Annotated in this window: 53 protein-coding genes and 4 tRNA genes; 25 read left to right on the forward strand and 32 right to left on the reverse strand. The window is 55.0% G+C overall.

Annotation, left to right across the window (positions count from 1 at the left end; all coding sequences use genetic code 11):
* Window positions 1-232: 232 nt before the first annotated feature.
* Window positions 233-1174: a restriction endonuclease gene (locus GOV90_RS19575; protein ID WP_171091236.1), complete on the reverse strand. Its 942-nt coding sequence runs from the start codon at window positions 1172-1174 to the stop codon at window positions 233-235.
* A 174-nt stretch (window positions 1175-1348) separates the two neighbouring features.
* Window positions 1349-2074: a hypothetical protein gene (locus GOV90_RS19580; RefSeq protein WP_171091238.1), complete on the reverse strand. Its 726-nt coding sequence runs from the start codon at window positions 2072-2074 to the stop codon at window positions 1349-1351.
* Window positions 2075-2242: 168 nt separating this feature from the next.
* On the opposite strand from GOV90_RS19580, the gene GOV90_RS19585 reads away from it, so the two are divergent.
* On the forward strand, window positions 2243-2635 hold the full coding sequence (locus GOV90_RS19585; protein WP_171091240.1) for a hypothetical protein: 393 nt from the start codon (window positions 2243-2245) through the stop codon (window positions 2633-2635).
* A gap of 146 nt (window positions 2636-2781) precedes the next feature.
* The gene (locus tag GOV90_RS19590; protein WP_254429049.1) at window positions 2782-3621 is read left to right on the forward strand and encodes a hypothetical protein; all 840 of its coding nucleotides are present in this window, start codon (window positions 2782-2784) and stop codon (window positions 3619-3621) included.
* On the opposite strand, the gene GOV90_RS19595 is transcribed toward GOV90_RS19590, so the two are convergent.
* Together GOV90_RS19595 and GOV90_RS19600 are read right to left on the reverse strand one after the other, a co-directional pair.
* Window positions 3618-4889 carry a DNA cytosine methyltransferase gene (locus GOV90_RS19595; protein WP_171091242.1) on the reverse strand — a complete coding sequence of 424 codons (1272 nt, stop codon included), beginning with the start codon at window positions 4887-4889 and terminating at the stop codon, window positions 3618-3620. The two genes, GOV90_RS19590 and GOV90_RS19595, sit on opposite strands and share 4 nt — an antisense overlap.
* Window positions 4890-4950: 61 nt before the next feature.
* Window positions 4951-5358 (reverse strand): very short patch repair endonuclease, encoded by a 408-nt coding sequence (locus GOV90_RS19600; protein WP_171091244.1) that lies wholly within the window; start codon window positions 5356-5358, stop codon window positions 4951-4953.
* An 85-nt stretch (window positions 5359-5443) separates the two neighbouring features.
* Here GOV90_RS19600 and GOV90_RS21265 point away from each other — a divergent pair, with 85 nt between their 5' ends.
* Both GOV90_RS21265 and GOV90_RS19610 read left to right on the forward strand, forming a co-directional pair.
* Complete coding sequence (locus GOV90_RS21265; RefSeq protein WP_171172883.1) at window positions 5444-6169, forward strand: HNH endonuclease; 726 nt, start codon at window positions 5444-5446, stop codon at window positions 6167-6169.
* Window positions 6170-6227: 58 nt separating this feature from the next.
* Window positions 6228-8015: an ATP-dependent endonuclease gene (locus tag GOV90_RS19610; RefSeq protein ID WP_171091250.1), complete on the forward strand. Its 1788-nt coding sequence runs from the start codon at window positions 6228-6230 to the stop codon at window positions 8013-8015.
* 516 nt (window positions 8016-8531) lie between these two features.
* Here GOV90_RS19610 and GOV90_RS19615 read toward each other — a convergent pair.
* Window positions 8532-8607: transfer RNA gene (locus GOV90_RS19615), tRNA-Thr, on the reverse strand.
* Between the two features lie 181 nt (window positions 8608-8788).
* Between GOV90_RS19615 and GOV90_RS19620 the strand changes: the two genes are divergently transcribed.
* From GOV90_RS19620 to GOV90_RS19630, 3 genes are all read left to right on the forward strand, one after another.
* Complete coding sequence (locus tag GOV90_RS19620) at window positions 8789-9658, forward strand: hypothetical protein (RefSeq protein WP_171091253.1); 870 nt, start codon at window positions 8789-8791, stop codon at window positions 9656-9658.
* Between the two features lie 174 nt (window positions 9659-9832).
* A complete protein-coding gene (locus tag GOV90_RS19625) occupies window positions 9833-10939 on the forward strand; it encodes a saccharopine dehydrogenase family protein (RefSeq protein ID WP_171091259.1) in 1107 nt (368 codons plus the stop codon).
* A gap of 18 nt (window positions 10940-10957) precedes the next feature.
* Entirely contained in the window at window positions 10958-12454 is a 1497-nt protein-coding gene (locus tag GOV90_RS19630) for an aldehyde dehydrogenase family protein (protein WP_371808856.1), read from the forward strand.
* 96 nt (window positions 12455-12550) lie between these two features.
* Here the strand turns inward: GOV90_RS19630 and GOV90_RS19635 are convergent, their stop codons facing one another.
* Window positions 12551-13456, reverse strand: a complete 906-nt coding sequence (locus GOV90_RS19635) for a LysR substrate-binding domain-containing protein (protein ID WP_171091264.1) — start codon at window positions 13454-13456, stop codon at window positions 12551-12553.
* A 98-nt stretch (window positions 13457-13554) separates the two neighbouring features.
* Between GOV90_RS19635 and GOV90_RS19640 the strand changes: the two genes are divergently transcribed.
* From GOV90_RS19640 to GOV90_RS19655, 4 genes are read left to right on the forward strand one after another with little or no spacing between them, the layout of a single operon-like run.
* Complete coding sequence (locus tag GOV90_RS19640; protein WP_171091266.1) at window positions 13555-14730, forward strand: pyridoxal phosphate-dependent aminotransferase; 1176 nt, start codon at window positions 13555-13557, stop codon at window positions 14728-14730.
* A complete protein-coding gene (locus tag GOV90_RS19645; protein ID WP_171091268.1) occupies window positions 14727-15929 on the forward strand; it encodes an acyl-CoA dehydrogenase in 1203 nt (400 codons plus the stop codon). The genes GOV90_RS19640 and GOV90_RS19645 overlap by 4 nt, the downstream gene beginning before the upstream one ends.
* Window positions 15930-15940: 11 nt before the next feature.
* Window positions 15941-18130, forward strand: a complete 2190-nt coding sequence (locus GOV90_RS19650) for a thiamine pyrophosphate-dependent enzyme (protein WP_171091270.1) — start codon at window positions 15941-15943, stop codon at window positions 18128-18130.
* Window positions 18127-19164 (forward strand): ACP S-malonyltransferase, encoded by a 1038-nt coding sequence (locus tag GOV90_RS19655; protein WP_171091272.1) that lies wholly within the window; start codon window positions 18127-18129, stop codon window positions 19162-19164. The genes GOV90_RS19650 and GOV90_RS19655 overlap by 4 nt, the downstream gene beginning before the upstream one ends.
* 48 nt (window positions 19165-19212) lie before the next feature.
* Here the strand turns inward: GOV90_RS19655 and GOV90_RS19660 are convergent, their stop codons facing one another.
* Window positions 19213-19956, reverse strand: a complete 744-nt coding sequence (locus GOV90_RS19660) for a nucleoside 2-deoxyribosyltransferase (protein ID WP_171091274.1) — start codon at window positions 19954-19956, stop codon at window positions 19213-19215.
* 24 nt (window positions 19957-19980) lie between these two features.
* A complete protein-coding gene (locus GOV90_RS19665; RefSeq protein ID WP_171091276.1) occupies window positions 19981-23070 on the reverse strand; it encodes an AAA family ATPase in 3090 nt (1029 codons plus the stop codon).
* A gap of 180 nt (window positions 23071-23250) precedes the next feature.
* Here GOV90_RS19665 and GOV90_RS19670 point away from each other — a divergent pair, with 180 nt between their 5' ends.
* On the forward strand, window positions 23251-24672 hold the full coding sequence (locus GOV90_RS19670; RefSeq protein WP_171172884.1) for a metallophosphoesterase: 1422 nt from the start codon (window positions 23251-23253) through the stop codon (window positions 24670-24672).
* Between the two features lie 92 nt (window positions 24673-24764).
* On the opposite strand, the gene GOV90_RS19675 is transcribed toward GOV90_RS19670, so the two are convergent.
* The 6 genes from GOV90_RS19675 to GOV90_RS19700 form a co-directional block, all read right to left on the reverse strand.
* Window positions 24765-24839: transfer RNA gene (locus GOV90_RS19675), tRNA-Phe, on the reverse strand.
* A 79-nt stretch (window positions 24840-24918) separates the two neighbouring features.
* Window positions 24919-25101 (reverse strand): DNA gyrase inhibitor YacG, encoded by a 183-nt coding sequence (locus GOV90_RS19680; RefSeq protein ID WP_171091294.1) that lies wholly within the window; start codon window positions 25099-25101, stop codon window positions 24919-24921.
* A complete protein-coding gene (locus GOV90_RS19685) occupies window positions 25098-26120 on the reverse strand; it encodes a ribonuclease E/G (protein WP_171091296.1) in 1023 nt (340 codons plus the stop codon). Before GOV90_RS19685 ends, GOV90_RS19680 begins: the two co-directional genes overlap by 4 nt.
* Entirely contained in the window at window positions 26117-26695 is a 579-nt protein-coding gene (locus GOV90_RS19690; protein WP_171091298.1) for a nucleoside triphosphate pyrophosphatase, read from the reverse strand. The genes GOV90_RS19685 and GOV90_RS19690 overlap by 4 nt, the downstream gene beginning before the upstream one ends.
* An 11-nt stretch (window positions 26696-26706) precedes the next feature.
* Window positions 26707-26925: a translation initiation factor IF-1 gene (infA, locus tag GOV90_RS19695; protein WP_005978431.1), complete on the reverse strand. Its 219-nt coding sequence runs from the start codon at window positions 26923-26925 to the stop codon at window positions 26707-26709.
* A 91-nt stretch (window positions 26926-27016) separates the two neighbouring features.
* Complete coding sequence (locus tag GOV90_RS19700; RefSeq protein WP_171091300.1) at window positions 27017-27892, reverse strand: carbon-nitrogen hydrolase family protein; 876 nt, start codon at window positions 27890-27892, stop codon at window positions 27017-27019.
* A 271-nt stretch (window positions 27893-28163) separates the two neighbouring features.
* Here GOV90_RS19700 and GOV90_RS19705 point away from each other — a divergent pair, with 271 nt between their 5' ends.
* The 3 genes from GOV90_RS19705 to GOV90_RS19715 all read left to right on the forward strand — a co-directional run bounded on the left by GOV90_RS19705 (window position 28164) and on the right by GOV90_RS19715 (window position 30353).
* Window positions 28164-29375, forward strand: a complete 1212-nt coding sequence (locus GOV90_RS19705; RefSeq protein ID WP_171091302.1) for a GTP-binding protein — start codon at window positions 28164-28166, stop codon at window positions 29373-29375.
* Window positions 29372-30025, forward strand: coding sequence for a DUF1826 domain-containing protein (locus GOV90_RS19710; RefSeq protein ID WP_171091304.1), 654 nt, complete (start codon window positions 29372-29374; stop codon window positions 30023-30025). The genes GOV90_RS19705 and GOV90_RS19710 overlap by 4 nt, the downstream gene beginning before the upstream one ends.
* Before the next feature lie 112 nt (window positions 30026-30137).
* Window positions 30138-30353 carry a hypothetical protein gene (locus GOV90_RS19715; protein ID WP_171091306.1) on the forward strand — a complete coding sequence of 72 codons (216 nt, stop codon included), beginning with the start codon at window positions 30138-30140 and terminating at the stop codon, window positions 30351-30353.
* 7 nt (window positions 30354-30360) lie between these two features.
* On the opposite strand, the gene GOV90_RS19720 is transcribed toward GOV90_RS19715, so the two are convergent.
* From GOV90_RS19720 to GOV90_RS19760, 9 genes are all read right to left on the reverse strand, one after another.
* On the reverse strand, window positions 30361-30954 hold the full coding sequence (locus tag GOV90_RS19720) for a GNAT family N-acetyltransferase (RefSeq protein WP_171091308.1): 594 nt from the start codon (window positions 30952-30954) through the stop codon (window positions 30361-30363).
* A complete protein-coding gene (locus GOV90_RS19725) occupies window positions 30947-31345 on the reverse strand; it encodes a ketosteroid isomerase-related protein (protein WP_171091311.1) in 399 nt (132 codons plus the stop codon). Before GOV90_RS19725 ends, GOV90_RS19720 begins: the two co-directional genes overlap by 8 nt.
* Window positions 31346-31348: 3 nt before the next feature.
* Window positions 31349-31801, reverse strand: coding sequence for a low molecular weight phosphatase family protein (locus GOV90_RS19730; RefSeq protein ID WP_171091313.1), 453 nt, complete (start codon window positions 31799-31801; stop codon window positions 31349-31351).
* A 3-nt stretch (window positions 31802-31804) separates the two neighbouring features.
* A complete protein-coding gene (locus GOV90_RS19735) occupies window positions 31805-32284 on the reverse strand; it encodes a UPF0262 family protein (protein WP_171091315.1) in 480 nt (159 codons plus the stop codon).
* A 98-nt stretch (window positions 32285-32382) separates the two neighbouring features.
* Window positions 32383-33684, reverse strand: a complete 1302-nt coding sequence (hisD, locus tag GOV90_RS19740; protein WP_171091317.1) for a histidinol dehydrogenase — start codon at window positions 33682-33684, stop codon at window positions 32383-32385.
* Between the two features lie 61 nt (window positions 33685-33745).
* A complete protein-coding gene (locus tag GOV90_RS19745) occupies window positions 33746-34267 on the reverse strand; it encodes a GNAT family N-acetyltransferase (RefSeq protein WP_171091319.1) in 522 nt (173 codons plus the stop codon).
* Window positions 34268-34744 carry a DUF2948 family protein gene (locus GOV90_RS19750; protein ID WP_171091321.1) on the reverse strand — a complete coding sequence of 159 codons (477 nt, stop codon included), beginning with the start codon at window positions 34742-34744 and terminating at the stop codon, window positions 34268-34270.
* Window positions 34741-36009: a UDP-N-acetylglucosamine 1-carboxyvinyltransferase gene (murA, locus tag GOV90_RS19755; RefSeq protein WP_171091324.1), complete on the reverse strand. Its 1269-nt coding sequence runs from the start codon at window positions 36007-36009 to the stop codon at window positions 34741-34743. The genes GOV90_RS19750 and murA overlap by 4 nt, the downstream gene beginning before the upstream one ends.
* A gap of 6 nt (window positions 36010-36015) precedes the next feature.
* On the reverse strand, window positions 36016-36171 hold the full coding sequence (locus tag GOV90_RS19760) for a hypothetical protein (RefSeq protein WP_171091326.1): 156 nt from the start codon (window positions 36169-36171) through the stop codon (window positions 36016-36018).
* Window positions 36172-36254: 83 nt separating this feature from the next.
* Here GOV90_RS19760 and GOV90_RS19765 point away from each other — a divergent pair.
* Window positions 36255-36329, forward strand: a tRNA-Thr gene (locus GOV90_RS19765).
* 336 nt (window positions 36330-36665) lie between these two features.
* On the opposite strand, the gene GOV90_RS19770 is transcribed toward GOV90_RS19765, so the two are convergent.
* Window positions 36666-37616 carry a GlxA family transcriptional regulator gene (locus GOV90_RS19770; protein ID WP_171105570.1) on the reverse strand — a complete coding sequence of 317 codons (951 nt, stop codon included), beginning with the start codon at window positions 37614-37616 and terminating at the stop codon, window positions 36666-36668.
* A 162-nt stretch (window positions 37617-37778) separates the two neighbouring features.
* Between GOV90_RS19770 and GOV90_RS19775 the strand changes: the two genes are divergently transcribed.
* The 4 genes from GOV90_RS19775 to GOV90_RS19790 are packed head-to-tail and all read left to right on the forward strand — an operon-like array spanning window position 37779 to window position 42253.
* Window positions 37779-38489, forward strand: a complete 711-nt coding sequence (locus GOV90_RS19775) for a GntR family transcriptional regulator (protein ID WP_171091352.1) — start codon at window positions 37779-37781, stop codon at window positions 38487-38489.
* A 7-nt stretch (window positions 38490-38496) separates the two neighbouring features.
* Window positions 38497-39414, forward strand: coding sequence for a dihydrodipicolinate synthase family protein (locus GOV90_RS19780; RefSeq protein WP_171091354.1), 918 nt, complete (start codon window positions 38497-38499; stop codon window positions 39412-39414).
* 5 nt (window positions 39415-39419) lie between these two features.
* Window positions 39420-40916: an aldehyde dehydrogenase gene (locus tag GOV90_RS19785; RefSeq protein WP_171091356.1), complete on the forward strand. Its 1497-nt coding sequence runs from the start codon at window positions 39420-39422 to the stop codon at window positions 40914-40916.
* Entirely contained in the window at window positions 40913-42253 is a 1341-nt protein-coding gene (locus tag GOV90_RS19790; RefSeq protein ID WP_171091357.1) for an FAD-binding oxidoreductase, read from the forward strand. Before GOV90_RS19785 ends, GOV90_RS19790 begins: the two co-directional genes overlap by 4 nt.
* 10 nt (window positions 42254-42263) lie before the next feature.
* Here the strand turns inward: GOV90_RS19790 and GOV90_RS19795 are convergent, their stop codons facing one another.
* From GOV90_RS19795 to GOV90_RS19810, 4 genes are all read right to left on the reverse strand, one after another.
* Complete coding sequence (locus GOV90_RS19795) at window positions 42264-42998, reverse strand: SDR family NAD(P)-dependent oxidoreductase (RefSeq protein WP_171091359.1); 735 nt, start codon at window positions 42996-42998, stop codon at window positions 42264-42266.
* Window positions 42995-43726 carry an SDR family NAD(P)-dependent oxidoreductase gene (locus GOV90_RS19800; RefSeq protein WP_171091361.1) on the reverse strand — a complete coding sequence of 244 codons (732 nt, stop codon included), beginning with the start codon at window positions 43724-43726 and terminating at the stop codon, window positions 42995-42997. The genes GOV90_RS19795 and GOV90_RS19800 overlap by 4 nt, the downstream gene beginning before the upstream one ends.
* Window positions 43727-43740: 14 nt before the next feature.
* Complete coding sequence (locus GOV90_RS19805; protein WP_171091363.1) at window positions 43741-44844, reverse strand: mandelate racemase/muconate lactonizing enzyme family protein; 1104 nt, start codon at window positions 44842-44844, stop codon at window positions 43741-43743.
* Window positions 44845-44915: 71 nt separating this feature from the next.
* Window positions 44916-46463, reverse strand: a complete 1548-nt coding sequence (locus GOV90_RS19810; protein WP_171091364.1) for a trimethylamine methyltransferase family protein — start codon at window positions 46461-46463, stop codon at window positions 44916-44918.
* Between the two features lie 229 nt (window positions 46464-46692).
* Here GOV90_RS19810 and GOV90_RS19815 point away from each other — a divergent pair, with 229 nt between their 5' ends.
* The 5 genes from GOV90_RS19815 to GOV90_RS19835 all read left to right on the forward strand — a co-directional run bounded on the left by GOV90_RS19815 (window position 46693) and on the right by GOV90_RS19835 (window position 50913).
* Window positions 46693-48159: an NAD(P)/FAD-dependent oxidoreductase gene (locus GOV90_RS19815; RefSeq protein ID WP_171172885.1), complete on the forward strand. Its 1467-nt coding sequence runs from the start codon at window positions 46693-46695 to the stop codon at window positions 48157-48159.
* A complete protein-coding gene (locus GOV90_RS19820; protein ID WP_171091368.1) occupies window positions 48160-49161 on the forward strand; it encodes an alpha/beta fold hydrolase in 1002 nt (333 codons plus the stop codon). It begins immediately after the preceding gene.
* A 55-nt stretch (window positions 49162-49216) separates the two neighbouring features.
* Window positions 49217-49293 (forward strand) — tRNA-Met (locus GOV90_RS19825).
* 217 nt (window positions 49294-49510) lie between these two features.
* Window positions 49511-50392: an HNH endonuclease gene (locus tag GOV90_RS19830; protein WP_171091372.1), complete on the forward strand. Its 882-nt coding sequence runs from the start codon at window positions 49511-49513 to the stop codon at window positions 50390-50392.
* A 50-nt stretch (window positions 50393-50442) separates the two neighbouring features.
* Window positions 50443-50913 (forward strand): hypothetical protein, encoded by a 471-nt coding sequence (locus tag GOV90_RS19835; protein ID WP_171091374.1) that lies wholly within the window; start codon window positions 50443-50445, stop codon window positions 50911-50913.
* A 220-nt stretch (window positions 50914-51133) separates the two neighbouring features.
* Here the strand turns inward: GOV90_RS19835 and GOV90_RS19840 are convergent, their stop codons facing one another.
* From GOV90_RS19840 to GOV90_RS19855, 4 genes are all read right to left on the reverse strand, one after another.
* A complete protein-coding gene (locus GOV90_RS19840; protein WP_171091376.1) occupies window positions 51134-52729 on the reverse strand; it encodes a hypothetical protein in 1596 nt (531 codons plus the stop codon).
* A gap of 579 nt (window positions 52730-53308) precedes the next feature.
* Window positions 53309-54592: a type IV secretory system conjugative DNA transfer family protein gene (locus GOV90_RS19845; protein ID WP_171091378.1), complete on the reverse strand. Its 1284-nt coding sequence runs from the start codon at window positions 54590-54592 to the stop codon at window positions 53309-53311.
* A gap of 83 nt (window positions 54593-54675) precedes the next feature.
* Window positions 54676-55128 carry a phage regulatory CII family protein gene (locus tag GOV90_RS19850; protein ID WP_171091380.1) on the reverse strand — a complete coding sequence of 151 codons (453 nt, stop codon included), beginning with the start codon at window positions 55126-55128 and terminating at the stop codon, window positions 54676-54678.
* 209 nt (window positions 55129-55337) lie between these two features.
* Window positions 55338-55778, reverse strand: coding sequence for an Arm DNA-binding domain-containing protein (locus GOV90_RS19855; protein WP_171091382.1), 441 nt, complete (start codon window positions 55776-55778; stop codon window positions 55338-55340).
* Window positions 55779-56240: the final 462 nt, after the last annotated feature.

Raw genomic sequence — 56240 nt, forward strand, 5'->3', positions numbered from 1 at the left:
GCGCAGAGCCTGTCGCGTGCTGGGACAACATCGTTCCACACAGAGGCACATCCCGTAGCAAAGATCGGGAGGTTTAAATTTATACTTGAACAGTTTTTGAGGACCAAGATTGCTATGTCGCGTGTTCCCCTCAAGATCCACGGCTTGACTACTCAGGGCGTCGCGGTCTCGTTGCAGGGGAACACTACGGCTTTCCGTCGGTTAACAGCAGTTTCTTAAGCAAAATTTCAGACTAAAAACCCATGCCACCGAAGTGAGCAGGAATTTGAACCAACGCGCTCATGCGTTCCTTCTCTTTTGTTGAAAGATCCCGTGCTACGTGAGGAAATACAGTCAAAAGCAATTGCTTTAGCGATTCAAACGCCTCGTCAGAGTAGGCCACATCGGTTCGTTGATCATTAAGTACGGAAATTACCCACTTTAGAAACACCGTTGGAATCTTGATGTCAGAAATATCTTCCCAACTATCGATTAAGTCTTCCTTGTGCTTTTGCTTCCTCAGCACTTGGTCGCAATGTCCGCGGCATGTCCAACAAACGCTCTCAAAGAAATCTGGTTTTGAATAATCTCCATTTTTCATGGTTTGCCAAAGCGTAACAATTCCATCACTACCGTGATCCAAAAGATCTTTATTGCACACGTGGCAGTTTAAGCTGGCTTGGTCAGCGAACAATTGCGCTGGCTGTGGGTTGTTAGTCTTCCAAGACTCCAAAGACCTCGGGAAATATCGCTCAGCGATTTGCAGCCCTTTGCTTGAATGTAACAACTGAGACTCAATCCGCTCTCGGTCATACACCGTTTGCTCAAAATTCATCCCTTCTAAGACAGTGTTTAGACCTGTACTCGGCAACGTCGAGTAAAAACCAAGAAAAGCATCGCATTTTTTTGAAATCACCCGATCCATGATGTTGGTCTCATCGGTTGGGCTCACAGATTTCCCAGTTGATGCCTTATGCTTACAGCTGACTAGCCACTTAATAGTTGTTTCACCGCCGACACCAACTCGGGTTTCTTCGGCGATTATGTCCTTTCCTCCATCTGCCCCTCGATCCGGCGCAGAAATGATCCGAAATCCCATGAAAACAAGGAAATCACGTGCGAACAATTCGAATGTATCTTGCAATCCGCTGGCGATGTGGGCTTCGGGGATTTCTTTAAAGTCTAGGACTGGCATCGGTTCTTTCAGCTTTGTTGTTGTATGTTGGGGCCGCAAATTCGGCATGGTGCAGAATTCGCATTCAGCACAACTTAGACAGACCGTCCAGAAAAAAAATCTTCTTAAGATTGATACGCCAGCAACAGCTTATGCTAGAGCCTCGGCGTTGTATTCCCCGAAAAACACTGCCCACTAGCTTAGCAAACAATCATTTTCCAGTAGTCGCCCGACGGAGTCCGTTAACGTGCAATGCTGGCGTTCACAACCAGTATCGTAGATGCCAAGATGCTCGATCTTAGCGTCATATCCGCGTAGGTCTTTTCCTCTCTCTAACACAACCATAGGATTTGTATGCGTCAGCCTAATCAGAGTGTTCCGAAACATCATTAGGTGAATGTCTTTGCCATATCCGTCTACCGATGGATGCAAATCAGAAATCCGGCTACCGGTCATCTCGTATGCAGCTTTGGCTATCGTGGAAACTTTCGAAGCTCTACTCTGATTTAACAATGCAGCCAACGCAGATGGTTCGTAAGGATCTTTTCCATCGTGCATGCTTGAATAGTCAATCTTGATAAGCCTGTCGGGCATTTCCGGCTTCCACAGGTGGGCGCTAAACTTGGGTTTCTGCCCTCTCCCATCCATCACGTATACGAACGCATGTCCTATCTGAATGTTGGGATCGGCTGCACTCCATTTAAGGCAATTGTCTTGCATATCCGCCAACGCAACTTTGAAGTCATCAAATGAATAGTACTTGCGGCCATAGAGAGGTTTGGACAGAGGTGCCCCTACTTCATCCGAAGTGCCGTATAAGCGAAAAGCGCCGAAAATTCTGTTGAAGTCTAGTGCGTGGTTCAGGTCAAAACGCATCTGTTTTTCGTCAAAATTCAGCCCTTCCGGCACGGCGTTTTGCATGATCATTTCCTTTGCTTTTCTTGCGAACTTTGTAGCAAAAAATGACACTCAAGCCCATGAAAAATAAGATTGTTTTCGACAGCCATTAAGTGGGATGGCTGACTTTTGCGCAGTGCGATCAATGTGAAGCTGTCCTACAATGTCTTTAGGGAAAAGGAGGCTCTCGCAATGACGCCTGAACAAGAAGCCAGTGTTAACAACGCGCTCCTGCTTAGGGCGCAGGGCGGAGATGCCGATGCGGCGCGTATTCTGTTCAACGAAAAGTCCAAACGTATCCGTCCTGTTCGGTTCAGTGACTGCGATACACTGGAGCATCTGAAATCGGCGTTCGAAGAATACATGGCTCAAGCTGACATTACGAAAGCGGAGTCTGAGCACGCAACGAAGGCATTCGACCGACTTTTTAAGCTTATGGTTACTCGGGAAGAGGTGAAATTCGCACACGACAAGCAACGAGCTCAAGTTTCGGGTTTGATGCTTGTACCCGTAGTGTCGATAACGGATTGGGAAACAGAAGCCAGTCTCTCTCAAGCTGCACTCAAGCAACACGCCCGGCAGTGAAGTACCAAGAATTCTCGACCGAATAATGTAAGCAATCACTTCAATCAAAGTGGCTTACAATCGTATTTGATCAGAAAATGCTGCGGTGCACTTCCTTAGGTCGTTGAAACCAGATATCTCATTGATAGTTTGAGAAAAGGGTTTCAATGGCGTCTCACAAGACTGAAGTTGTCGAGCACTTGTTCCAAAAGTATTGGGACGAAGATAGTGGCAGGTTAACAAAATCGCTTATGAGTCTCGAAGATGTGGCTCAAGCAATTCGTGAGTGCAATAAATTGCTAGGGCGCAAATTGAGCGACCGAAATCCTGCGAACTTCATGAAAGATCTTATGCGGGGCGCAAATGCCTCGAAAAACTGGCCAGCGTCAGTCGCTGCACGGCGCTATACTGCAGTACAGCGTACCGGGTCTGGCGATGTGTTCGAGTTCATCCCCTACAGAGTTGGGCAGACCGAACCTTTCCCTGACGCATTTAAAGTTAGAGAAGATGCCGAGCGATACTTCATACAATCCATCAGCCTACCTTTGGTTACGAAATCACTCGGTCGAGCAGACGAAACTTGGCTCGTTCAAACCGCCATTAACTTACGAGTTGTAGAAACTCATTTTTCAGTGGCAGCGGCTTTCCCACTGCTCGAATTAGCGCATCTACAAATGGGGATCAAACTTCGCCAAACTGAAATCGACGCGCTCTTCCTTGGGAAGGCAGGCTCTTTCAAGGATAATTATCCCGTTTTGGTCACATGCGAGGCCAAGCACTACAATGACCCCATAATTCCGCAACAAATAATCAACCAGGTTCAAGCGGCATTTGGCGAAACCGACGTAGACACCGTCGTTCCAATAGGGTTGCGAGCAATAAAGGAAGTTGGTTTTTATCTAACTGAGTTTGCTGCGGTAAAGCGGGAAGATGCCGACGAACTCGACGAGCTTACGTTAGCGAGCGACGCAATCTACCAGCTCAAACCAGCCGTGCGAGGAATTTAGACTGTCGCTTCGATTTCTGATTGCTTCCGCTTTTTAGCGCCGCTTTTGCGGTCACGTTTGCTCTGCGGCTTGTCCACTCCCCAGTATGCCGCAGCCGAAGACAAAGTCATTGTCAGCAGTGCTTCGTCGCCAAGGTCCAATGCTTTAGATGGGCGTGATCGCCTGACGCCGAGGGCTTTGATCACTTGGTCAGCAACCGCATATGCAAGCGGCGGGGGAACAGCATTTCCAATCTGACGTGCTCCGTGCCATTTGGTGGCGTGGAAGCGAAACCAATCTGGAAAACCATGTAGTCGCGCCATTTCGCGCACCGTTATACAACGATTGAATTCGTAGTGGATTGGACGAGGACTGGTAAACGCACCGCGCGCGCCGTCAGTGCCCGCCCTGAGGGTGTTGCTCACACCATCGGACGGCAACTTAAAAAATCGGGAGATAGGCTCAACTGCACCTTCCGCCGTTTCCGAGAATCTGCGCCGAGATATTTCTGTGTGCTCGGTCCTGGCACTCGATGTAAGAGTGTCCGGATCCCAATTTCGAGGGCGCCCATACATCCAAGCGTCATTGCCTTTTCCCCTCAATCGTTCAGCATATTTACTTGGCTCGCCCCACTCCTTGAAAGGAACAGTGTCCGAGTTTCGCAACTCATTGAAGTCTTCCGCATTCGGAATATCACCAAGTGCATCCGCGCATGTAGGGCGTTTCGGAATAGTCTTTGGGTACAACGGCAAGTTGTTGCCCTGCTTGGCTCCCATCAAGATCAATCGCTGTCGATCTTGAGGTACTGCAAAGTCAGCTGCGTTCAATACGCGCCAATCCTTTTGAACTTCGTAGCCGAGCGCTTCAAATTCCTCGATTAGTTCAAACAAAAACTTGCGGTGCTTTCCGACCGTTAAGCCTTTCACGTTTTCGAAAACGAAATAGGTTGCGTCCAGTTCCTTAACGATGCGGACAAAGTCTTTCACAAGTGAGTTTCTTGGATCATCGAGAGCGCGTTGGCCGATCAACGAAAACCCTTGGCAAGGTGCTCCGCCAAAAACAACGTCTACCTTAGCATCGCCGATCTTTGCGGCTTTACGGATGTCCGCACCGTCAACTCCTGTGACAGACCTAGGGATAACTGCGCACTCAGGAAAATTGAACTTGTGAGTAGCTGCATGGATTGGGTCGACCTCGACTGCTGCTACGATATCGAACCCGGCTTGTTCGAAGCCGAGGCTCATTCCACCTGCACCTGAAAAGAGATCGACACCAATGGGTCGCGCCATGCCCTGCCTCCCGACGTTTTGGATCAACATATCGGTCCAGCCTTCGAAAGACCAGCGAAACCTAGCGCTTCAGGAAGCTCTCAACGCGGCAAATGGCGGCGTCAAAATCACGAAGTTCACATTGCCAGACAACTAAAGAATCCCAACCATTTTCACTCAGATCGGTTAACACCCTGTTATCACGTTCTTTGTTTGTTTCGATTTTGGGGCCCCAATACTCTGGTCTAGATTTGGGTAGTTTACCCCAGCGGCAGCCATGCCCGTGCCAAAAACAGCCATGTACAAAAATGACCTTTCTTCTGGATGGGAAGACAATGTCGGGTCGGCCGGGAAGATCGCGCCGGTGAAGTGAGTAACGATACCCTAGGCGATGCAGAGCTCGCCGAAGTATCAGCTCTGGCTTAGTATCAGTCTGGCCAACCTGTGACATTATGTAGGAGCGACGTTCGGGAGTGACGTGGTCAGGCATAGTGCATAACGGTAGCCGATAGTTGAAAGAGGTTCGAGTGCGATGATAACTTGCTGAGCTTACACGGATTATCTACCGTGCGATCATGACTAAAAGTGAAAGAAATCCCTCTTGGACTCGAGACGAACTACTTGTTGCGCTCGACTATTATCTAGACAATTCAGACGACTACTTCTCTCCTGCGAGCCAGGGAGTTATCGAGTTAACAGCAAAGATAGGCCAGGTTGCGAAGGCGTTGGGTTTGGCTGGTTCCGAAACGCTCCGAAATGCCAACGGTGTTTCTATGAAGTTAATGAACTTTAGGTCTCATGACCCGCATCATTCTACAAAAGGCCTAAGTCGAGGTAACAAGTTGAAAGAGGTTATTTGGGCCGAGTTTGCGAACCACCCAGATACGCTGAAGAGAGCAGTTTCTGGTATTCTAGAAATAACACAAGCTTCCACAGGTGCTGATGCTCCATTTTTTTGGACAGACGACATAGACGAAGCGAAAGAAGGTCGATTGCTCACACGAATGCACCGCGTCCGAGAACGAAATTCGACTTTAGTAAGAAAGAAGAAAGCATCTTTTTTTGAGCAAAACGGTCATCTTCGTTGCGAAGCCTGTAGTTTTGACTTTGAAAATACCTACGGTAAGCGCGGAGAAGGTTTCATCGAATGCCATCATACCAAGCCAGTTTCGGAGTTGTCTTCGGGCGAAACAACAAAACTAACTGACCTGGTGCTTCTCTGTTCAAATTGTCACCGAATGGTGCATGCTGCACGACCATGGTGGACGCTTGAACAACTAAAGCTTGCCCTCTCTAGTTGAACTGACCTGCAAGCCCTCGCCCATCAACACCAATCCCCATTGAGACCGGAGAAAATTCTTGCAACTAATTGATGAAGTCGAGATTTCGTATTTTAGAAGTTTCTACAAATTTAAGTTCCGTCACCTGAAAGATCTAAACGTCATTTTTGGAAAGAACGATTCCGGAAAATCTAACGTAGTGCGTGCACTAAACTTGTTCTTTTCCGGATCTCCGGAAAGAGCGCAACCTTTTGATTTTCAGATTGATTTTAATGATCGACGCTTCACCGAAGCCGGTGAGTCTGACGATGTGCGGAAGTTTCTATATGTAAAAATTACGTTTAACACACCAAGATCTTACCAACCGTCATTGGGTAAAAAGTTCTATGTAAAACGACAGTGGACTGTTTCTAGGGGGCAAGACTATCACGAGGAAATGTCAAGCAGCATTCCAGGCAACAGAAAGCACATTGCAACTCGCTTGATCAACAAAATCGCCTTTATCTACATTCCGGCGATCAAAGACTATAGTATCTTTGAAATGTTGCTGTCTGGAATACATGAGACAGTAGCCCAAGCGCCTGCTTTTGAAACTGCGGTTGGTGCCTTTACCACTGAAATACAGTCGCTTACAAACGCGATGTTTAACACTCTACCCGAAGAGGTTTCTGCCGGCACTAAGATCGGCGCGCCCACTCGTCTTGGGCAACTTTTCCAATCACTTGATTTCGAAACGAAAGTTTCTGGAGCCGCAAAACCTAAATCTCTGACACGCCAACGTGGGGATGGTATTAAAGCCCGCCATATTCCTGAGCTTCTGAACTTCATCTCCGAAAAAGACAAATACGATTTCCATATTTGGGGCTTCGAGGAACCGGAGAACTCGCTCGACTTTGTCGCGGCGCAATCAGAGGCACTTCGTTTGCTAGCTTTGGCGAAAAGCGAACGAGTGCAAGTCTTTACCACTACCCACAGTCCCTCCTTTTACCTTCTGGAGGATGACTCAGTATCAAAGTGCTATGTGAAGAAAGATCATGATGGTCTTTCGACGCCAATCCAGGGCAGAGAACTCGAAAACTTTGACGTGCAACAAGCTATCGGCGAAGGTTTTTACCTACCTGCGGTTGCCAAAGCTCTAGAAGAAGTCGCGTTAGTCCAAGCTAAAGCTTCTGAAGCGGAGAGCGAGGTTGAAGCGTTGAAGGCAGAGCTCGCTGATACTGCACGACCGGTCGTCCTCACGGAAGGTAGAACCGATGCCTCTATCTTGAACGTTGCGTGGGAAAAGCGGAGGGGCGGAGAACCTCCTTTTCACATAAGATCTTGCGAGACAGGTGGAGAAAACGCTGGGTCCGGAGATGGAGGTGCTGGAAAATTGGCAATACGGTTGAAAGGTGTTGCCGCTGATCACCCTCATGCAGTGATCGGGCTTTTTGACTACGATACAGAAGGCGATAGTGCTTATAAGCTGGACAGAAACTTCGTAGAATTTGAAGTGGGGGGACATACGGTAAAGCGAGGCATGCACGGTAAATCCTACGCAGCGCGTTTGCCAGCTCCTGATTTCCGCCAAGACTGCAAAGAACACTGCAACTTACCTATAGAATTTCTATTTCGAGACGAGGATTTGTCCAAGGAGATCGGGGGGCAGAAGCTGACGTTGAAGCGAAAAAAAGCTTCTACGATGGTGGGTAAAAAGAAATTCGAAGTAGAACTCGATGATTTGACGCACCTTAAAGACGTTGGGGCGGGCAAGACAGAATTCGCTGAGAACATTGTCCCCACATTTGAAGCCGACGCATTCGATGCTTTTGACGCAGTTTTTGAGATGATAGAGGCCATAGTCGAACACAATCAGGAAGCCGAATGATTGTAGTGCGCTTTCTGTAAATTTGAACATGCCTGTCTATGGTCGTGGTAGTGCTCGATAGACAGCATGAAATTGGGTTAGGCTTCGACGGACTTGAATTAGACAAGGCTTCCAAATGCCGTGACTGGCAACTAGTGCAGTAGATAGGAGAGAGCCTGCTTGGGCTCTCTCTTTTTCATGCAAAAGCAATGCATTGATATCATATTACAAAAATGTCGAGCTTTTTTCAGGCTATCGTTAATCGAAGGCCTCTCTACAATCGGGGTTGCGATTGTGCCTTTGATTTTCAACATATTTCCTTATCGAAACATATCAACACATTGAAAAAAATAGGAAAACACCATTACGAGCAATATGATCTCGCTAGCAGCAGTCGTACTGACCGTAACGCTTTGTCAAGGTGCATGGATGCGCTGGCCGTGAATCGAACAATGTCTGCTATATGTCTGCTTTAGCATGCGCCCAACGGATGGGTCGCTCAATCCCATTGTAAAGCATTGATTTTTAATGAAGAAGTGGTGCCCCCACACGGACTCGAACCGCGGACCTACTGATTACAAATCAGTTGCTCTACCAGCTGAGCTATAGGGGCACTGGCAGTCGATTACTTCCTCTGGCCGGGGACTGCAAGCCTCATTTTCAGCTTGAACTAAGGTATTGTCGGTTTTCCTGAGAAAGTGCAAAAACCACTCAGGCAGAAACCCCACATATGTCTGGTACAGCGAAGGACATGTGCGAGGTTGGGTATTGTATGTGAGGGTACGGAAGACGACATGCAGGTAATCATTCATGCCGGTGCAGCCTTTGCCGATGAAGGCCACATTTTGTCGTCGCTTGTTGCAAACAGACAGATGTTGGCAGAGATGAAGACTGCTCCGATGGGCCCGCGCATGTCCCGTCAATTCGTCAAGATCATGTCGGATGCACTGATCCATGGGACATCGATCGAAGAAACGCGGGACAGTCTGGCCCCTCTTTTTCCACAAGACGTCAACCTGGAGCGTGTAATTTTGTCGAGCGACAAGTTCTTTGGGCCCCGACGGACTGCGCTGCAACATGGTCAGATTTATCCTTTTGCGGGACGGCGGACAGCCTTTACCGAAACCCTCTTGGAAGGCGCGCAGCTTGAGCTGTTTATCGGCCTGGTGAACCCCGGACTTTTCATTCCCAAAACGCTGATGTCCATTCACGAAGACCACCGGCGAGATATTCTGGCCAGCACCGACCTCAGCTGCCTCAGTTGGCTCAGCATGATCGAAGACCTGCGCGAACTTGCGCCTCAGTTTAAACTGACCGTATGGGAAAACGAAAATCTACCTCTGATCTGGGGAGATATTATCCGGGCTATGACAGGGTTGCCGATTGAGACCCTCCTTCCCGATGAGTATTCCTTTTTGTCGTCGCTTTTGACCGATGCAGGGCAACGACAAGTGCAGGAGATCCTTGGGCGGCGCACACCCTTGGACTTGCAAGGCCAACGCGAAGAATTGGCGCAAGTCCTCGAGGATCAAGCGCGCCCCGAGCAGGTTGAGGAAGAGTTGGATTTGCCTGGGTGGAACACGGATATATTTGACGCGTTTACAGAGCTTTATGCGCAGGACATGGCAGCCATCCGCACCATGTCAGATATTCGCGTGTTGTAACCTTCGATCACCGTTTCAGGTAGCACCTCAGATGTCTGTCTCTGATCCGTCATAATTCCGATTTATCCGTCATAACGTCAAAATACCTGTACGTTTCGTCACATTTCACCCTGCCACCCGAACAGCCTGCGAACCATCGTTAAGTGAGGCATAAATTGGGAGGCAAAGACAGTAATGTCCTGGAATGTGTGTATCGTAGGCGCAGGCAAAATCGGGCAGATGATCGCGACTCTGCTGAAAGCTTCGCCAAATTACACCGTGTCTGTTGCGGATCACGACCTGAAATCACTGGCCGAAGTTGCAAAGCTTGGTGTTCCCACAAAGCAGGTCGACGCCAGCGACCCGCATAGTTTGGCCGCAGGTCTGAACGGTTTTGATGCCGTCATTTCGGCAGCACCCTTCTTTTTGACACCAAAGATTGCCGAGGCGGCTCAAAAGGCAGGCGCGCATTACTTTGATCTGACCGAGGACGTGGCCGCCACGAGCGCTGTGCGCGCCTTGGCCGAGGGCAGCCAGACCGCGTTCATGCCGCAATGCGGGCTGGCGCCGGGCTTTGTTGGAATCGCGGGGGCATCTCTGGCCGCTGAGTTTGATGAAATCGACAGCCTGCACATGCGCGTGGGCGCACTGCCGCTCTATCCGACCAACGCGTTGAAATACAACCTGACCTGGTCAACCGACGGGCTGATCAACGAGTATTGCAACCCCTGCGATGCCATCGTGAACGGCCAACGGGTCAAGACCGCGCCGCTGGAAGACTACGAGGTTCTGGGACATGACGGCGTGGAATACGAATGTTTCAATACTTCGGGCGGGCTGGGCACATTGCCCGAAACGCTGGAAGGTAAGGCGCGGTCGGTCTCGTATCGGTCGATCCGTTATCCCGGTCACTGCGATATTCTGAAACTGCTGTTGCATGACCTAGGACTGGAACGTCGCCGCGATCTGCTGAAAGAGATTTTCGAGTCCGCCCTGCCCCGCACCGATCAGGACGTTGTTCTGGTCTACTGCACCGCCAAGGGCATGATCGACGGCGCGCTGCGTGAGAAATCATTGATAAACAAAAGCTTTGCCCGTGACATCAGCGGCCAGACCTGGAGCGCCATTCAGGTCACGACAGCCGCAGGCGTTCTGGGTGTTGTCGACCTGATGCGCACGGGTGCGCTGCCTTCGAAAGGCTTTGTCCGGCAAGAGCAGGTGAAGCTGCCCGACTTCCTGAACACTGAATTTGGCGCGCTCTATCGCGCTGGTGATGCAACCCCTCAAAACAAAGCGGCTTGAGACATGAAAGACGTTGTAATGACAGCAGAAACCACACTTTCGAAACTGGACCTGACTGTGGCTGAATTGACCGGCGGCACCTTGCAGGTGACGTCTCCGATCGATGGTCGTGTATTGGCCGACGTACATGAGGCGCCCGCCGCTGAGATGAACTCGATCATCGCCCGGTCGCAGGCTGCGTTCAAAGCCTGGCGCGTGGTGCCCGCACCGCAGCGGGGCGAGTTGATCCGGCTGCTAGGTGAAGAACTGCGCGCAGCCAAAGACGATCTTGGAGCACTTGTGAGCTGGGAGGCCGGCAAGATCACGTCCGAAGGTCTGGGCGAAGTGCAAGAGATGATCGATATTTGCGACTTTGCCGTTGGTTTGTCGCGGCAGCTTTACGGTCTGACCATCGCGTCCGAGCGTCCGGGCCACCGGATGATGGAAACCTGGCACCCTGCCGGGCCGGTCGGTGTCATCTCGGCCTTCAACTTCCCGGTCGCAGTCTGGTCGTGGAACGCCGCGCTGGCGATTGTCTGTGGCGATCCGGTGATCTGGAAACCGTCCGAGAAGACACCGCTGACTGCAATGGCATGCCAGAAGATCTTTGAACGCGCTCTGGCTCGTTTTGGCGACGCCCCTGACGGTCTGTTGCAGACCGTGATCGGCGGCGCGGCTTTGGGCGAGGCTATGGTTTCAAGCGAAGATGTACCCGTGATCTCGGCAACCGGCTCGACTCGCATGGGTCGTGCGGTGGCGCCCATCGTGGCGGCGCGCTTTGGCAAGTGCATTCTGGAACTGGGTGGTAACAACGCGATGATCGTTGGCCCCTCGGCAGATCTGGAAATGGCCGTGCGCGCCATTGTGTTCTCGGCCGTTGGCACCGCAGGTCAGCGCTGCACAACCTTGCGCCGCCTGATCGTTCACAACTCGATCAAGGACGAATTGGTGGCCCGCCTCAAGAAAGCTTATTCTGGTTTGCCCATCGGCGACCCAATGGCTGAAGGCACTCTGGTCGGGCCTTTGGTGGATGAAGCCTCGGGCGCAGCCATGACAGCTGCGCTGAAGGCGGCAGAGGGTGAAGGTGGTAAGGTGTTCGGCGGCAACCGCGTGACCGAAGGTGTCCCCGGCGGCGTCTATATGGAACCCGCGATCGTCGAGATGCCCGGACAGTCCGATACTGTGAAGACCGAAACATTTGCGCCTATCCTTTATGTCTTGGGCTATGAGGATTTCAACGAGGCCATCGAGCTGCAAAACGATGTGCCACAGGGGCTGTCTTCTTGCGTGTTCACCCTGAACATGCGCGAGGCCGAGCAGTTCCTGACCGCAGCCGGATCCGATTGTGGCATCGCCAACGTCAATATCGGGCCATCAGGGGCCGAGATCGGCGGCGCGTTCGGCGGTGAAAAGGAAACGGGCGGCGGACGTGAAAGCGGCTCGGACGCGTGGAGAGCCTATATGCGTCGGCAAACAAACACAGTGAACTACTCTGCTGAATTGCCTCTGGCACAGGGTGTGAAGTTCGACATCTAAGACCTGTGCAACTCACAAAACAGCAGCCTTAGAAATCAACACAAGGTGGCCGCATCAGGAGGGCAAACCCGGTGCGGCCTTTTTTGATCCTCATAGCTACCCGGCTGATCGCCGTTGCTTCGACTGTTTGATCAACCAGTTCGAAAAGAGCTGAACCGCTTCATTTTTCTGCCCTGTTGGAAAAGCGACGTAATACGCGCTGCCCGACATGTTCGCGATCTGACCAATCTCGACAAGCGTTCCCGAGGCCAACTCGGCCTCGATCAGATAAGACGGCAGGATCGCAGCCCCCAACCCGGCCACGGCCCCCTCGATCAGCATCGAAAACTGATCAAAACGCATACCCGGGAACACAGCACGCGCATCCAACCCCAGACTGGCGTGGTAGTCTGACCACTGCTGGGACCGAGACGTGAGATGCAACAGCGGAAGATCGAACACATCTTGTTTTTCCTCCAGCCCAGCGCTGCCCACCAGTGCAGGCGCAGCCGTGACCACCAGATGTTCCGGGAACAGCTTGCGTAGCGTGGCACCCGGCCAGTCTTCGTGACCAAAGTGAATGGCAACGTCCACGCGTCTTTCTTCCAAGCTAAATGGCGTCGTATAGGAATGAAGGTCCAGTACTATCTCGGGATGTGACGCTTTGAAATCGGCCAGGCGCGGCACCAGCCATCGCGACGCAAAGGTAGGCAGTACAGCCATGGTCAACAGCGTTGCACCATCCCCAGCAGCAATGGCGCGGTTGATCGTGCCGCTAAGGCGTTCAAGATCACCTGCCAGTTCCTCGCGCAACGCGCGTCCTGCCTTGGAAAGGCGCACCGCGCGCCCGACACGTCGAAACAACGTGACACCAATCGCCGCCTCCAACTCGCGCACCTGACGACTGACCGCGCCCTGCGTAACGCCCAGTTCCTCTGCCGCCATGGTATAGCTTTCATGGCGCGCGGCGGCTTCAAAACTGCGCATCAGGGCAAGAGACGGAAGAGCGTTAATCCTGGGCATGACATCCATGAGCGTTAGTCACAGAAAAGATACCTATTGAGGTGTTTTTCTCAAGTAATTTAGGCATTAGTTTCATGCTGAATTTCAAAGGAAATGCCATGTTGTTCCAACGTGCAGAGCGGCTAAACGGGATCGAGGTTTCCGAGATCGTACAGATTTCAGAGGCCGCTGCCCGTCTACGTGCAGAAGGTCGTGATATCGTTGCCCTGTCAACGGGCGAGCCGGATTTGCCCACGCCGCCCCATGTGGTCGAGGCGGCCCACGCCGCCGCGCAAGACGGTAAGACTAAATACCCACCAACAGCCGGCATCCCCGATCTGCGCAGCGAGATCGCCCGGCAGGCAAGGGTCGAGATGGCACAGGTCATCGTGTCAACAGGTGCAAAACAGGTGATTGCTAACGCCATGCTGGCCAGCCTCAACCCCGGCGACGAGGTGATCATGCCCGCGCCCTATTGGACCAGCTATTCCGATATTGTTCGCATGGCGGGCGGAACGCCGATTGTCCTGCCCTGCCCGATGCAACAGGGTTTCAAGCTGCTGCCCGAACAGCTTGAGGCCGCTATCACACCGCGTACCCGCTGGCTGATGCTCAACACACCGTCGAACCCGTCCGGGGCCATCTATTCGCAAGATGAAATCGCCGCGCTGTCCGCCGTTTTGGCACGGCACCCGCAGATTTGGGTTCTGGCGGATGAAATCTATCAGCACCTCAGCTTTGTTCCGTTCACCTCGGTAGCCGAAGCCGCACCAGAACTTGCCGAACGTATGTTGGTCGTCAATGGCGTGGCCAAGGCTTGGTCCATGACCGGTTGGCGCATCGGCTGGGGGATTGGCCCCGCCGATCTGATCAAGGCGATGGTGGCGGTGCAAGGTCAGGTGACCTCGGGCGCGTGTTCGATTTCGCAATGGGCCTCTTTGGCGGCCATCACCTGTGACCCAAGCTTACTGGAAGAACGCCGTGACCTGTTCGCCCAACGCCGCGATCTTGTGGTTGCCGGGCTGAACGCGGTTCCTGGATTGCGTTGTGACGCGCCTGATGGGGCCTTTTATGCCTTCCCCTCATGCGCGGAATTGTTTGCAGATAACGGCGGTCCCTTCAAAAATGATGCGGACTTTTGCGCCTGGGTCCTGGAAGATGCCGGTGTCGCCCTTGTCCCCGGTCGTGCTTTTGGCTTGCCCGGACACTTCCGCCTAAGCTTCGCTTACGCCCAAAATACAATTGTAGCTGGTCTTGAACGTCTTAAATCAGCTGTAGAAAGGAAACTCTCATGAAACCACAATCCCGCCCGCAGCTTGGCCCCTTCACCTGGGAAGACCCCTTCTTGCTGGAAGATCAATTGGCCGAAGACGAGCGCATGGTGCGCGACGCCGCGCGTGCTTATGCGCAGGATAAACTGTTGCCGCGCGTCACCGATGCCTTTGCCAACGAAGAAACCGACCCCGGTATATTCCGCGAAATGGGTGAGATGGGGCTGCTGGGCACCACCATCCCCGAAGAATTCGGCGGCATCGGGTCCAGCTACGTGACCTATGGCCTTGTGGCGCGTGAAGTTGAGCGTGTCGACAGCGGATATCGCTCGATGATGTCTGTGCAGTCCAGCCTTGTGATGTACCCGATCTATGCCTACGGCACCGACGAACAACGCCAGAAATACCTGCCGAAACTGGCCAGCGGCGAGTTCATTGGGTGTTTTGGCCTGACCGAACCCGACGCAGGTTCGGACCCTGGCGGGATGAAGACCGTCGCGAAAAAGACCGAAGGCGGGTATGTGCTGAATGGCTCGAAAATGTGGATCTCGAACGCGCCAATCGCGGATGTGTTTGTAGTCTGGGCCAAGTCCGAGGCACATGATGGCAAGATCAAAGGCTTTGTTCTGGACAAGGGCATGGCGGGACTGTCTGCGCCCAAGATCGAAGGCAAACTGTCACTGCGCGCCTCGATCACCGGTGAGATCGTGATGAACAATGTCGAAGTCTCAGAAGATGCGTTGTTGCCTGATGTCGAGGGGCTCAAAGGGCCGTTCGGTTGTTTGAACCGCGCGCGGTATGGCATTGCCTGGGGCACCATGGGCGCAGCCGAAGCTTGCTGGTACGCCGCACATCAATACGGGATGGATCGCAAGCAATTCGGGCGGCCTTTGGCGCAGACCCAGCTGTTCCAGTTGAAACTTGCCAACATGCAAACCGAAATTGCGCTTGGCCTGCAGGCCGCTCTTCGCGTGGGTCGCCTGATGGACGAAGCCCGCGCCGCGCCTGAGATGATCAGCCTGATCAAGCGCAACAATTGCGGCAAGGCGCTCGAGATCGCGCGCCACGCCCGTGACATGCATGGCGGCAACGGTATCAGTCAGGATTTTCACGTCATCCGGCACATGGTCAATCTGGAAACGGTGAACACCTATGAAGGCACCCACGACGTACACGCGTTGATTTTAGGGCGCGCGCAAACGGGCTTGCAAGCCTTCGCCTAAGGACAGTCAACATGGATCGCGCAGCCATTGTGCACGAAAACTTCCTGCGTCGCGTGGCGGCGCGGGATTTCCCCACAGGTGACGCCCCTGCTGGCCCTTTGACCCAGACCGAGGCCGTTGGGCTGTATCGCGCACAATGCCTCAGCCGAGCGCTGGATCGGCAAAGCCGCGCGATGCAGAAAGCCGGTCAGGGGTTTTACACGATCGGCTCTTCCGGGCACGAAGGCATGGCAGCTGTTGCTGCTGCGCTGCGCCCGACCGATCCAGCCTTTCTGCATTATCGCGATGCTGCCTTTCAAATCGCCCGCTCTGATCAGATTCCAGGGCAAAGCCCAACCTGGGATATTCTGCTGTCCTTCGCCTCATCCTCTGAAGATCCGATCAGCGGCGGGCGGCACAAGGTATTGGGGTCCAAAGCGCTGAGTATCCCTCCGCAGACCTCAACCATTGCCAGCCATTTACCCAAGGCCGTTGGCGCGGCTTATGCCATTGGCGCGGCCCGCCGCCATCGCCCCGAACATGCTGACATGCCGGATGATGCGATTGTCTATTGTTCCTTTGGCGATGCTTCGGCCAACCATTCAACCGCGCAAGGGGCGTTCAACACTTCACAATGGACGTCGTTCCAGTCGGTGCCGCTGCCATTGCTGTTTTGCTGTGAAGACAACGGCATTGGCATTTCGACCAAGACACCTCAGGGCTGGATCGCAGCCACCTTCCGGAACCGGCCGGGCCTGAAATACTTCAGTTGCAACGGGCTTGATCTGTTCGACACATTCCGCGTCGCGCAAGAGGCGGCCGACTACGTGCGCCGCCGTCGCAAACCCGCCTTCCTTCATGTGCGCACTGTCCGTCTTTACGGTCATGCCGGGGCAGATATGCCGACCACCTATCTGCTGAAGTCGGAAGTTGAGGCAGAGGAGGCCAACGATCCCCTGCTGCATTCTGCCCGCCTGCTGGAACAATCCGGGGCGATGCAGCCCGAGGACGCCTTGGGCGTCTATATCGACACCTGCGCACGAGTCGCTCGTGTCGCAGACAAAGCCGTCACTCGCCCGCGACTGAAAACAGCAAGTGACGTGATGGCCAGTTTGATCCCGCCCACGCGTCCCTGCGCGCAGACCAATGGCCCAAGCCCAGAGCAAAGAGCCGAAGTTTTCGGCAGCGATCTAAAGGCGCAATCCGAGCCTCAGATCATGTCACGCCTGATCAATTGGACACTGACCGATCTGATGCTGGAGTACGGCGAGATCGTGATGATGGGCGAAGATGTCGGACGCAAGGGCGGCGTATATGGTGTGACGCAAAAATTGCAGGCCCGCTTCGGCCCCGACCGGATGATCGACACTTTGCTGGACGAACAATCGATCCTAGGTCTTGCCATCGGTATGGCGCAAAACGGATTTGTTCCGATGCCGGAAATCCAGTTCCTGGCCTATCTGCACAATGCCGAAGACCAGCTGCGTGGCGAGGCGGCCACCCTGCCCTTCTTCTCGAACGGGCAATACACCAACCCGATGGTCGTGCGTATTGCCGGGCTGGGATACCAGAAAGGCTTTGGCGGGCATTTCCATAACGATAACTCGGTCGCAGTACTGCGCGACATTCCGGGCCTGATTCTGGCCTGCCCATCGAACGGCGCGGATGCCGCGCGGATGCTGCGCGAATGTGTCCGGCTCGCCCGTGAAGAACAGCGGCTTGTCGTGTTCCTGGAGCCCATCGCGCTCTATCCGATGCGCGATCTGCATGAAGCGGGCGATGGTGGGTGGATGCAAACCTATCCCGACCCGTCCGAAAGCATCGAGTTAGGGGAGGTCGGCGTAGAAGGTGGCGGAGACGATCTTGCCATAGTGACTTTTGGCAATGGCGTCTATCTCAGCCACCAAGCGCAAAAGGCGTTGCAGGCGGATGGCATCAAAACCCGGATCGTTGACTTGCGTTGGCTGTCACCCTTGCCAAAGGATGCGCTAACCCAAGCAGTTGCCGGAGCCAAACGTATCTTGATCGTTGACGAAACCCGCCATCATGGCGGTGTGGCCGAGGCCCTGATGGCGCACTTTCATGAAACCGCAAATGTACCACTGGCCCGCATCACGGCCGAAGACAGCTTCATCGCAACTGGCCCGGCCTATGCCGCCACAATGCCGTCCAAAGACAGCATCGAGGCCGCGGCGCGGCGCCTGATGGAGACTGAGGTATGAGCAAAGGGAAACAGACCGCCGTTGTCGTCTGCCCCGGTCGGGGTACGTATAACAAACCCGAACTGGGTGTGCTGGGGCGGCAATTTTCGGACAAGGCACTGTTGGCGCGGTTCGACCAGATGCGTAGCGCGCAGGGACAGGAATCTCTTACTGCGTTGGACGGTGCGGAACGGTATTTGGTTGCTAAACACACACGCGGCGACAATGCATCAGCCTTGATCTATGCCGCTACACTGGGCGATTTCCGCACCATCAACCCTGAAAAGATCGACGTGGTGGCGGTGACAGGAAACTCGATGGGTTGGTATTCGGCCCTGGCCTGCGCGGGTGCGCTGAGCGCCGAAGGTGGGTTCGAGGTCGTCAACACCATGGGCACGCTGATGCAGGACAACATGATCGGCGGGCAACTGGTTTATCCATTCCTGAACGCGGATTGGCACCCGGATCCAGCCCGCAAGGCCAAGCTTTTGGCTCTGGTCGATCAAATCAACGGAACGGGCGCGACGCTGACTCTGTCAATTGACCTGGGTGGAATGCTTGTGCTGGCCGGGGATGAGGCCGGGCTGGCCGCGTTCGAAAAAGCCGTACCCGTGGTACAGGACCGCTTCCCCCTGCGCCTTGCCAATCACGCGGGCTTTCATTCACACCTTCAAGCCCCCGTGGCCGCACAGGGTCGCGCGCAGTTGGGCGCAGACCTTTTCCAACAGCCCAGTCTGCCAATGATCGACGGTCGAGGCCAGATTTGGTGGCCTGGGGCTTGCGACACAAACGCTTTGTGGGAGTATACGCTGGGTCATCAGATCACGGAGACCTACAACTTCACCCACGCAATAGCGCAGGCCGCACGTGAGTTCGCGCCTGACCTGTTTATTGTCACTGGTCCGGGCACCACGCTGGGCGGTGCCGTGGCACAATCCCTGATCCTCAGCAACTGGGACGGGCTGAGCGCTAAGGCATCTTTCCAGAACAGGCAGCGCGAAGAACCACTGCTGGTTTCAATGGGTATGGATGATCAAAGGGCGCTGGTCACTTAACCTGACGCCCGATCTCAAACGGGGCCAATAGCCCAGAGATATCGCTGGCTAGAGGTTGACAAGTTTGTGCTGTCCGTCAGCGCCCAGAAAACTTGTTTGACCGGACCCGAAAGCCGCTTGAAAAGCCTTGTCCGTCTTGGCCCATTCCAAAAGTGCTTTGGCTTCTTTCAACGCATCCGGCCCGGTTGGAGCAGCGGCAATCGCCGCAAGGATTTGCCGAAGTTTCGAGTTCTTGTCTGCGACGCTTGAACCAACCTCAAGTACAAGGCCAACGACCGGTGGCGGGGTATACACATAGTCCGCATCGGATTGCGCCGCGATACGGGCCTGCAGGGCCGGAACGATGTCGACTGTGTCATGGACATAGGTCCAACTGGTAGACAGCCCCTCGATCATGGGGTTGTCGGTCCCGGCCAGCATTGTGATCGGTGTGGTTTTGTAAATTACGATTGGTTTTCCAGCCGCATAGGCAATGGAAGATTCAACAAGACTGCCACCGTCAGGCACACGCCCATCCATGTTGAAGACCAGACATGTGCACCGACCGATTAACTGATAAATATCCAGCGAATAAGTGACTTTGCGCACGATCGAGAGCGCAATTTGCCCTTCCTGCGAAGAAATCTGGGGATCAAGAAGCAGCGCCATTAACTTGCCCACTTCAAGCCCGTCACGCTGCGGCAAATAGGTTGTGAACCCCCCGGCCTCTAGCACGGCGGCAATGTTCTGCTGCTCCCAAAGATCCCCGACGCTGAACATCGGCCCCGAGCAATACACGATCTGTTCTGACATTTGAAAAAGCTCCACAAATTGACTTCAGGAATTCACAGAAGCGAGGACACGGGATGCCTTTTGCGCATCCACAGTGTCAGTCCCAGGCTCAAGTGCTTTTAGGACAATCGCCAACTGATTTCGGGTGGTCCGATCCTCGGACCCAAGCACATCGTCCAATGTCAACAACGCGCGCAATTCCAACGAGCGGGCGTGGTTACCGCGTGCCAAGTCCACGGCTTCGGACACGCTTTCAACCGCCGCTGTGCGGTCGCCCATTGTTGCCTGAACCACTCCCAACAATCGTTTTAGTTCAGCGTCCCAGAAATGCTGACCCAACATCGCCGACATCTGGCTGCCCGTTTGCAACACGCCCAACGCGATCTCGGGGTTGCCTTGATCTGCCTGCGCGCTGGCCATAATGGAAAAACCCAAGCCCACAGCAGATTGGCTGCCGCTGCCGGATAGAATACCAAGCCCCGCTTCTATGTCTTGCAGACGTTTTGCAGGCTGATCGACTTTTTGACCCGCGCGCAGCAGTAGGCACAACCCTTGCCAAAACGGTATCCCAAGGTTGGCGCAAAACATCACTGTTTCGTCAGCAACCTCGTATGCGAGTTCTTCATCCCCGCGGTAGTGGTGAATAAGTGCCAGATAAGACCGAGCTGCAGCAAGGCTCAGGGCGGATTCAAGCCCCTCGGCAAGAGCGACACCCTGGCGGGCCCGTCTCAGTCCGGTTTGCGCGTCCCCTAACCACCAATGCGACGCCGCTGCAGCCCCATAGGCCACAACGCCCTGATCGGTTCCGACGCCATAAGTTACGTTTGCAAAGTCATCAGGCTGATACAGTGAAACCGCTGTTTCGGCATGATCTAGCGCATCTTGCACATCGCCAATTTGAAACCTTGCATTCGCAAGCGATGAATGCGCCCGAAGCATACCAATGCGATGGTTGGCAGGTTCTGACCACGACAATATCTGAAGTGCAAAGTCGCAGGCCTTTGCGCAATCGCCTTTGCCAATCCAATATGCGGCCAGACCATTGAGCGCCGATGACCGTTCATCGTAATCCTTCAGCGTTTCCGCAATGCTCAGGGCGCGTTCCCAAACCGGTACAATTTCATCAGATCCAAATCCGCGCACACCCATCAATGCGTTGCCCAACAGTATCTGCAACGACAGTTCTGAATTGTGGCGTTCGGGCGTTTCCGAAGCACCCTCCAACGCTTCAAGCGCACGTCTGTACAGTGTCGCGGCATCCTCTACCGCAGCCTGCTTTGCAGCACTCCGCCCTGCTTTTTTGAACCATTCAGCGGCTGGCGTGAATTGTTCGGACGCCAGAAGGTGATAGGCGACGACAGACGGGTTCATGTCACCCTGTCCGCTGAATTGCGTCATCAACTGATCCGCCGTCGCAGCGTGAAGGGTTTTGCGTCTTTGCCGCAACAACGTGCCATAAGCCCCGTCGCGTGTCAGAGCATGGCGGAAGAAATAGCTGCCCGGTTGACCCGCATGACGCCGGATCAGATCAGCATCCAGCAAAACATCAATTGATGCATCCAAACCTTCCGCATCAAGTTCAGACACCGCCGCAAGCAGCGTCTGATCAAAAGCCTGCCCCAAAACCGCAGCGACCTGAGCAGTGCCTTTGGCGCTCTTGGGCAAGCGATCAAGCTGTTGCATGACAAGGCCGTCGAGCGACGTAGGAATGAGAGATTGGTGCCCGACCTCGTCACGCAGCGCTTGCCGCGTCAGTTCTTCCAAAAACAGCGGCACACCCTGCGCCCGCTCAATCAATTGCTGAACGTCTTCGGTGTTCAGACGCTGCGCGGTGTCAATCGCGCGAATAAGCTGGTGCGCCTCTGAATTTGCAAGTGTCGACAGCTCAATCACACGACCAATCAACTTTTTGTCGATACCGTGTTTGGCGTTCCGCGACGTGACAAGGCACAACAGCTTTGCCGGCGTTTCCCTCTGCAACATCAGATTTAGCAAGTCGATCGTTGTTGCATCGCTCCAATGCAGATCCTCGCATACCAAAACAACAGGGCGTTGATTGGACAGAAATTCGATCCAGAGAACCAATGTTTCCAGCGTCAGTTTGCGCAGGCTTTCAGGGCTTTCACTGGCCAAAACCGATAACTCTGGCACCCGGAGTCCCAAAAAATTGGCGATGACGGGAAACGCATTTTCCGGCCTTTCATCCCAAGCTGCCAACCCCTCGTTCAACCGAAACGCAGCGTCTTCGGTATTCTGTGGGTCGGCTATTCCAAGGCTTTTCAACCCCAACTCGATGAACGGATGCAAAGCCGCGCCGGTTTGCAAAACATCACATCTCGCCTCTAGCCAGGTATGCGGCGTTTCGGACAGACCAGCCTGAAACCTGTCGATCAACGTGCTCTTGCCCACGCCGGGGTCAGCCACAAGGCTTACACTGGACCGCCTGCCGCTAAGCACAGCCTCGAATTCTGAGGTTAGCGCGGATAGCTCTTCCTCTCGTCCCACCAGCGTGCTGAGGGGCCGCGCCACTGATCGCTTCGCTGGCGTGGATTGGCGCAATTGATGAAGAACAACTTCATTCACAAGCCCCTTTAACCGGGCCGGGGGTTGCGGTCGGGACGCGAATTTTCCTTTCAGAAGATGCAGTGCAGATTCGCTTGTAAAGATCGTTCCGGGCGATGCGGCTGATTGGATGCGGGCAGCAACATTCACCGTTTCGCCCAATAGGATATCGCCCAAACCATCGCTGCTTTGCCCCACGATCACTGGCCCGGCGTGGATACCCACGCGCGCTTGTAGTGGCGATTTAAGCCGGGGCTGTCCAACTTGACCCAATCCTTGCAGCATCTCAAAAGCCGCGCGCACGGCCCGTTCGGCATCGTTTTCCTGCGCCTGTGGATATCCAAAATAGACAAGAAGACCATCGCCCAGATAATGGGCAATTTTTCCACCAAATTTCTCGAATGTCCGGCTTCCGAACTTTTGAAACGCCAGCATCAAGTCAGCGAAATCTTCGGAATCCATCCTGGTGCTTAACTCGGTTGAGCCCACAACATCGACAAACGCAAGAACAAGCCGCCGACGCTCACCGCTAAGCCCAGAGTCGTTTTGAGTGCCAGCGGAGGTCTTCGCCATAAAGTCACCTGCGCGCAAAAATGAAAAAACATTCTGGTCAAAATCCAGCTATTGTTCAAACAAACACGCAAAGGTGTCGCGAGGTCAAGTTTTGTGATAAGTCAACGGAATAGTCAGACCTCGTGTCAAAACATCGATGCGACGTAATAAATCGTAGTTTAAACATGTTTTGGGTGGATTATGGGCGACATCAGATATGTCTGTCTTTCAGATATGCATTTTGGGGCGGATAACAGCATTTTGACGCGCCTGAACGCGACGGACGGCAGTGTTGATCCGATGCACCCCAGCGATGTTCTGATCCACTTGGCGAATTGCCTGAGGCACCTCATCAACGACAATTCAGGTGATCGCCTGCCGACACTCATTTTGAACGGGGATATTCTCGATCTGGCCTTCAGTATGGAAAACGTGGCTGCGATGGCCTTTCGCCACTTTCTTGAGTTGACCATGCCGGATGATCCCGCCGCCCGGCTTTTCGATTCCGAGATTGTGTTCATCCCCGGCAATCATGACCATCATCTTTGGGAAACCTGCCGAGAGCGACAATATGCGGATTGTCTGAGCTCAGCCGATTGGAGCACCCCCCTGCCCCGCCCACCGCACATCACTCCGATGCGCGAACCCGACGGTGTTCCCAGCTATTTTGTCAATGCAATCGCACACAGTCTTCCCTGGCTTGCAGACGTCAAGATCAAAACCGTTTATCCCAATTACGCCATCACATCCGGCGACAAGCTTATTGTGGTCAGCCACGGGCACTTTATCGAAGAGGCATATCTGATGGTCAGCGAGTTTGCGGACCTCCTCTACCCGAAAACAACACCGCCTGAGACAATGGAAGCCTGGGAAGCTCAGAACTTTGCCTGGATTGACTTTGTCTGGTCCGTTCTTGGCCGTTCCGGCCACATCGGTGTCGATGAGGAAAACGTTTACAACACTGAAAACAGCCCAAAGGCGATTGGATCACTGCTGGGCAGTGCGGCCCGAAATCTGGTTCTGAAAAAGGGCGGAGCGACCGGGAAAACACTTGCCAAAAGCGTCGGCGAAATGGTTGGCGCGTTGGTCACTGACTATTTCGAACGCGGGCAGACCGACACGTTGCTCAGCGACGATGGCGCAGGCGTCAAGCGGTTCATGCAGGTTCCGGTTCAAGAGCAAATCAGATCGGAATTTGGCGAGACAGTTCCGTCAAATGTAGCACTTGTTTTTGGGCACACTCACAAGCCTTTTGAAGCAATCATGCCGTTGGAGCATTTCTTTGCCCCAAGTTTCGCCGCCTACAACAGCGGTGGATGGGTCGTGGACAGCCCTGAGGTCAAACCGCTCATCGGAGGCGCGATTGTGTTGATCGACGACGACGCCAACCTTGCCTCGCTGCGTATGTATAACGAGGGTGACGACACCTCGGATTATCACATTTCGGTCCAAATCGCCGAGACGACGGACGACGCAGACAATCCGCTGTTTTCACAACTGTCCAAATCCATTGACCCCCAGAACTGGCCTTGGTCAGACTTTTCCAAAGCCGCCGCCGTCGCCGTCAAACAGCACAACACACGACTGGCCAGTTTTCTGAAAAACGCAGGTGATACCAGTTAGCGTCGGCGTGCAGTTGATTGTCGGAACGTCATGAGACTGCTCAGTCTGCGGAAAAGCACCTGCCGACAAGTTTTGCATAGCTGATTGCAAAATGGTGCCCGGGGGCGGAATCGAACCACCGACACGAGGATTTTCAATCCACTGCTCTACCCCTGAGCTACCCGGGCACGGGAACAACATTCGTCGTTGGGTGGAGGCGTTCTATGACTTGCCACCGGCAGTGTCCAGAGGCTTTTTTACATTTTTTCAGTGCGGTCGTTTCGGCATAAGGTCTTGGGCTTCAGCGTCTGCTTCAAGGTCGTCTTCGCGCTGCGAAGGGACTGCGTAAGAACCGTTCAGCCACTTGGCCAAATCAATGTCTGCGCAGCGTTTTGAGCAGAACGGGCGGAACTTCTGCACCGTGTCTTCTCCGCAGATCGGGCAGCTCATTTCAGGATCTCCGCCAGCGGCAAACGGCTGCGTTTGCGTTGCAGTTCGAAATGTCCCAGCGGGGTCCAGCCTGCCAGAATCGTCTCGTCCGGATCCGACTTGAAAGCAGCGCGCAGAGCGGATTCGAAACCACGCCGGTCCTTTTTGGGCATCGGTGCCAAATCCAGGGTGATCTGCCCTGCCAATCCACGCACGCGCAGGGCGCGGGGTAACAGCTTGGCACAGGCAAAGTTGGCTTTGGTACCAGCCGCCAAGGATGTGTCCGCGCCGGTATTCACATCCACTGCAACCAATGCGCGCGTAGGTTCGATATAAAGATATCCGCCACCCGGCAAAGGTTCGGAAACACCATGCGCAACATCCAACGCATCCAGCACACCATGAGTTTCGAAGCCTCCGGCCCGCGTGACAACCTCGGCCGGGTCTGTCCAGTCCCGCCAGGCCAGTATGTGAGGGCTGTCGCCTTCACTCAGAATCTCTGGTTCGGTGCCATCGTCATTCATCACCTGATCCGCTTGCGCCAACATGGCCAAGATGTCTTCGGCAATGTCATTCGCATCCGCACCCACGCAGCAGGAGCGAAGGATCAGGCCATAACGGCTGTCACCCATCTGTTCGTGTGCAATTTCCAGCAACTGGTCACGGACTTCTTCATCTCTGATGCTGCGCGAAATGTTCAGGCCCGGCGCTTCGGGCGTGACAATGGCATAGCGGCTTTTAAACAGGATCCGGTTGCTCACCGGAATGGCTTTGCCTGGTTCGGCATAACCACTCACCTGCACCAGAAGCATGGTGCCGGGGGCCAACCCTTTGACTTGTCGCAAGAAGGCAGGCCCATCCGGGGTTGTCAGAAACATGCCCCCCTGCCCTTTGACCGGGCGGTCGGCACGGGCGCGATAGATCGTACCGGGCGTAGGCGCGTCCGCTGCAATCAGGAAGTCATCAAGCTTGCCGTCAACCATAAGGGCCGCGGCTTCGCGGTCCTCGATATGGTCCAGAACGATAGTGCGGCCCTTCATGATGCCTCGCGATATAATGGATAGCCGATACCCTGCAGCAGAGCGGCGGTTTCGGACAGGGGCAGACCGACAATGCCGGTGAACGAGCCCGAAATCCAGGGAATGAACGCGCCTGCGGGGCCTTGAATGGCATAGGCACCCGCTTTGCCCTGCCAGTCCCCTGTCGCCAGATATGCGTTGATTTCGACATCCGACAGGCGCTTGACCTTCACCTGCGAGACGACGTCACGCTGCAATATTCGCTCCCCACGCCGTATCGCGACCGAGGTTATGACCCGGTGACGGCGACCGGACAACGCGTGCAGAAATTCGGCGGCTTGGCCTGCATCTTCGGGTTTACCCAGAATGCGACGCCCCAAAGCGACGGTGGTGTCTGCGCACAACGTGATGTCATCTCTATCCGCTTGTACCGACTGCACTTTTTCGCGTGTGATACGGCTGCAATAGGGAACCGGAAGCTCGCCTTTCAGCGGTGTTTCGTCGATGTTAGGGGGGCGGATGGCATCGGGCTGCACACCAAGCTGGGCCAGCAGGTCCAGCCGTCTCGGGCTGCCCGATCCTAAAATAAACGCCATTGCGGCAGGCGTTACTTGAAGCGGTAGTTGATCCGACCTTTGGTCAGATCGTACGGGGTCATTTCGACCTGGACTTTGTCGCCGGCCAGAACACGGATGCGGTTCTTGCGCATCTTGCCTGCCGTATGTGCGATGATCTCATGGCCGTTTTCCAGCTCGACCCGAAACGTCGCATTAGGCAGGAGTTCCTTCACGACACCGGGAAATTCGAGCGTATCTTCCTTGGCCATGTTGTCTCCATCATTACGTTGCACCCGCAGAATCTGCGGGGATGTGCGCTTAAATGAGCCTATTTCGCCCTTATTTCAAGGGCGGAATCACCTAAAGGCTGGATATTGTGACCGATTCGACTCGGGGGGCTTGTTCCTGCCAATGAGTGCGGTTCAGCACATGGCCGTCCGCACGGACATGTGCAATTGCTTCCAAATCGACCTCGGCATAGGTCCAGCCGGGTTGGTTCAGTACGCCTTCGGCCAACACTCCTGTGGCTGGAAAGCCCTTGTCCGGCGGGCCGAATATGCCACCCGTACCAGTGTTTTTGTCCACGGCCTCGGACCATTCGTTATTTCCGACCAGCGAAGCCATCACTGTAACACATTGATTTTCCAATGCTCTTGACATCGCTCCGATGCGGACACGCCAATAACCGGAAAGGGCTTCGGTGCAGGACGGAACAAGAATCAGATCCGCCTCGCTGAGGGCGCGGCCCAACAAAGGGAACTCGCTGTCATAGCAGATGAGCACCCCGACCTTGCCCAGCGCGGTGTTGAACAGCTTCAGCGGACCACCGGGGACAATGTCCCAATCTTCACGCTCGAACCGGGTCATGATCTGCTTGTCCTGATGTTCGCAAGCGCCGTCCGGCGCATAGAACGCGGCGCGGTTCACTGGACGACCGTGGCCATCCATAACCGGGGCGGAAGCGCCCAGAATGTATGTGTTGTATGTCTTCGCAAGGCGGCTGTGCAGGGTTTGCACATCCCCCATTCGGTCAGACACTGAATGGATCGAGCGTTCCAGATCGCCTGCCACCTCGACCCCATCGAGGGTCGAAAGCTCCATGGCTCCGTATTCAGGGAAAACCAGAAGTTCGGCCCCCTGCCCTGCGGCTTCGGCGACCCAGCGGTCCAATTTGTCTTCATACTGTGCCCAACTGTCGAGCCAGCTGAGGTCGTAAGCGGCAGTGGCGATTTTCATGATTTGGCATCTACTAAGACTCAGTTGCCGCGACACTAGAAGAGGACGGCGCGGCATGTACAGGGCATTTGTTTCCGCACCGTCCTTCTGGCCCGCACCTAAGCGCTGTGGAGGTTTTGCGAGACGCTGGTTCAGCAATCAAACGATAACCCGTCAAAAACCGGCTTGTCATTAATAATGTAATAACATTACATAATCGGCAATTTATAGCGGGCGAAGGCAAACACCCGCCTGCATCCCGAATCGGGCTTAAAACACAGGAGCGCACCCCATGACTGAAACCCGACTTCCGGTCACTGTTCTGTCCGGCTTTCTGGGCGCGGGCAAAACAACCCTCTTGAACCGCGTACTGAACAATCGCGATGGCCGACGGGTGGCCGTGATTGTCAACGACATGTCCGAAGTGAATATCGACGCCGATCTTATACGCGCCGATACCGAGCTTTCCCGCACAGACGAGACGTTGGTCGAAATGTCGAACGGCTGCATCTGCTGCACGCTTCGGGACGACTTGCTGGACGAGGTGCGGAGACTGGCAGCAGAAGGGCGGTTTGATTACCTGTTGATCGAATCCACCGGTATCTCCGAGCCTCTGCCCGTAGCGGCAACTTTCGATTTCCGCGATGAGCTTGGCGAAAGCCTGTCGGATGTTTCACGCCTGGACACGATGGTGACGGTTGTAGACGCGGTCAATCTGCTCAATGACTTCTCAAGCCATGATTTCCTGCGTGACCGGGGCGAGACCATGGGCGAAGAAGATGAACGCACGTTGGTACATTTGCTGACCGATCAGATCGAATTTGCCGATGTGGTCATTTTGAACAAGGTTGCCGACGCCGAGCCGGACCGCGTGGATGCTGCGCGCAAGATCATCCGCAGTTTGAACGCGGATGCTAAGATTATTGAAACCAACCACTCAGATGTTGCAGCAGACGAAATTCTGGATACCGGGCTGTTCGACTTCGAAAAGGCGCATGAGCACCCGATGTGGGCTAAAGAGCTGTATGGATTTGCCGATCACGTACCGGAAACCGAGGAATATGGCGTTACCAGCTATGTCTACCGGGCGCGGCAGCCCTTCATCCCCGAAAAGATCCTTGAAATCTTGAACGGAGATCTGCCTGGTGTGATCCGGGCCAAGGGTCATTTCTGGATCGCCACGCGCCCGGACTGGGTGGCCGAGTTTTCACTGGCAGGCGCGTTGTCGTCCGTGCAGCCTCTGGGCACTTGGTGGGCAACAGTGCCCGAAGACCGCCGCCCTGATCATGAAAGCGCACGCGCGTACATGCAGGCCCATTGGCAAGAACCCTGGGGCGATCGTCGGCAAGAGATCGTATTCATCGGCAGCGGTATCGACTGGCCTAAACTGAAAGCCCGATTGGATACAGCACTGCTGCCCGCTGTCGCTGCAAGCCGTCTTGAAGACCTGCCAAAGCTGCCAGACCCCTTCCCGATCTGGCGCCGTGCCGAGGCTGCGGCATGAGCATTGTTCAGAACATCGCCCAAGACGCGGCTATGGGGATCGAGATTTGCACCACGCCGGACAGTCTTTCAGCGATTCATCAGCCCGGCTGCGCAGCGGCCGTATGGAATAGACAACCTTTGCAGGGTTTTCAATCGTGGCTAAATGGGCTCGAACCCGAACAACTGCCCAAAACCCGCGTAATCCTACGCCCCAAGTTGGTGCGCGAGGCTGTTTCTGAGGTATGCGACGCGCGCGGCACCCCACCGGGTGCAGAGCGCGACCGGCTGGTGGATGACGTTGCAGCTCTGTCCGATATCTTTGCCGGTCTGATGAACGCGAAATGGCTGCGGCTGCGGTTGGACGTGATAACGACCAATGCATGCCGCAGGTTCCACATCGATGCCGTGACCGCGCGCCTCGTCTGCACCTATAAGGGAACGGGAACGCAATATGGGGTCTCGACAGGTGGCGCAGACCCATCGCGCGTTTTCACGACCCCAACCGGCGCACCAATTCTGTTACGCGGCACGCTCTGGCCCGCACAACCAGACCCCGGTTTTCTGCACCGCTCGCCTCCGATTGAAGGCACGGGCGAGACGCGGTTGGTGCTTGTTCTGGATCCGGTCCTTGACCCTGAAAGTGAGTTTGACCCGATCTTAGGGCACTGAAAACAAATGCCCGGGCATGCTCTGCCCAGGACCTGCTCTAAGTTCTGCACAGACGGGAACGTGAATTGGCATCTGCGGTCTGACGTGCTTGAATGTACGAAGGAGGCTGGTGATGCAAAAACAGGAAGAATTCGAGAAGTTCTATTTCGCCAAGGTTGGGATGGGCGAAGCCTGCGGATGTGCCGAGCGTGTCATTGACGTCTATGAGTTCAACCGTAAAGGCGGTCAGCAATCCAAGAAAGCCGTGAAACAAGACAAGCGTAAACGCCTGTCGCTTCGGGCTTGGGCCGTGAAATATGGTTTCTTAAGCCGCAGGCGCGCACCGTAGATGGTGTCTACAGATCCCTGATCCAGAACTGTAGCGGTTTGAGCGTCTCGCCGTCTTCTCCGATGTCTTTCCAGGAAAACTGTGCAATGACGCCGGGTATAAGCGTGTAACCGCGCGCGCGCCAGAAGGTGTCGAGCGGGCGGTATTGTGCAGGTCTCATCGGGTGGTCGTCCGGGCGTTGCACTCCGCAGAATGCAGCTTTGGAGAACCCAAGACGGCGAGCATGGGCTTCACGTTCGTCAAAGAATTTGTGGCCGACACCTTGCCCACGATACTCCGATAACAGCACCGACTCTGCGCAATAGAAGATGTCGCCCAACTCAAGGCCTGTGCCTTCAAACGCTGCGGCGAAATCTTCGGCGTGATCCGTCAGGGGGGCGCCAGTTGACGCGCCGATCAGGCGGTCGCCGTCGAAAGCACCCACCACGATGGCCTGATCGCTGTCCCGGTAGGACTGAAGGTATTTCCGCTCGTAATCGAGATCGCCATCATACAAGTAAGGCCAGTCGTGAAAGACCTTGATCCGCAGACCGGCGACATCGTCCAAAGCGGCTTCAAGCGCCGCTCCGGTCAGGGGGCAGACAGCGCTGACCTCAGCCATTCGAGACCTGTTTGGTCCAGTCCGCAAGGTTATAAAAAGTGGTGACGCGGGTGATTTTGCCGTCTTTCAGATCAAAGAATGATCCGGCAGGCAGGCGATAGGTCTGGCCGTGCGCTTCGGGCAGGCCCTCGTCGGTTTCCAGATAGGTGCCGTTCACGGTGAACTCGGCCGCAGCGCGGGTGCCACCCTGGGCATCGAACACGACGATATCTGTCAGGTTCTCTTTGTAGCAGCGATTCATATGGGCGCAGAAGGCCGCGAACTTTTCCTTGCCCACACGGATTTGGCCCTCGTTCACGTGATGGGCCACGTCGTCGGACAAACAGGCCAACATGCCATCGACATCACCGGCGTTGAATGCCTCGAAATAGGTTTGAACGGTCTGGTTCATGGGTCACTCCGTTGGTTCGCCCCAGCGGTCTTTCAGATGCTTGATGATCTGATCGCGGGTCTGTCGGTAGTGGTGTAGCTTGGTTTCTCGCGTCTCACCCATCCCGGTAGGGTCCATTATTGGCCAATAATCGACATCCAGATGAAAAATCCGGGTCAGTTCCAGCGCTTTGCGCTGACTGGCAGGTGACAAGGCGACAATCAGATCGAACGAACTGAGGTCGTCGCCCCACTCTTCCATTTCGTCGAAGGATCGGGTGCGGTGTCGGGACAACTCGACCCCGATTTCATGGCATACAGAAATACAGAAGCCGTCAATATCAAGATCGTTATGAACTCCGGCAGACTGCACATAAGTGCCGGTGCCGTAGAATTTCTTCATGATGCCTTCGGCCATCGGGGACCGAACCGAGTTGTGGTCGCAACAGAACAGGATCGACTGCGGCAGAGGCGTCACCCGTTAGCCTCCGAAATGCAGCACGCAAATCAGCGTGAAGAGGCGGCGGGCGGTGTCGGTGTCTACGTCGGCTTTGCCCTCTAACCTTTCCTGCAAGACGCGGCTGCCTTCGTTGTGGATACCGCGCCGGGCCATATCGATGGTTTCGATCTGGCTGGGGGGCAGCGATTTCACCGCGTCGAAATAGCTTTCGCAGATCTGGAAATAGTCTTTGACCACTTGCCGAAAGGGGCCGAGCGACAGATGAAATTCCGCCGCTTTCTGCTCTTCCTCTGTTGCAACGTCAAAGACCAGTCGCTTGTCGCGGATCGACAACTGCAGGTGATAGGGCCCATCGGGCACAACGCGGTCATCGCGTTTGGGTAGAGAGAAACTGTTCTCTTCCAGCAAATCATAGATGGCAACCTTGCGCTCCTGCTCGATCTCCGGCGTCGGCGGCGGCAGGTTTCGGTCATCCAGTTCGATATGCGAGATGCGGGTCATCTTTACAGCTACAATCCTTGTGTCAGCACAGACCTATAACAACGAAATTCGCGTAGCAACGCACAGAAACGCCATATGGGCCCGGTCTTTGCGTCAATTCAACCATTCAGGCGGTTCAGACGGGCCGTAACCGACAAGCCATGCGCCTCAAGGCTTTCCGATTGGGCCAGTTGTTCGGCGGCCGGTCCGATGGCGCGCAGCGCTTCGGGGGTCATCTGGCTAAGCGTCGTGCGTTTGAGGAAGTCCATCACGCTGAGACCCGATGAGAACCGAGCAGACCGGGCAGTCGGCAGCACGTGATTTGGGCCGCCGACATAGTCGCCGATGGCTTCGGGCGTGTATTGACCCAGAAAGATCGCCCCGGCGTGGATGGTTTTTTCGCTCAACGCCACCGGATCTGCGACGCACAGTTCCAGATGTTCAGGCGCAATACGGTTCGAAAGGGTCGCCGCTTCGTCCAGATCGCGCACGGTGATGATTGCGCCAAAGTCATGCCAACTTGCCCCAGCGATGGCGCGACGTTGCAGAGTTTCAAGGCGTTTTTCGACTGCTTCGGCTACGCGTTGACCAAACGTAGCATCATCGGTGATCAGAATGGATTGCGCGCTTTCGTCATGTTCGGCCTGGCTGAGCAAATCCAGCGCGATCCAGTCGGGGTCGTTATCCTTGTCGGCAATCACCAAAATCTCCGACGGGCCCGCGATCATATCGATGCCGACCTTTCCAAAGACACGGCGTTTGGCAGCTGCAACAAAGGCATTGCCCGGGCCGGTGATCTTGTCGACCGGCGCGATAGTGTCGGTGCCATAGGCCAGTGCGGCCACAGCCTGCGCTCCGCCGATGCGATAGATCTCGTCCACGCCCGCCAATTGCGCGGCCAGCAGCACCAGCGGGTTCACTTGTCCATCCGGCGTAGGCACCACAATGGCCAGCCGCTCCACGCCCGCCACTTTAGCCGGAATGGCGTTCATCAACACCGACGACGGATAGGAGGCCAATCCACCCGGCACATAAAGTCCTGCGGCAGAAACCGCGGACCAGCGCCAGCCCAACGTCGCCCCGGCTTCATCCGTCCAGCTGTGATCGGTGGGCATCTGTTTTTCGTGATAAGATCGGATGCGGGATGCGGCAAGTTCCAGCGCCGTACGATCTTCCGCCCCGACCTCAGCCACCGCGTCTGAGATTTCTTTCGCGCTGAATGCTAGTGTTTCAGGTGTCAGCTCTAGCCGGTCAAATTTAGCAGTCAACTCGATGACCGCCGCGTCACCACGGCTGCGAACATCATCGATGATCTGAGCCACGACTGCGTCCACATCAGGGCTGTCTTCGCGCTTTGCTGACAGCAGCGTTTGGAAGGCACCCTCAAAATCGGGCGATGTGGTGTCGAGGAAAACGGGCATGATCAGGCACTCCGGGCGTTGCGCCATGGGACATATCGCCCGCTGGGCGCAGCCTCAACCCTCAGTCGCCGGGGTGCAGCGATTTGCGCATCGCCAAGCAGGACAAATCCTGGCGGTCACTGCACCGCCCGGTATCTTCCCACCCATGGCGTAGATAAAACTCCCGTGCCGTCCGGGTCGCATCAAGATGCGCTTCGGTGCAACCGCACGCAGCCAGTTGATGTTCCAACCGATTGAGCAGAGCGGCCCCAACCCCGCTACCCACATGACCCGGATCAACGTAGAGCAAGGTGATCTTCCCGGTCTCGAACAAACCACCGACGGCAACCACCTGCCCTTCATGCTCGGCCACCCAGATCTGCGACCCTGATTGGAACCAACCCCGGATGGTTTCCGGATCCTTGTTTGCTGTCCATTTTTTCAGATGGTCTGGATCGTTATTGTGGTCGGCCACACAAAGCTGCGTGATCGACCGGATCAGCACCTGGCTGATGTCGAACACGTCGAACACGGTGGCCGGACGCAGCGCGACGCCTCCTGACGGTTTGGAAAACGCCTGAGAGATACCGCGCTTGTTCTGCATCTATTCGGGGTGATGCGGGGCCTGACCCGACGGAGCCTGATACGGGCGGGTTACATCCTTGAGGGTCACGTCGACGGCTTCGACCTTAAGACGGATCACACCGTCGCCCGCCAATGTCAGCAAGATTTGACCAGCGCCATCCTCACCCGCTTCGAAATCGACCGAGAGAAGGGACATAATCATATCTGTGTCACTTCGATCAACGCCCTGGCTGGCCACGGAAAGGACCGAATCAAAGACCAGCACGGATTGCACCCGCTCGAACGGGCGATCACGGCGTGTGGCCGCATCTTTGTCTTCCCAGCGAAAGCGGTTCAACAACAGGCCAAAACGGCGCTGCGACGGCTGCCATTTCATCTCGGTCACCGGAAAAACCGCATCCTGCGCCAGGGTTGAGATGACCTGAAGGTCGTCGCCGTCCTCGGCACCAAGATTTAATGGGGCCTCGCGCCCGTCTTCAAAACTTGCGTCTGTCATTGGCCCTTGATCCGTTCGATTTTTGCACCCACGCCTTCCAGCTTGCGCACCACATGCTCATATCCGCGGTCCAGATGATAGACCCGGCTGACCGTTGTTTCACCTTCCGCCGCCAGCCCCGCCAGAATCAGCGAGACCGAGGCGCGCAGGTCCGTTGCCATCACAGGCGCACCCTTCAGGCTTTCAACACCCGTGACAGTGGCCGTACCGCCATGCACCTCGATATTCGCGCCCATGCGCACCAGTTCGGGTGCGTGCATGAATCGGTTTTCGAAAATGCGTTCTTCCAGCACCGAGGTTCCTTCGGCAGTGCACATCAGCGCCATCATCTGCGCCTGAAGGTCCGTCGGGAAGCCCGGAAACGGCTCTGTCACCACATCCACGGCCTGAACGCGACCATTCTTGCGCGCCACTTTCAGTCCCTTTTCGGTTTCCGCGACGCTGACTCCTGCTGCGTCCAGCTTCTCGGCAAAGGATTCGACCAGAGACATACGCCCGCCCAGCAACTCAACCTCACCGCCGCAAATCGCCGGCGCCAGCATATAGGTACCCAGTTCGATCCGGTCCGTAACGACCTGATGCGTGGCACCATGCAACCGGTCGACACCCTGGATTTCAATGGTCGAGGTCCCCTCGCCTGAAATCTGGGCCCCCATCTTGCGCAGACATTCGACCAGATCGACGATCTCAGGCTCGCGCGCGGCATTCTTCAGAACAGTGGTTCCCTTGGCCAGCGTCGCAGCCATGACAATGTTTTCAGTTGCCCCAACCGAGGCAAAGCGCATCTCATGCACCGCGCCTTTCAACCCGCCCGGTGCCTTGGCGTGCAGATACCCGTCTTTCAGTTCGATCTCTGCACCCAACGCCTCAAGCCCTTCGACATGCAGGTCCATAGGACGCGCCCCAATCGCGCACCCACCGGGCAGCGAGACAACCGCCTGACCAAAGCGCGCCAACAAAGGGCCAAGCACCAGGTTCGACGCGCGCATCTTGCGCACGATGTCATAGTCAGCTGTCTGACTGGTCAGGCTGTGGCTCGACATTGCGATCACCTGCCCGTCCTGCAGCGACGACACCTCGGCCCCCAGCGATTGCAGCAAGGCGGTCATGGTTTTAATGTCGCTCAGTCGCGGCGCATTGGTCAGCGTCAGCGGTTCTTCGCTCAGCAAAGTTGCGGGCATCAGCGTCAGGCACGCGTTCTTGGCCCCCGCGATCGGAATTTGCCCGTTCAGCGGGCCGTTGCCCGTTACAAGAATCGAATCCATCTGCTCTTATCCCTCGTCCTTATCGGCTTTGTCCCCCGAGGCCGCCCGCGCCTTGGCCTGCGCCTTGCGCCGCGCCATATTCGCCTTCAGCGCCGCCTTCAAACGCTCTTCCCGCGGTTCCCTGGATTTGCCTTGTTTTTTGGGTGAATTTTTATCTGTCATGATCTTTCTCTACAGGAGGCGAAAAAAACCGTCCAGACACCCTTGCGCCGCGTTTCGTTTGAGTCTAATCACCCGCCCACAGCGCTGCTGTAGCTCAGAGGTAGAGCACTCCCTTGGTAAGGGAGAGGTCGAGAGTTCAATTCTCTCCAGCAGCACCATTCCCTAAAAAAGCAAAAAATTTGACGGTGCTGAGCGCGGTGAAACCTGTGTTTTCCTGCAGGCTCACGACCTCTCATGAGAGATCCGAAGATCGAAATTAAGGCAAAGATTAAGGAATGTGGGCACAAGAAACTCATCGATGACAAGTTCTGGTAATAGTTATGCCAATATCGCTATCTATTACTGCATCATCCTGCCGATCTGTTGACTAGTCCGGTTTTAATGAGGGGGTATCTCGGCAGGGTTAGGGGGATGCCCGCTCTGGTCCGTTTTGGACCGGGTAAGTGCGGCATCCCCTGCCGTATCGGACAGCAGAATTCTTACGTAAACGGTACTCAGTCGATCTTGTTGCGCTGCGCGTGCGGTGTGACGCCAAAGCTGGACCGGTACACACGCGAAAAATGGCCGGGGTTTTCGAACCCGCAGGCAATTGCGATCTCAGTGACCGAGGCCTCGGTTTGCAGCAGCAGCTTCTGAGCCCGCTCCAACCGCATCTCCATAAAATACTTCTTGGGTGACGTATTCAGATACTTCCCGAACAACCTTTCAAGCTGCCGAGTGGAAATTCCAAGCTCTTCGGCAATGAAAGACGGTGAGACGGGGGTTTCTATACTGTCCTGCATGATGTTGATCGCCTTGGCGAGATGCGCGTTACGCATGCCATTGCGTGATTGCAGCGATACCCGCTGTTTCGCCGTTGCATTGCGCACCGCATTGTAAACCATCTGATCGGCCACATCGATTGCCAGCTCTTCGCCATGGTCACGCTCGATCAGGTGAAGCATCAAGTCTGCCGTTGCAGTACCGCCGGACGCGGTAATGTGCTTTTCGTCAGCCACAAACACGCTGCGGACCAGATTAACTTCGGGAAACGCTTCCATGAAAGCGTCATGGTATTCCCAGTGGATCGCGGCCTGCATACCGTCCAGAAAACCGGCCTCGGCCAATACCCAGGCACCCGAGCAAAGGGCCCCGATCGGTGTGCCGCGGGCGCGTTCGCGTCGCAGGGTAGCCAGCAAAGGTCGCGTGACATGCTTGCGCATATGGATACCCGACAGAACAAAAAGCTGATCACATTTGGTCAGTTTTTCCAGTCCGGAATGCACCAATGTGACTGACCCGTTGGAACACACCGCTTGTTCGCCCTGCTCGGACACGAAGTTCCAGCTATAAAGGTCTTCCCCGCTTACAAGGTTTGCAATGCGCAGCGGTTCGACCGCGCATGAGAATGCGAGGTGCGAGAACTCTTCAACCAAGACAAATGTGATGTGCCGCGTTTTTGGCATGAGTTGTACCGTTTTGAAATTGGGGCAGCGCCCAAATGTGAGTCTATTTTGCAGGCGCCCATGCTGCACGAAAATTTTTTGTATACAAGTTGTATTTTGTTAGAATACATAACAGCCACCGCGCACGATTCGAGCGCAGCGCAAAAAGAACGGATTCAGGGAATGAAAGACGAAGCCAAATCGCGTAAAGCCGCGTTACAAGAGCATCTGAAAACATCCATCCTGACGCTGCGCCTGCAGCCAGGCACAGATCTGGACGAAGCGCATTTGTCCGACGAATTTGGTCTGTCACGCACACCGCTGCGCGAGGTCTTCAGGCAATTGGCCGGAGAAGGCTATCTTGACCTGCGAACAAACCGCAGCGCACGGGTATCCGAGATGTCGTATACCACGCTGCGTGATTTCTTCCTCGCTGCCCCAATGGTGTACGGCGCAATCCTGCGTCTGGCGGCGATGAACGCTCGCCCTGCGCAAATCGAAGCCCTTAAAGACGCACAGCAAGCGTTCAAAACGGCGCTGCGCAAGGGCTCTGGCGAAGACCGAGCACTGGCCAACAACCGTTTTCACGATGTGACCGGCGAAATGTCCGGAAATGTCTACCTTCTGCCGTCGTTCAACCGACTGCTGATCGATCACGCAAGGATCGGCATGACGTTTTACCGCCCGCAAAGCGGTGAAATGTCGGAAAACCTGTCTCTTGCCAGCCAACAGCACGACGCGATCATCGCAGCCATCGAAGCGCGGGATGAAGTCGCTGCTGCGAAGCTAGCCGAAGATCACTGGAACCTGTCACGCGATCAAATTGAAATGTTCGTGATGCCTGACGCGCTGGATGTCCCAATGGGCGTCCCGCCCCTTTCGAAACCTGCATGAGGACGGAATGAACCCGATTTTCAAGTTTGAGGGTATCTATACCCCTGTGGTCACGCCCTATCACGACAATAGCAGCGTAAACTGGGACGCCCTGTCCGACGTGATCGAATACCTGATCGAGAACGGCGTGCATGGTCTGATCTCCGGCGGATCGACCGGTGAAAACTATGCCCAGACCGTGGAAGAACGGCTGGAGCTGGCCAAATTCACTCATGAGAAGCTGAACGGCAGACTGCCGTTGGTGGTTGGCACAGGCGCGATGCTAACGTCGGACTCGATTGCTTTGGCATCGGGCGCACGTGAGATTGGCGCAGATGCGATCCTGCTGGCCAGCCCGCCCTACTCGGTGCCGACCGACCGGGAAAATGCGCTGAACGCGTTAGCCATCGACAAGGCCGCCGATCTGCCCGTGATGCTGTACAACTATCCCCACCGCACCGGCACGATGATGGGAGAGGAGTTCCTTGACCGTGTAGGCCGCAGCCGAAACTTCTGCGGCATCAAGGAAAGCTCGGGCGATATTAACAGGGTGCACCTGTTGGCGCGGGACTATCCTCACATCCAGCTGGGCTGCGGTATGGACGACCAGGCGCTAGAGTTCTTCGCCTGGGGCGCACCGTTCTGGGTCTGTGGCGGGTCGAACTTCCTGCCTGCCGAGCATGTGGCGCTTTACAATGCCTGCGTGATTGAGGGGAATTTCTCCAAAGGTCGGCGGATCATGTCGGCCATGATGCCGCTGATGCGGGTGTTGGAACAGGGAGGAAAGTTCATCCAGACCATCAAGCATGGCGTGACTATGAACGGGATCGATGCGGGCGCCATGCGGCCTCCGCTGAAGGGTCTGAACAAAGACGACAAACGCGCGTTGGAACAGGTGACGCGTGTGCTCAAGAAGACAATCGCTGACATTGTGGCTGAGGGGTAAGAGACATGGATCTGCTGACACAGGACGAATACAAATCCATCGCCGCAGGCTTGACGCTGCCCACAGGCGCTTTCATCGACGGTGCATTCCGTCCTGCGATTTCGGGTGAGACCTTTGAGACAGTGAACCCAGCCACTGGTGGCAAACTGGCGGATATCGCGTCTTGCGGCGCGGCGGATGTGGACTTTGCTGTCGAAAAGGCGCGCGAGGCGTTTGACGATGGCCGTTGGTCCAAGCTTCATCCGAGCGAACGCAAAGATGTGCTGATCCGGTTGTGCAAACTGATGACCCGCAATGCGCGCGAACTGGCGGTGATGGAAAGCACCGACAGCGGTAAGACCATCTTTGATTGTGAAAACGTGGATGTGCCCGAGACGATCCACTGCCTGAAATGGCACGCCGAGGCGATTGACAAGATTTACGATCAAGTCTCGCCCGCCAGCGACGACCACATCGCGATGGTAGTGCGCGAACCGATTGGCGTCGTCGGCCTTGTGCTGCCCTGGAACTTCCCGCTACTGATGCTGGCGTGGAAAATCGGGCCTGCTCTAGCGGCAGGTTGCTCGGTCGTAGTGAAACCAGCGGCTGAGACCACGCTGACCGCCCTGCGTATGGCCGAGCTGGCGATGGAGGCTGGCCTGCCGCGCGGCGTTCTGAACATCGTTCCGGGCGGCGGCGCAGAGGTCGGTGAACCCATCGGGCGGCATATGGACATCGACATGGTCTCCTTCACAGGCTCGACCGTGACCGGCAAACGGTTCCTGACCTATTCCGCCGAAAGTAACGCCAAAGAGGTGGTGCTGGAGATGGGCGGTAAAAACCCGGCCATCGTCATGGATGACGCTGAAAACCTCGACCGAGTGGCCGCGCATGTCGTCAACGGCGCGTTCTGGAACATGGGCGAGAACTGCTCGGCCTCTTCCCGACTGATCGTGCACAAGGATGTGAAGGCCGAGTTGCTGGAGCGTATCGCGCATCATGCCAAACAGTGGAATATCGGCGACCCGCTGGACCCGGAAACCCGCATGGGCGCGCTGGTAAGCGAAGGGCATTACAACAAGGTCTGCGGTTATCTGGATCAGGCCGAGAGCGTAGTGATCGGCGGTAAAGCCGACAAAGGCTTTGTCGAGGCTACGGTGGTCGAAGTACCCGGCAATGACGCCACGCTGGCGCGAGAGGAGATCTTTGGCCCGGTCTTGTCAGTGATCGAAGTATCGGGCTTTGACGAAGCCATCAAGATCGCCAATGACACGGACTATGGCCTGTGTGCCTCGATCTTCACGGCCAACGCCAAGCGTGCCATACGCGGTGCGCGGGCCATTCGGGCTGGCACTGTGACGGTCAACAGCTTTGGCGAAGGCGACATCACCACGCCATTTGGCGGCTACAAGCAGTCTGGCTTTGGCGGTCGCGACAATTCGGTCCACGCCCATGATCAGTACACCCAGTTGAAAACCATCTGGATCGATCTGGCCGATGACGCAGACGAGGCCGTGGATTGACGCGGTTCGAGGCTAAAAGACTACCCCGGCAGACGGGTCCGGCGGGATGGAATGCCATCCTGCCGCCTCAGACACCTTTGCCGGAGCTGGACAAGGACCTGACCGCCGACATCACCATTGTCGGCGGTGGGTTTGCCGGGCTCAGCACCGCGCGGCGTCTGCATCAACTGGATCCGTCACTCAAGATCGTTCTGCTGGAAGCGGGCCGATTTGCGGATGGCTCTGCGGGGCGGAACTCGGGCTTCATGATCGACCTGCCCCATGATCTGGCCTCGGACAACTATGCGGGCGATGCGTTAGAGGCAGATCGTGCTGCCATTGCGTTGAACCGCAAGGCCATAGCTTTTGCGACCGACGTAGCCTCGGAACGTGCTCTGCCGCAAGAGATGTTCGACCCTTGCGGTAAGTACAATGCCGCTGCCACCAGGACGGGCGACGCGCATAACCGCGAATTCGCTCAGCACCTGACGAAACTGGGCGAGCCGCATACGCTCTATGACCAGCAGCAGATGCAAGAGATCACGGGCAGCCCACACTACACCTCGGGGCTTTACGCGCCGGGTACAGTGATGATCCAACCTGCGGCCTATGTGCGAGCGCTTTCGACCCAATTGGCTGAACGTATTGACGTGTTCGAGAACTCGCCCGTCACCAGTTTCGAAAAGCAGGGTGCGGGCTGGGTGGTCAACACCGCCAAAGCCAGGGTCAGCACCGGGAGTATCATTCTGGCCAATAACGGCCATCTTGAAAGCTTTGGTTTCTACCAACGACGATTGATGCATATCTGCCTTTACGCCTCGATCTCGACCCCGTTGACTGAGGCGCAGATCAAGACGCTAGGCGGTCAATCGCGCTGGTCGGTAACACCGGCCGATCCGATGGGCACATCGGTACGGCGCATTTCCGGCAGCTACGGCGATCGCATCCTGATCCGCACCGGTTCCAGCTTTCATCCAACGATCGAAACCAGCGCGACGCGGATGCGCAGTGCTGGCCGGGTACATGACCGCAAGTTCAAGGAACGTTTCCCGCACCTGCCAGGCGTCAAAATGGAGCACCGCTGGGCCGGAATGCTCTGCCTTAGCCGAAATGGGTCAGCAGCGTTTGGGGAGCTTGAAAACGGCGTATTTTCGGCCTGCTGTCAGAATGGTCTTGGCATAGCCCGAGGGACCCTGCAGGGCATGGGTATCGCGGAACTGGTGATGCAGGGCGGGTCAGAAATCGCGGATCACTTTCTGGCGCAGCCGGACCTTCCCAGATTACCGCCCGAGCCATTCGCCTCGCTTGGGGCGAACAGCTACCTGTTCTGGAAAGAATGGCGATCCGGCAAGGAATGATGTGTCGGCGTCAGGGCAAGCTGAGCTTGGCCATACGCCCGCCATCCACCGTGTAAACCTGCCCGGTGATAAAACCCGCATCTGCTGACGCCAGAAAGGCGACGAGCGCTGCAACCTCTTCGGGTTGCCCGGTCCGGGCCACAGGGTGGATTTTGGCAACGTCACGACGAAATGCAGCGGGATCGGGCATGGATTCAATGAAATCCTCGTTCAGATCGGTATCGATCCATCCGGGTGCCACGGCATTGCAGCGGATACCTTCAGCCCCGTGATCCACGGCAACGGCGCGGGTCAGACCATGCAGACCCGCTTTGGACGCGCAATAAGCCGCGTGACCGGGATTGCTGCCCAAACCTTCGACAGACCCGGTGTTGACGATGCTGCCACGGGTTTGACGCAGATGTGGCAGCGCGGCTTTGATCATCAGGAACGGAGCGGTCAGGTTGACCGTCAGATTGCGGTGCCAATCCTCAAGGCTCATGTCTTCGACCAAGGCTTCCTGCATCATACCCGCGTTGTTGACCAGCACATCCAGGCGTCCAGCATCAAAGACCACTTCACTGACTACCTGTGCAGGGCTGTTGGGGTCGGTGAAATCCGCTGCAATGCCTTGAAACTCGCCGTCTTCTCCTCGTTGCGCGGTAAAGACCTGTGCGCCCTCATCCCGCAACCGACGGGCAATGGCCTGACCGATGCCACTGCGCCCGCCTGTAACCAGCGCCACTTTTCCCTCGAACCGCTTCATGAAACGGGCTTTCCTCCGTTGACCTCAACCAGCGTACCGCAAACATAACGCGACGCGTCCGAGACGAGGAACATGATGACGTCTGCAATATCCTCGGGCTCGGCGATGCGGCCCAGCGGCACGGTTTGGCCCAGCTCGGCCACGGCTGTATCGGGATCAAAACCGCGCCTTTCAAAACCCGAGCGCAGCATAGGCGTATTCACCTCATTCGGGCATACAGCGTTGACGCGGATACCCTGATGGGCATGGTCCATACCCATACATTGGGTCAGGGACGCAATGGCCGCTTTGGTCATGCAATAAACGGCGTGATTGGGACCGGGGCGCAGCCCCCAACAAGACGCGGTGTTAACGATAGCGCCCCCTCCTGTTTCAGCCATGATCGGGATCGCCGCGCGACAGATACGAAACGGGGCTTCGACATTGACGCCCAGTGACAACGACCAATCCGCATCCGACGTGTCAGTGACAGACCCGCGCGTGATGACACCTGCGTTGTTGATCACGATATCGAGCCCGCCCAGCGCAGACGCCGCGGCCGTGGGCAATTGGTCTGCATAGTCTGGATCAAGCAGATCGCCGGGCATATACGCCTCGGCCTCAATGCCATCGATCGACCGGTCCGCAACCGCGACCCGCGCCCCGACTTCGCGCAAACGGTGAACGATTGACGCCCCGATGCCGCCAGCCGCACCAGTGACCAAAGCCGATTTTCCATTCAGGTTCATGAGATCATCCACAGTTAGAACGACGCAACAGGGGTGCCGAATTGACCTTCATCAGGCACCACACCCAGCCCCGGCCCGTTTGGTAACGCAATATGTCCGCCTTTGATCTGGATGCCATTTTCAGGATCATAGTTGCCTTCGATATAAGGCGCGGCAAGCCAGACGCCTTCCAGCAGATCGGGCCGAACCGTTGCACCGACATGAGTGCAGGCCGCGGCGATGATATCCCCACCCCAGCTGTCATCGCAGGTGTGCGGAAGGTTTCGGGCTTCGCAAATGTCGCGAAAAGCGCGCATGGGGTTCAACCCGCCGATCCGAGTGACTTTCATCCCGAACCCATCGACCAGACCGGTCCCTGCTGCTGAGATCACGGTGTTCAGACTGGTGCTGTTTTCGTCCATGTAAATGCCGTGCGTGACCTGAGGCCGGATCTTCTGCAAATCCTCCATGGTGTTGCAGGGCTGTTCCATGATGAACGGAATTTCAGGGCATTCGCGGCTGACGCGCAAAGCGTCGCGCGTGGTCCAGCCCCGATTGCCGTCTACCGCCAGACGCGTACCCGACCCTTTGACAACGTCCCAGACCTTGCGGATGGCTTCGATGTCGATCTCGACCGGGCGGCCCCCGACCTTGATCTGCAATCGCGGGTAGCCTTCGGCCATTTTCTCTGCCGCCAGTCGGGCGATATCATCTGGCGCGCCAACGCCAGTGGCATAATAGGACGGCACAGTGTCTGTGGTTGCTCCACCCAGCAGATCGCAGACAGGAACGCCCAGATGTTTGCCCAACACATCATGAACTGCGATATCGATAGCTGCTTTGGCATAAGCGTGCCCGTTTAGCAGCCCATCCATCTGGCGATGCAAGGTCAGCGGTAGTGCTTCGGAGCCGATCAGGCCCGGGGCCATCTCGAGCAAAGCCGCACGGGCCCCTTTTGCGTGCGCCTCAGCATATGTCGGGCCAACCGGGCAGGTCTCGCCCCACCCCACCAGACCGTTATCCGCAACAACTTTTACCAGTGTGGTATCCAGCGACCAAACCTGTGCGTTGGCCATAGTGTAGGGTCCGTTTTTAACCGGCAGGTCGTGGCTGTAGATATGGAGTTCGGCGATCTTCATGTTTCTCTGCTTGTCCTGAACGAAAAAAGGGCCCACCCGGATTGCGGGCGGGCCAGTACGGGGAGATTGCATCAGTAGGTCTGGTTCAACTCATCCGCTGCAGGGATTTCCCTTTCGCGGCGCGCGATATAGTCGAGAAGCGCCTCGTTTTTGGCTTCGTCCAGTTTTGGCTCTTGGTACTCGGCCAGCAGTTTTCGTGCGTGCTTCAAGGCGCGTTCTGTGATTTCCACTTCGCCCTCAGCCACCCATTGTTCGATCGAGTTGTTGTCAAAGAGTTCAGGCATAAAGAACGCCGTCTGGAAATTGTCCTGCGTGTGCGGATGGCCAAGGTAGTGACCACCAGGGCCTACATCCGGAACCGCCGCAAGCGCCTGATCGAAATCGTGCCATTTCGGACCTTCCGCCATGCGGTAAGCCATTGCGCATTGTTCCGCATCCACCACGAACTTGGCGACTGAACAGTGCATGCCCGCCTCATTCCAGCCTGCCGAATGCCAGATATAGTTGGCTCCGGCGTGGATAACAGCGCTGAGCGTTGTGGCGGATTCGTATCCCGCTTGCGCGTCAAACGTCTTAGCCCCGCCCAGCGTGTTCGAAGTGCGCCACGGCACGTCGTAATACCGCGCCATCTGACCGATCATGAAGTTCATCAGGCTGATTTCAGGTGTGCCCGCCATGGGCGCACCGGATTTCATCGACACGGTCGACAAGTAGTGCCCCCAGATCGCGGGTGCACCCTTGCGGATCACCTGTGTGTAGGCCAGCGCCGACAACGCCTCGGCTGTCAGCTGCGCTACGGTCGCGGGCACCGACGCGGGTGTGTTCGCACCACCCAAAACGAAGGGCGAGCACAAAACCGGCTGGTTGCGTCGGCTAAAGGCACGCATCGCGCCCAGCATGGTTTCATCCCACACCAGAGGGCTGTTGCCGTTGCAGTTGCCGGTGGTGACAGGATGGTCGTCGATAAAGCCTTCACCAAACAGGATATCGCACATATCCATCACATCCTCGGCATTCTTGGGCGAGGTGGTCATGCCCATGAATGTCTTGTCCGAATATTTCATCGACGAATAGGTGATGCGCAGGTGCCGCTGGCTGATCGGGTGATCATAAGGCTCGACAATATGGTGAGCCGAGCTGTGCAGCGCAGGCATCATGTGCGAAAGCTTATGGAACATCGCCAGATCATCCAGCGTCGGGTTCCGCCGCACGTCATCCAGATCGCGCAGGAAAGGCGCGCCGGTCATCGGAACAAAGATCGAATGCTTGCCACCCAGCGCAAGGTTCTTTTGCGGGTCGCGCGCATGATAGGTGAACTGCGCCGGGATCGTCGAGATCAGCTCGCGCACCATGTTGCGGTCCAGATAGACCAACTCTCCGACAACCTTGGCACCGGCTTTCTTCCAATCTTCCAGAGCGATAGGGTCGCGGAACTGAACGCCGACGTTTTCCAGAATGTCCATTGCGGCGTTGTCGATGCGTTCGACCTGACTTCCGTCCATGACTTCGCAAACGGGAATGCCTCGGGTCAGGCCCGGCAGCATGGCAAAGTTCGGAGCGGTACGTTGGGCGCGGCGGGCAGAGCGTCCACCGGACCGTGCAGCTGTGCGAGTAGTCAAAGGGCAATCCTCCAATTTTCACACAAACTGGCGGATTCGCAGAGCCGTCACCTCTCTGATTGCGATATGTGCTTGCAGGAAGCGACACCTGCCACATCCCGGGATTATCGTGCGCACGCAGCGCAAGTGAACCTTTGGTTACCTTTCGTTAAGTAACCTGCTTCACTGTCAAACAGGTGCATACATCTGCAACACGTACCCGTATGGTTGTTTCAGGAGGGGCGCAGAAATGCACCACATGACGGAAATGCTGATCATCGGCGCCGGATTTTCAGGGCTGACCATGGCGCTTGAGGCCCGCAAACGTGGCCTCTCCGATATTGCGATTCTGGAAAAGGCCGATGATATCGGTGGCACGTGGCGCGAAAATACCTATCCCGGCGTGGCCTGTGATGTGCCCTCGCACCTTTATTCCATGGCCACCCATCCGAACCCGCACTGGAGCCGTGCTTATGCCGGGGGTTCCGAAATTCAGGCCTACCTGAAAGACGTCGCGCGACAAGAGGGGCTTTATGATCTGTGCCATTTCGGGCGTGAACTGAAGTCGGCCAGATGGGATGGCGGCCGCTGGCACGTTGAAACCGCCGATGGGGATCTATGGTCGGCCCGGTTTCTGGTCTCTGCAATTGGGGCCTTGCATCATCCGAGTATTCCGAATCTTCCGGGCGCAGAAAGTTTTCCCGGCTCCAGTTTTCACTCGGCCCAATGGGACCACCAAGTGGATCTGACAGACAAAGAGATTGCAGTTGTCGGCACCGGGGCGTCGGCTGTGCAATTCGTGCCTGAGATCGCCAAACTCGCACGCCATGTCACCATCTTTCAGCGCAGTGCGCCGTACGTGATGCCGCGTCCGGATGGCCCGATCGCGCCGTGGGTACGCAAGCTATACGCCCGCATTCCATTGTTACCACGTATCAGACGCAAGCTGATTTTCATGTTTTTTGAGTTCCGTCACCGCGTGTTCCGGGGCGAAGAGCGGGCGATAAATTTTGCTCTGAAGATGTGGCGAAAATCGCTGGAAACCGCGATCACCGACCCAGAGGAACGGCGCGTTCTGACACCCGACTACCAGATCGGCTGCAAACGCATTCTCAGCTCGAATGACTGGTACCCGACGCTCGCCCGCGACAATGTCAGCGTTGTCCCGCAGGGCGTAGCCCGTATCGACGGGGATAAAATCATTGCAGTGAACGGTACTGAGGTCCGGGCTGATGTGCTGATCTGGGGCACCGGCTTTCACGTGACCAATGTGGTTGAGCGGCTGGACATCACGGGCTCTGACGGACTGACACTGCGCAAGGCATGGGCAAACGGCATGAACGCTCATCTGGGCACATCGGTCGCAGGATTTCCCAATTTCTTTGTTTTGCTGGGTCCGCATACAGGTTTGGGCCACAACTCGGTCGTGCTGATGATCGAGGCGCAGGTCCAGCACATCGGCCGGCTCCTAAGCGAGATGAAGCGCAAAGGGTTTTCCGCAATCACACCTGACGAAACGAAACAGGCGGGCTTTACGCAGGAAATGGTTGATCGTCACACCGACAGCGTCTGGCAGTCCGGGGGGTGCACCTCGTGGTACATTGATGCTGACGGTAAAAACACAACTCTTTGGCCGGGCACCGTTGGCGAATATCAAAAACGCATGGCACAGTCGGGGTTGGAGCAATACAATCCCGTCGGGACCGGAGACAGCTAAATGACAATTGTTTTAAGCCTGATCGCAGCCTTTCTCGCCTTTCTTCTGGCTATGGCTTTGTGGACCCGACGGATAATGCGTCAGGGTCTGAAAACCGTGCCACAGCTGGGTCAGATTGTGCCCGTTCAGGGCGGCAGCATTCACTTTGTGGAAAAAGGCGATCCCAACGCACAAACCATTGTCATGATTCATGGCCTCGCCGGGCAGTTACAGCACTTCACGTATGCGCTGGTGGATCAACTGTCAGAGGAATATCACGTCATAGCGCTGGATCGGCCTGGATGCGGGTATTCGACACGAGACAAGGCAGAACTGGCACATTTACCGCAACAAGCCGCAATGATTGCCGAATTTCTGGAGACCAAAGGCGTGGATCAAGCCGTACTGGTGGGACACTCGCTGGGAGGCGCGGTGTCACTGGCACTGGCTTTGGATCATCCCCAGCGGGTGTCCGGCCTGGCTTTGTTGGCCCCGCTGACGCACAGGCTGCCCGAAACGCCGGTGATCTTCAAACCGCTCGAGATCCGGACAGAATGGCTGCGCAGCCTGATTGCCAACACGATCGCGGTGCCCATGGCCTCAAAAACAGCACCGCACAGTCTGGGCGTGGCCTTTGGGCCGGAAACCCCACCGGATGACTTTCTGGACCGTGCAGGTGGCGCGCTTGGGCTGCGCCCTTCGGCATTTGTCACCGCCTCGCAGGATGTCATAGGGTTGGATGCCAGCTGCGATGCACAAGTGGCCAGATATCCCGAGCTGTCTGTGCCGGGGGGTATCCTCTATGGCCGTCAGGACGCGCTCCTGTCTCCGGCGTTTCACGGCCCTCCGATGACCAAATATGGCCTGAGTTACGAAGAACTGGACGGGCTGGGTCATATGATTCTGATTACAGAACCGGAAACATGCGCTGCGTTTATCCGCAGGATTGTAGAAACAACGACAGTCCCTCGTACGTCCATGCAGAATGCGGTGCCCGAAGCCTTGAAAGAAATCCCCGGTTAGGGTGATTTCCCTCTTGACCCTCCCCGGCCCCTCGCTTACATCGCCTCTCACTCAAGGCGGAGTAGCTCAGTTGGTTAGAGCAGCGGAATCATAATCCGCGTGTCGGGGGTTCAAGTCCCTCCTCCGCTACCAAAATCCCACATGAAACGCCTAAAAACGAAGGGCCTTTCAAAGGTGACCGGGCCTGAGCCCCATATAGACCCCCACATATTCCGCGTATGAATGGTATTCAAGGTTCGCCATTACCGCTGATAGTGACCTGACTGTCGTCCGAATTTGTTATCTCGTTGAGGAAGCCAGAGTTACGGTGCAAATTGGACTAAGCACATCCAAATTAGAATAACGAGAAATGAAACTTAAGTGGAATGACCCAAGGTGTATCGCCTGCCTAGGCTCAGAAGAACTGAGCCTTGAGCATGTGATACCAGACAGCCTCGGCGGCATTCTCACCTCCCGCTTCCTTTGCCGTGAGTGCAACAGTCAATTTGGCTCTACATTCGAAGCTACGGCTCGCCTCGCGCCAGAACTTCGTAAAGCTGCATCAGAGTTAGGGCCAGGCCTCACCCAGTTGAAGGAACAACTCGAGCGGGGCACCGAGTACCAAAGTCAATTTGACGATCAATCCTCAAAGTCGAAAGTCCGAAAAGATGGCAAAGCAGGTGTGTTTGGCTTGGAGGACGGCTCTATCGTGGTTCCGGAAGAAGACACGCCGACTCAGATCAGGTCACGCATACAGAAAAGAGGTGGCACGCCATCGGAAGTTGAAGAGGCGATATTGCGCTGGAGAAATGCCCCTGCTGGGCAGAGTGTAGAATTGGTCGAAGGCTTGCATGTAAAGAAATGGGAAGATCATCCCTCGAGCCCAACATATTCCGAGCCCCCACTAAGCCCGCTCGTTCCTTTGAAGACTGCCTATGAATTTGCGGCACTTCTTATAGGCGGCAAGATTTATGACCAAGCCTTCTGTCCACTTCGTACGGTCCTACTGGATCAGGATGAGGAATTGGCGGAAGAGATGGTGGAATACCTTTGGGCCGACAAACCAGACGCTTTTCATGGGATTGCCTTTGAGGGGAATTACGGAGGCGCACGGTTTCAAGTTCGCCTGTTTGGCCTCTTGGCCTACCGCGTCAGCTTCCTTAGCATTGGCCTTAAACTACCGCCTGCGGTTTACACTCATCGTCTGGATAGCGGAGAAGAAGGGTTCCGCTTTCAGGACGAAAGAAACTAAACTGGGTACCGAGACAATTCCTAGTGTGGAAACACAGATAAGGGTAAAAGGTGCATTTCGGATTTCTAATCAAACCGGGCAAGGCGCAACCCGCAGCGATCTTCTTGGAGGATTTCGTCAACGATGTGCGCGGCAACCTTGGCAAAGCGCTCGACTGGCAGAGGGGCGCCGAAGTCGGCAAGCACGTGCTTTACGTGGACGTCGAGGCAGGTGCGCTCACAGGGCGGCATGAAGACACCGATGTGGTGACTGTAACCCATGACTGCATACTGGCCACCGGTGAGGTGCTGGAGCCCTATGGTGGCGGCTTTGTGCGTGTGGCCTTTGATGATGGAAATGACGACTTGATCCCTGCTGTAACGATCTTGGGGGTTGTACATGAGGGGATGCCCACGGATCACGAGAAGGCGCTGGCCGAGGTGAAGAACGAGCCTGACTGGATCATCGTTGATCACTGTCTCTGCTGGAGGCCATCACAAACTAGTCTTCGTAGTCACTCACAAGGGCTGAATACGAACTAGTGTCAGAAACTCGCAATTCAGGCTCAATTAACTTGTTGTCGAATATGCAATAGGTGGATGACGAATTGTTTCACTTTGGCTTCCTAAAGGTCTCAAGAAGTCATGCACCAATGGTTCACCCGATATGATTGGTCCACAAGGCCAACAATTGAGATAGCTGACAGCACTTATTCGGAAAATGAGTGTTACGCATGTCGATCTACATAGTGTTGACCAAACTTCAGTTACTCCGAGGTGTCTTTTTACGAGAAGACTTCTTCAAAGCGATGTCATACCCAGCGGCGAGAAACTCAGCGTTGTCTCCGAATTCAAGAAAAAACCATTTCTTCTCCGAATCCGGTTTTCGCAACTTTCCAGATTTGTGGTTAAAGAGGCGACGTTGCATCACGAACTTGAGCATCCCCTCAGTGTTGCGAAGTCCTACTGCGCCTTTTCCAACACTATCGCTTCCAAACAACTCTCGCTCATAAGAAATTATCCGTTGCAACAGATAGCAAAGGCAAGTTAGCCGGTCACCTCTTAGGTGTTGTCTCTCGTGCGCCCAAAACAATCCAGAAGGAAGGTCGACAGATGTTTCGAACGTAGACAATTCATCTTCGCCCTGCTCATCGTTATCCTCTATTTCGGAGATTTCTTCCGGTTCAGCATCTTGCGGAAGCTCGTCTTCTGCCACCGGTAACTCGGCTTCTTGCCTTTCCTCTAGCTGACCACCGCTTAGAGAGTATCGTGAGGAAAACCTGAAAAACCGATCCTTCGTACCATCTTCATTTTTTGGCCACTCTTCCGGATGAGAAAACGTGTCTCTGTACGCATGGCTAATTTCGTCGGCTATCCGCGCGATAGCTCCCCCAATTTCATATGCATCCGAAAACTCGACCCAATTCATTAGGCGTAACGAATTTGTCTCTGTGTCTCTTAAAACCATTCTTGATTCAACGACATTGAATTGCTCGTTGTTAATTAGACTTAGCCCCGGCATTTCTTTCCATTTCACCATCCGCGAAATTTGCCCACTAACTTTTCTGATAAAAACAGAATGATCCTCTCCAATTGACCGCTCCCATCGTGACTTTGAGACTAAAGAGGTCGCTGCGATTACCTGCATCAAATAAAAGGCGTACAAGATCGACATGTTGGAGCGCGGCGCATCTCGCAAAACCGGTCCAGCTAGCAACTTTTGTGCATTCATGTAATCTCGGTTTTCCTTGACAAGCGTTCCTTGTCTTATGAAGGGAGCTTTTCGATCAATTGAAGCGAATACGGAGAACTCGACCAGAAATTGCTCCAATACATCTAGCAAAAACTCTCTGTCAGCTCGGTCCTTCTCAGATCGCAAACGGCTTTCTTCTTTAAGCTTGTATTCTAGTTCGGCCTCCAAGCGATCAATGTTTGTTTGATACCCACGCTTGATTTCTTCTGCAGCATCATGGAGCATGTTTTCCCTAGATTTCTCGAAAATTTCCTTCTGCAAGTGGAGGTTTTTGTCCGCTCTAGCATCTGCAAGTTTCGCTAAATTGCTTGAGTGTTTGCGGTTAAGCGCATTGCTTGCGAACAACAAAAGGGCGGCAGCAGACGCACTGATGAATGACCAAATTGGTGCACTACCATACTTGTTAGTGAGTGATTGAATTGAACCATCAAAAAATGAAAATACTGCGCTAAACCCCTCGTTGATCTCGTCAACCAAATTATCCCCTAGCATCTCCCGTGACTGAGCTTCAAACGCAATAAATACGCAATAAGTCAAAAGAACTATTATTGTAGCGAATAACGTAAACTCAAAAATTTTAGCTAAAACCAACCAAAAGAAACGCATGTTCAAACCTTGTAAGATGACTTGAAGAAAGTTCTTGATACCTCAATTCCGAAACAGTTCTCCGAAGTAACAGCTTCCACTTTCGTGATAACAATATGAGCGCAGTATTTTTAGATTTCCTTTCAAAGTCAAGACTTTGGATGCGCAGATCAAAAGTGATGACTCAGGGCTTCGTTGCTGCGCGCACTCTCTTTAGGGGTGTGAAGTTTCGCCAAAAGGGAGCTGAACTACTGGCTGGATTTAGCCCTGCAAAATGCGGCATACATCGAGTACTTGCTACTGTTCAAAGTACACTATGTGCGTCAGTTTTCCTTTCGAGGTAAACCCAAGAGATAAGCCACGCCGACTAGTTTGCGGCTGCTTTGTCAGCAAATTTTTGGCTGGCCGATCTTGAAGGCGAATGAGTAATGAAATCGCCGAGGCGTAGTTGAAGACAATAGCCGCGAGAGCGAACCAACACGAGTTTGGGGCAAAATATCTCGGTTTGGCAGATACACAGAATTGAGCGCTAAAAATTTTCTCTATCATTTAAATTGGAATGTCATAGTCCGACAAATCACATGCGCCGTCTTGGCGCCGTCACCGTGCTCCACTCGACTTCTTCTTCAGTTGCTCGGCTGGCACGTATTGGGCGCTCGCCGAAACTCGTGCCAGTACTTCCTTTACCGATGGCCGTCTAAAAGCCCTAGGAGCTTCGCCAAGCTCTACAAAGAATCCGTTGTTTATTAAGTCAGCACCCATTCGCCCATACAGTGTTTCCAACCCTTTCGAGGCAATAAAGCTCTGTCTCCCAAATACAGTGTGATATTGGCTGTTGTTGAACAGTGTTTGCCAATCCACCGGATAACAGGCCTGTAACTGTTGCGGGTCTTGCCAGAAAGTCCAGCAACGCACACCGTAGCTGCGTAAGAGGGTGACAGATGTTATCAAGAATTCCATTTGCCCCAGTTGAGCGGCTTCGTCGATCAGAAAAAGAGTTTGCCGTTCTGGATCAGGATCCTTGCGAATGCGTCTTGCAATCAGTGTTTCCATCCATACCCGAATAAGGCCTGAGTGGGTTCTCAAGTAGGCCGGGGGCAAAACTAGGTAGATGGTAGTCGGAGTCTCGCTTTCTAGTATTTCAATTGGAAAACTAGTTTTGCTAGTGACTCCCCTAATCACGTCACTTCGGTAGATTTCGGTAAACCGACGCGCAGTGGCCAGAATGCACGCTACCGTGCGGTCAGCCTCAACTGGCAGCGAATACGCGGCACTTGAAACCGTTCCTGCTTTTGATCGCGCCATGTCTCTAAGCGTAAGGTGCATGTCTTTTAGGCTCTGGTTCAATAGGTAGCTTAGCTCATGCAAATCGCGAAGCGCTTTAGGGGAGTCATGAGCAATAAATAGCAGCAACTGCGAAACCAAATTCCGTGCGCTTACGTCCCAAAAAGGGTCCATGCCGCTTGTCTCATTGACTATCGACGCTGCTAGGCACTGCGCGTTCTCTAACGTAGGTTCAGCGTCCAGCATCAAGTGGATTGGGTTTAGGCTGGCGCTTACGAACCCTGTAATCTCGAACGGGTCCAGTATTATGACTTCCTGTCCCATAGCCTGCCTAGTTCCCGCAGTCGCAAGGGCCAGCTCGCCCTTTGGGTCGAACGCCACAACTGAGCCGGTGTAGTCCATCAAGGTGGGTATCGCCAAAGTCCAAGTCTTGCCTGAACCTGTAGGCGCAAATGTCATCAGATGCCCTTCTGAACCGGTTCTAATCTCTCGCTCGAGTGTTTCTTCTATTCTGATCCTAAATCCGGTTTGAGTTGGCTCTTTTTGGTTTAGCCCTAGAAGAATGTTGCTCGCTTCCGCCTGATCGAAACGACTACCCATACAAGTCTCCTTTTTTCGGAGGCTTAGAAATGTAGTAATTCAAAGGGTTTCGCCATCAATCCAACAGCGCATATTTTTACATGCTAATCTCTTTTTGTCGCTTCAGAAATATGTACGCGAAGGGCAACAAGTGCGCGCTCTGCCTCCTCTATCTCTAAGCGAATTTTTATGGCCTCTTGATGGTCAACTGTGTGGTCTGCAAGTGCTTGATGCATGGCACGCATCACTTCCGAGGCTTCCAATACGATCCGATTGGTGGCGCGGTAAAGATGTTCTTCTTCAACATCGCCTTCCGTTGAAACGCGGTCTGCTGCTACAAAGCGAGTTTCTTCAAGAAGGTATGCTACAAGACGCACGTCCGGCATTACCCGGATTAGGTCTTGAATTTCATCGGCCGAAAACAACGTTCGATTGCGCAAGCGAGAGTAGAAAGCATCGTATTTCATGCCCATTTGGGCTGCAATATTCTTGGAGCTATACTTTGTGTCCGTTGTTAAGATCCGATGCACAAGAGATGCAAAATCTGCTCCCCTCATAAAAAACCCCTGTTCGCTTTAAAAACCCCTGTTCACATTGTGAGCGCATGGTGCCCTGCAGCTTTAAAAGTGTCTATGACTCCTGAAGCATAAATTTGTGCTTTCAATCGGGTGGATGGTGAGCGCTCCATTTCTGCTTCGTTCTTTTTGATCTTTGTGCAATTTTGGGGCATCGATATTGAAGGAGGCTTACGAGTTGTGAGCAAGTCTCAATGGCGCACGAGGACGCCCTCAACTACCTGCCGCGCGAACTGTTGACCGTCCTTTTCCATCCTGTGAACGAACCGGTCGCGATGGCCGTCGCTCCATTTGGTACGCTTGATGATGAAAGCCTTTGCAATGGTCTCGAATAGATCATTAGCCACCAACTGCTCACGTACCTTTTCGCGGGCCTCCTCGCGGACCGGGTCCTTGCCGTCTTGTAGGATACTTCTCTGCTCCAGAGCGCGTTCACGTGCGTCTTTCAAGGTTGTCGCAGGGTACGTGCCCAGCGTCATTTCCTTGGCCTTACCGTGTGCGCGATAGCGCAGAACCCACGTCTTGCTTCCTTTCGGATGGACGATCAGTGTCAGGCCGTTCCCATCAGCCATCTTGATCTTCTTCGCGCCCGGTTTGGCTGCTTTGACCTTCGGGTCTGTCAATTTACTCATGTGCATACTCCATCATCACCGGCCCCACGTTCACCCCCACAATTGGAGGTGATGTAGCACCCAAGTTTCCTTGGGGCTCCGGCAACCATGGATCAGAAAAACCCAGTAACAAAACGCTGTTACGTATGCTTCAGGTCCAACACACGAGAAATTGGATAGGCTCCTCCGCTACCAAAATTCCTCAAAACAATAAGCTGATTTTGAAAAAAAATCAGAGATGTATTTGAGATCTTCCTACCATCTTTCCAGCCGGTTTGCGTTTCAAGCGCCATTTTGGAGAAAATGTGGGGGCAATTTATTCCGATATCGCGTCATTTAGGGTATGCAACCTGACCACGAAACCGACTTACACATTGGCCTTATGCGCCCTCTAAGCGAGAGAGTCGCCAGAGAAATCGCACTACTTTCTCTGTGTGCGCGAAGTCCGAAACCCAATTCACCGCACATATCGATTTATTTTTA

Origin of the sequence: Ruegeria sp. HKCCA5929 (assembly GCF_013034525.1) — a bacterium.
Lineage (GTDB): Bacteria > Pseudomonadota > Alphaproteobacteria > Rhodobacterales > Rhodobacteraceae > Ruegeria.

Excerpts from the sequence above, each read along its gene's own strand:
- GOV90_RS19575 (WP_171091236.1), bottom strand. The coding sequence starts at position 1,174 with ATGCCAGTCCTAGACTTTAAAGAAATCCCCGAAGCCCACATCGCCAGC.
- GOV90_RS19580 (WP_171091238.1), bottom strand. The coding sequence starts at position 2,074 with ATGCAAAACGCCGTGCCGGAAGGGCTGAATTTTGACGAAAAACAGATG.
- GOV90_RS19585 (WP_171091240.1), top strand. The coding sequence starts at position 2,243 with ATGACGCCTGAACAAGAAGCCAGTGTTAACAACGCGCTCCTGCTTAGG.
- GOV90_RS19590 (WP_254429049.1), top strand. The coding sequence starts at position 2,782 with ATGGCGTCTCACAAGACTGAAGTTGTCGAGCACTTGTTCCAAAAGTAT.
- GOV90_RS19595 (WP_171091242.1), bottom strand. The coding sequence starts at position 4,889 with ATGGCGCGACCCATTGGTGTCGATCTCTTTTCAGGTGCAGGTGGAATG.
- GOV90_RS19600 (WP_171091244.1), bottom strand. The coding sequence starts at position 5,358 with ATGCCTGACCACGTCACTCCCGAACGTCGCTCCTACATAATGTCACAG.
- GOV90_RS21265 (WP_171172883.1), top strand. The coding sequence starts at position 5,444 with ATGACTAAAAGTGAAAGAAATCCCTCTTGGACTCGAGACGAACTACTT.
- GOV90_RS19620 (WP_171091253.1), top strand. The coding sequence starts at position 8,789 with ATGCAGGTAATCATTCATGCCGGTGCAGCCTTTGCCGATGAAGGCCAC.
- GOV90_RS19625 (WP_171091259.1), top strand. The coding sequence starts at position 9,833 with ATGTCCTGGAATGTGTGTATCGTAGGCGCAGGCAAAATCGGGCAGATG.
- GOV90_RS19630 (WP_371808856.1), top strand. The coding sequence starts at position 10,958 with ATGACAGCAGAAACCACACTTTCGAAACTGGACCTGACTGTGGCTGAA.
- GOV90_RS19635 (WP_171091264.1), bottom strand. The coding sequence starts at position 13,456 with ATGCCCAGGATTAACGCTCTTCCGTCTCTTGCCCTGATGCGCAGTTTT.
- GOV90_RS19640 (WP_171091266.1), top strand. The coding sequence starts at position 13,555 with ATGTTGTTCCAACGTGCAGAGCGGCTAAACGGGATCGAGGTTTCCGAG.
- GOV90_RS19645 (WP_171091268.1), top strand. The coding sequence starts at position 14,727 with ATGAAACCACAATCCCGCCCGCAGCTTGGCCCCTTCACCTGGGAAGAC.
- GOV90_RS19650 (WP_171091270.1), top strand. The coding sequence starts at position 15,941 with ATGGATCGCGCAGCCATTGTGCACGAAAACTTCCTGCGTCGCGTGGCG.
- GOV90_RS19655 (WP_171091272.1), top strand. The coding sequence starts at position 18,127 with ATGAGCAAAGGGAAACAGACCGCCGTTGTCGTCTGCCCCGGTCGGGGT.
- GOV90_RS19660 (WP_171091274.1), bottom strand. The coding sequence starts at position 19,956 with ATGTCAGAACAGATCGTGTATTGCTCGGGGCCGATGTTCAGCGTCGGG.
- GOV90_RS19665 (WP_171091276.1), bottom strand. The coding sequence starts at position 23,070 with ATGGCGAAGACCTCCGCTGGCACTCAAAACGACTCTGGGCTTAGCGGT.
- GOV90_RS19670 (WP_171172884.1), top strand. The coding sequence starts at position 23,251 with ATGGGCGACATCAGATATGTCTGTCTTTCAGATATGCATTTTGGGGCG.
- GOV90_RS19680 (WP_171091294.1), bottom strand. The coding sequence starts at position 25,101 with ATGAGCTGCCCGATCTGCGGAGAAGACACGGTGCAGAAGTTCCGCCCG.
- GOV90_RS19685 (WP_171091296.1), bottom strand. The coding sequence starts at position 26,120 with ATGAAGGGCCGCACTATCGTTCTGGACCATATCGAGGACCGCGAAGCC.
- GOV90_RS19690 (WP_171091298.1), bottom strand. The coding sequence starts at position 26,695 with ATGGCGTTTATTTTAGGATCGGGCAGCCCGAGACGGCTGGACCTGCTG.
- infA (WP_005978431.1), bottom strand. The coding sequence starts at position 26,925 with ATGGCCAAGGAAGATACGCTCGAATTTCCCGGTGTCGTGAAGGAACTC.
- GOV90_RS19700 (WP_171091300.1), bottom strand. The coding sequence starts at position 27,892 with ATGAAAATCGCCACTGCCGCTTACGACCTCAGCTGGCTCGACAGTTGG.
- GOV90_RS19705 (WP_171091302.1), top strand. The coding sequence starts at position 28,164 with ATGACTGAAACCCGACTTCCGGTCACTGTTCTGTCCGGCTTTCTGGGC.
- GOV90_RS19710 (WP_171091304.1), top strand. The coding sequence starts at position 29,372 with ATGAGCATTGTTCAGAACATCGCCCAAGACGCGGCTATGGGGATCGAG.
- GOV90_RS19715 (WP_171091306.1), top strand. The coding sequence starts at position 30,138 with ATGCAAAAACAGGAAGAATTCGAGAAGTTCTATTTCGCCAAGGTTGGG.
- GOV90_RS19720 (WP_171091308.1), bottom strand. The coding sequence starts at position 30,954 with ATGGCTGAGGTCAGCGCTGTCTGCCCCCTGACCGGAGCGGCGCTTGAA.
- GOV90_RS19725 (WP_171091311.1), bottom strand. The coding sequence starts at position 31,345 with ATGAACCAGACCGTTCAAACCTATTTCGAGGCATTCAACGCCGGTGAT.
- GOV90_RS19735 (WP_171091315.1), bottom strand. The coding sequence starts at position 32,284 with ATGACCCGCATCTCGCATATCGAACTGGATGACCGAAACCTGCCGCCG.
- hisD (WP_171091317.1), bottom strand. The coding sequence starts at position 33,684 with ATGCCCGTTTTCCTCGACACCACATCGCCCGATTTTGAGGGTGCCTTC.
- GOV90_RS19745 (WP_171091319.1), bottom strand. The coding sequence starts at position 34,267 with ATGCAGAACAAGCGCGGTATCTCTCAGGCGTTTTCCAAACCGTCAGGA.
- GOV90_RS19750 (WP_171091321.1), bottom strand. The coding sequence starts at position 34,744 with ATGACAGACGCAAGTTTTGAAGACGGGCGCGAGGCCCCATTAAATCTT.
- murA (WP_171091324.1), bottom strand. The coding sequence starts at position 36,009 with ATGGATTCGATTCTTGTAACGGGCAACGGCCCGCTGAACGGGCAAATT.
- GOV90_RS19760 (WP_171091326.1), bottom strand. The coding sequence starts at position 36,171 with ATGACAGATAAAAATTCACCCAAAAAACAAGGCAAATCCAGGGAACCG.
- GOV90_RS19770 (WP_171105570.1), bottom strand. The coding sequence starts at position 37,616 with ATGCCAAAAACGCGGCACATCACATTTGTCTTGGTTGAAGAGTTCTCG.
- GOV90_RS19775 (WP_171091352.1), top strand. The coding sequence starts at position 37,779 with ATGAAAGACGAAGCCAAATCGCGTAAAGCCGCGTTACAAGAGCATCTG.
- GOV90_RS19780 (WP_171091354.1), top strand. The coding sequence starts at position 38,497 with ATGAACCCGATTTTCAAGTTTGAGGGTATCTATACCCCTGTGGTCACG.
- GOV90_RS19785 (WP_171091356.1), top strand. The coding sequence starts at position 39,420 with ATGGATCTGCTGACACAGGACGAATACAAATCCATCGCCGCAGGCTTG.
- GOV90_RS19795 (WP_171091359.1), bottom strand. The coding sequence starts at position 42,998 with ATGAAGCGGTTCGAGGGAAAAGTGGCGCTGGTTACAGGCGGGCGCAGT.
- GOV90_RS19800 (WP_171091361.1), bottom strand. The coding sequence starts at position 43,726 with ATGAACCTGAATGGAAAATCGGCTTTGGTCACTGGTGCGGCTGGCGGC.
- GOV90_RS19805 (WP_171091363.1), bottom strand. The coding sequence starts at position 44,844 with ATGAAGATCGCCGAACTCCATATCTACAGCCACGACCTGCCGGTTAAA.
- GOV90_RS19815 (WP_171172885.1), top strand. The coding sequence starts at position 46,693 with ATGCACCACATGACGGAAATGCTGATCATCGGCGCCGGATTTTCAGGG.
- GOV90_RS19820 (WP_171091368.1), top strand. The coding sequence starts at position 48,160 with ATGACAATTGTTTTAAGCCTGATCGCAGCCTTTCTCGCCTTTCTTCTG.
- GOV90_RS19830 (WP_171091372.1), top strand. The coding sequence starts at position 49,511 with ATGAAACTTAAGTGGAATGACCCAAGGTGTATCGCCTGCCTAGGCTCA.
- GOV90_RS19840 (WP_171091376.1), bottom strand. The coding sequence starts at position 52,729 with ATGCGTTTCTTTTGGTTGGTTTTAGCTAAAATTTTTGAGTTTACGTTA.
- GOV90_RS19845 (WP_171091378.1), bottom strand. The coding sequence starts at position 54,592 with ATGGGTAGTCGTTTCGATCAGGCGGAAGCGAGCAACATTCTTCTAGGG.
- GOV90_RS19850 (WP_171091380.1), bottom strand. The coding sequence starts at position 55,128 with ATGAGGGGAGCAGATTTTGCATCTCTTGTGCATCGGATCTTAACAACG.
- GOV90_RS19855 (WP_171091382.1), bottom strand. The coding sequence starts at position 55,778 with ATGAGTAAATTGACAGACCCGAAGGTCAAAGCAGCCAAACCGGGCGCG.